Annotated in this window: 48 protein-coding genes, 1 pseudogene and 1 riboswitch (1 of these 50 only partly in view); of the genes and pseudogenes, 46 read left to right on the top strand and 3 right to left on the bottom strand. The window is 58.2% G+C overall.

Annotated elements, in window-relative coordinates:
- The 18 genes and pseudogenes from MOST_RS18080 to purD form a co-directional block, all read left to right on the top strand.
- A pseudogene (locus MOST_RS18080) lies at positions 1–140 on the top strand (IS110 family transposase); the annotation flags it as partial.
- A 459-nt stretch (positions 141–599) separates the two neighbouring features.
- The gene (locus tag MOST_RS16405) at positions 600–2,906 is read left to right on the top strand and encodes a DUF8725 domain-containing protein (protein ID WP_054936747.1); all 2,307 of its coding nucleotides are present in this window, start codon (positions 600–602) and stop codon (positions 2,904–2,906) included.
- Entirely contained in the window at positions 2,906–3,847 is a 942-nt protein-coding gene (locus MOST_RS16400) for an ABC transporter ATP-binding protein (RefSeq protein WP_054936746.1), read from the top strand. The genes MOST_RS16405 and MOST_RS16400 overlap by 1 nt, the downstream gene beginning before the upstream one ends.
- On the top strand, positions 3,834–4,700 hold the full coding sequence (locus MOST_RS16395) for an ABC transporter permease (RefSeq protein WP_054936745.1): 867 nt from the start codon (positions 3,834–3,836) through the stop codon (positions 4,698–4,700). The genes MOST_RS16400 and MOST_RS16395 overlap by 14 nt, the downstream gene beginning before the upstream one ends.
- 118 nt (positions 4,701–4,818) lie before the next feature.
- Positions 4,819–4,950, top strand: coding sequence for a hypothetical protein (locus MOST_RS18325; protein WP_277995704.1), 132 nt, complete (start codon positions 4,819–4,821; stop codon positions 4,948–4,950).
- Positions 4,920–5,228, top strand: coding sequence for a hypothetical protein (locus MOST_RS16390; RefSeq protein WP_129588710.1), 309 nt, complete (start codon positions 4,920–4,922; stop codon positions 5,226–5,228). Before MOST_RS18325 ends, MOST_RS16390 begins: the two co-directional genes overlap by 31 nt.
- 119 nt (positions 5,229–5,347) lie before the next feature.
- Positions 5,348–7,306, top strand: coding sequence for a stalk domain-containing protein (locus tag MOST_RS16385; RefSeq protein ID WP_054936743.1), 1,959 nt, complete (start codon positions 5,348–5,350; stop codon positions 7,304–7,306).
- A 95-nt stretch (positions 7,307–7,401) separates the two neighbouring features.
- Positions 7,402–7,504: riboswitch (purine riboswitch) on the top strand.
- A 325-nt stretch (positions 7,505–7,829) separates the two neighbouring features.
- Positions 7,830–8,354: a 5-(carboxyamino)imidazole ribonucleotide mutase gene (gene purE, locus MOST_RS16380; protein WP_054936742.1), complete on the top strand. Its 525-nt coding sequence runs from the start codon at positions 7,830–7,832 to the stop codon at positions 8,352–8,354.
- The gene (gene purB / locus MOST_RS16375; RefSeq protein WP_054936741.1) at positions 8,351–9,646 is read left to right on the top strand and encodes an adenylosuccinate lyase; all 1,296 of its coding nucleotides are present in this window, start codon (positions 8,351–8,353) and stop codon (positions 9,644–9,646) included. The genes purE and purB overlap by 4 nt, the downstream gene beginning before the upstream one ends.
- Before the next feature lie 165 nt (positions 9,647–9,811).
- Entirely contained in the window at positions 9,812–10,528 is a 717-nt protein-coding gene (gene purC, locus MOST_RS16370) for a phosphoribosylaminoimidazolesuccinocarboxamide synthase (RefSeq protein ID WP_054936740.1), read from the top strand.
- A gap of 19 nt (positions 10,529–10,547) precedes the next feature.
- Positions 10,548–10,817: a phosphoribosylformylglycinamidine synthase subunit PurS gene (gene purS / locus MOST_RS16365; protein WP_054936739.1), complete on the top strand. Its 270-nt coding sequence runs from the start codon at positions 10,548–10,550 to the stop codon at positions 10,815–10,817.
- 55 nt (positions 10,818–10,872) lie between these two features.
- On the top strand, positions 10,873–11,583 hold the full coding sequence (gene purQ, locus MOST_RS16360) for a phosphoribosylformylglycinamidine synthase subunit PurQ (protein ID WP_054936738.1): 711 nt from the start codon (positions 10,873–10,875) through the stop codon (positions 11,581–11,583).
- Entirely contained in the window at positions 11,573–13,774 is a 2,202-nt protein-coding gene (gene purL, locus MOST_RS16355) for a phosphoribosylformylglycinamidine synthase subunit PurL (RefSeq protein ID WP_054936737.1), read from the top strand. The genes purQ and purL overlap by 11 nt, the downstream gene beginning before the upstream one ends.
- Complete coding sequence (gene purF, locus MOST_RS16350) at positions 13,738–15,195, top strand: amidophosphoribosyltransferase (protein ID WP_083476620.1); 1,458 nt, start codon at positions 13,738–13,740, stop codon at positions 15,193–15,195. Before purL ends, purF begins: the two co-directional genes overlap by 37 nt.
- A gap of 392 nt (positions 15,196–15,587) precedes the next feature.
- The gene (gene purM / locus MOST_RS16345; RefSeq protein ID WP_054936736.1) at positions 15,588–16,640 is read left to right on the top strand and encodes a phosphoribosylformylglycinamidine cyclo-ligase; all 1,053 of its coding nucleotides are present in this window, start codon (positions 15,588–15,590) and stop codon (positions 16,638–16,640) included.
- Positions 16,641–16,723: 83 nt separating this feature from the next.
- Positions 16,724–17,344 carry a phosphoribosylglycinamide formyltransferase gene (gene purN, locus MOST_RS16340; protein ID WP_054936735.1) on the top strand — a complete coding sequence of 207 codons (621 nt, stop codon included), beginning with the start codon at positions 16,724–16,726 and terminating at the stop codon, positions 17,342–17,344.
- Between the two features lie 370 nt (positions 17,345–17,714).
- The gene (gene purH / locus MOST_RS16335) at positions 17,715–19,256 is read left to right on the top strand and encodes a bifunctional phosphoribosylaminoimidazolecarboxamide formyltransferase/IMP cyclohydrolase (protein ID WP_054936734.1); all 1,542 of its coding nucleotides are present in this window, start codon (positions 17,715–17,717) and stop codon (positions 19,254–19,256) included.
- A 15-nt stretch (positions 19,257–19,271) separates the two neighbouring features.
- Positions 19,272–20,543 (top strand): phosphoribosylamine--glycine ligase, encoded by a 1,272-nt coding sequence (gene purD / locus MOST_RS16330; RefSeq protein WP_054936733.1) that lies wholly within the window; start codon positions 19,272–19,274, stop codon positions 20,541–20,543.
- 72 nt (positions 20,544–20,615) lie between these two features.
- Here the strand turns inward: purD and wrbA are convergent, their stop codons facing one another.
- The gene (gene wrbA, locus MOST_RS16325) at positions 20,616–21,236 is read right to left on the bottom strand and encodes an NAD(P)H:quinone oxidoreductase (RefSeq protein WP_054936732.1); all 621 of its coding nucleotides are present in this window, start codon (positions 21,234–21,236) and stop codon (positions 20,616–20,618) included.
- Positions 21,237–21,432: 196 nt separating this feature from the next.
- Between wrbA and MOST_RS16320 the strand changes: the two genes are divergently transcribed.
- From MOST_RS16320 to MOST_RS16245, 16 genes are all read left to right on the top strand, one after another.
- The gene (locus MOST_RS16320) at positions 21,433–23,094 is read left to right on the top strand and encodes a spore germination protein (protein WP_083476618.1); all 1,662 of its coding nucleotides are present in this window, start codon (positions 21,433–21,435) and stop codon (positions 23,092–23,094) included.
- A gap of 2 nt (positions 23,095–23,096) precedes the next feature.
- On the top strand, positions 23,097–24,194 hold the full coding sequence (locus MOST_RS16315) for a GerAB/ArcD/ProY family transporter (RefSeq protein ID WP_054936731.1): 1,098 nt from the start codon (positions 23,097–23,099) through the stop codon (positions 24,192–24,194).
- The gene (locus MOST_RS16310; RefSeq protein ID WP_054936730.1) at positions 24,191–25,618 is read left to right on the top strand and encodes a Ger(x)C family spore germination protein; all 1,428 of its coding nucleotides are present in this window, start codon (positions 24,191–24,193) and stop codon (positions 25,616–25,618) included. Before MOST_RS16315 ends, MOST_RS16310 begins: the two co-directional genes overlap by 4 nt.
- A 10-nt stretch (positions 25,619–25,628) precedes the next feature.
- On the top strand, positions 25,629–25,856 hold the full coding sequence (locus tag MOST_RS16305) for a hypothetical protein (protein WP_054936729.1): 228 nt from the start codon (positions 25,629–25,631) through the stop codon (positions 25,854–25,856).
- An 89-nt stretch (positions 25,857–25,945) separates the two neighbouring features.
- Positions 25,946–26,242 (top strand): YerC/YecD family TrpR-related protein, encoded by a 297-nt coding sequence (locus MOST_RS16300; protein WP_054936728.1) that lies wholly within the window; start codon positions 25,946–25,948, stop codon positions 26,240–26,242.
- Positions 26,243–26,390: 148 nt separating this feature from the next.
- A complete protein-coding gene (hisZ, locus tag MOST_RS16295; RefSeq protein ID WP_054936727.1) occupies positions 26,391–27,560 on the top strand; it encodes an ATP phosphoribosyltransferase regulatory subunit in 1,170 nt (389 codons plus the stop codon).
- A 25-nt stretch (positions 27,561–27,585) separates the two neighbouring features.
- A complete protein-coding gene (gene hisG / locus MOST_RS16290; RefSeq protein WP_054936726.1) occupies positions 27,586–28,272 on the top strand; it encodes an ATP phosphoribosyltransferase in 687 nt (228 codons plus the stop codon).
- Complete coding sequence (gene hisD / locus MOST_RS16285) at positions 28,256–29,545, top strand: histidinol dehydrogenase (RefSeq protein ID WP_054936725.1); 1,290 nt, start codon at positions 28,256–28,258, stop codon at positions 29,543–29,545. The genes hisG and hisD overlap by 17 nt, the downstream gene beginning before the upstream one ends.
- Complete coding sequence (hisB, locus tag MOST_RS16280) at positions 29,542–30,132, top strand: imidazoleglycerol-phosphate dehydratase HisB (RefSeq protein ID WP_054936724.1); 591 nt, start codon at positions 29,542–29,544, stop codon at positions 30,130–30,132. Before hisD ends, hisB begins: the two co-directional genes overlap by 4 nt.
- 291 nt (positions 30,133–30,423) lie before the next feature.
- Positions 30,424–31,056: an imidazole glycerol phosphate synthase subunit HisH gene (gene hisH, locus MOST_RS16275; RefSeq protein ID WP_054936723.1), complete on the top strand. Its 633-nt coding sequence runs from the start codon at positions 30,424–30,426 to the stop codon at positions 31,054–31,056.
- The gene (hisA, locus tag MOST_RS16270) at positions 31,034–31,765 is read left to right on the top strand and encodes a 1-(5-phosphoribosyl)-5-[(5-phosphoribosylamino)methylideneamino]imidazole-4-carboxamide isomerase (RefSeq protein WP_054936722.1); all 732 of its coding nucleotides are present in this window, start codon (positions 31,034–31,036) and stop codon (positions 31,763–31,765) included. Before hisH ends, hisA begins: the two co-directional genes overlap by 23 nt.
- Before the next feature lie 6 nt (positions 31,766–31,771).
- Positions 31,772–32,530 carry an imidazole glycerol phosphate synthase subunit HisF gene (gene hisF, locus MOST_RS16265; RefSeq protein WP_054936721.1) on the top strand — a complete coding sequence of 253 codons (759 nt, stop codon included), beginning with the start codon at positions 31,772–31,774 and terminating at the stop codon, positions 32,528–32,530.
- 79 nt (positions 32,531–32,609) lie between these two features.
- The gene (hisI, locus tag MOST_RS16260) at positions 32,610–33,422 is read left to right on the top strand and encodes a phosphoribosyl-AMP cyclohydrolase (RefSeq protein WP_054936720.1); all 813 of its coding nucleotides are present in this window, start codon (positions 32,610–32,612) and stop codon (positions 33,420–33,422) included.
- Between the two features lie 211 nt (positions 33,423–33,633).
- Positions 33,634–35,292, top strand: a complete 1,659-nt coding sequence (locus MOST_RS16255; protein ID WP_054936719.1) for a methyl-accepting chemotaxis protein — start codon at positions 33,634–33,636, stop codon at positions 35,290–35,292.
- A gap of 72 nt (positions 35,293–35,364) precedes the next feature.
- Positions 35,365–35,694, top strand: a complete 330-nt coding sequence (locus MOST_RS16250; protein ID WP_054936718.1) for a hypothetical protein — start codon at positions 35,365–35,367, stop codon at positions 35,692–35,694.
- A gap of 565 nt (positions 35,695–36,259) precedes the next feature.
- A complete protein-coding gene (locus MOST_RS16245) occupies positions 36,260–37,483 on the top strand; it encodes a S8 family peptidase (protein WP_054936717.1) in 1,224 nt (407 codons plus the stop codon).
- A gap of 115 nt (positions 37,484–37,598) precedes the next feature.
- Here MOST_RS16245 and queF read toward each other — a convergent pair whose 3' ends face one another.
- Positions 37,599–37,979, bottom strand: a complete 381-nt coding sequence (gene queF, locus MOST_RS16240; protein WP_106007229.1) for a preQ(1) synthase — start codon at positions 37,977–37,979, stop codon at positions 37,599–37,601.
- The gene (locus MOST_RS16235) at positions 37,976–38,656 is read right to left on the bottom strand and encodes a queuosine precursor transporter (RefSeq protein ID WP_208974841.1); all 681 of its coding nucleotides are present in this window, start codon (positions 38,654–38,656) and stop codon (positions 37,976–37,978) included. The genes queF and MOST_RS16235 overlap by 4 nt, the downstream gene beginning before the upstream one ends.
- 288 nt (positions 38,657–38,944) lie before the next feature.
- Between MOST_RS16235 and MOST_RS16230 the strand changes: the two genes are divergently transcribed.
- The 12 genes from MOST_RS16230 to MOST_RS16175 all read left to right on the top strand — a co-directional run.
- A complete protein-coding gene (locus tag MOST_RS16230; RefSeq protein WP_054936716.1) occupies positions 38,945–40,777 on the top strand; it encodes a sigma 54-interacting transcriptional regulator in 1,833 nt (610 codons plus the stop codon).
- A gap of 271 nt (positions 40,778–41,048) precedes the next feature.
- On the top strand, positions 41,049–41,864 hold the full coding sequence (locus MOST_RS16225; protein ID WP_083476615.1) for an ATP-binding protein: 816 nt from the start codon (positions 41,049–41,051) through the stop codon (positions 41,862–41,864).
- A gap of 236 nt (positions 41,865–42,100) precedes the next feature.
- The gene (gene cooS / locus MOST_RS16220; protein WP_054936715.1) at positions 42,101–44,035 is read left to right on the top strand and encodes an anaerobic carbon-monoxide dehydrogenase catalytic subunit; all 1,935 of its coding nucleotides are present in this window, start codon (positions 42,101–42,103) and stop codon (positions 44,033–44,035) included.
- Positions 44,032–44,517, top strand: coding sequence for a 4Fe-4S dicluster domain-containing protein (locus tag MOST_RS16215; protein WP_054936714.1), 486 nt, complete (start codon positions 44,032–44,034; stop codon positions 44,515–44,517). The genes cooS and MOST_RS16215 overlap by 4 nt, the downstream gene beginning before the upstream one ends.
- Before the next feature lie 127 nt (positions 44,518–44,644).
- Complete coding sequence (hyfB, locus tag MOST_RS16210; protein WP_054936713.1) at positions 44,645–46,666, top strand: hydrogenase 4 subunit B; 2,022 nt, start codon at positions 44,645–44,647, stop codon at positions 46,664–46,666.
- A 12-nt stretch (positions 46,667–46,678) separates the two neighbouring features.
- A complete protein-coding gene (locus tag MOST_RS16205; protein ID WP_054936712.1) occupies positions 46,679–47,620 on the top strand; it encodes a respiratory chain complex I subunit 1 family protein in 942 nt (313 codons plus the stop codon).
- 23 nt (positions 47,621–47,643) lie between these two features.
- The gene (gene hyfE, locus MOST_RS16200; RefSeq protein ID WP_054936711.1) at positions 47,644–48,294 is read left to right on the top strand and encodes a hydrogenase 4 membrane subunit; all 651 of its coding nucleotides are present in this window, start codon (positions 47,644–47,646) and stop codon (positions 48,292–48,294) included.
- Between the two features lie 9 nt (positions 48,295–48,303).
- Complete coding sequence (locus MOST_RS16195) at positions 48,304–49,782, top strand: hydrogenase 4 subunit F (RefSeq protein WP_181950125.1); 1,479 nt, start codon at positions 48,304–48,306, stop codon at positions 49,780–49,782.
- A 55-nt stretch (positions 49,783–49,837) separates the two neighbouring features.
- On the top strand, positions 49,838–51,277 hold the full coding sequence (locus tag MOST_RS16190; RefSeq protein ID WP_054936709.1) for a hydrogenase 4 subunit D: 1,440 nt from the start codon (positions 49,838–49,840) through the stop codon (positions 51,275–51,277).
- Positions 51,278–51,300: 23 nt separating this feature from the next.
- Complete coding sequence (locus MOST_RS16185; RefSeq protein WP_054936708.1) at positions 51,301–53,034, top strand: hydrogenase large subunit; 1,734 nt, start codon at positions 51,301–51,303, stop codon at positions 53,032–53,034.
- Between the two features lie 39 nt (positions 53,035–53,073).
- On the top strand, positions 53,074–53,625 hold the full coding sequence (locus tag MOST_RS16180) for a formate hydrogenlyase complex iron-sulfur subunit (RefSeq protein WP_054936707.1): 552 nt from the start codon (positions 53,074–53,076) through the stop codon (positions 53,623–53,625).
- Between the two features lies 1 nt (position 53,626).
- A protein-coding gene (locus tag MOST_RS16175; protein WP_054936706.1) for an NADH-quinone oxidoreductase subunit B family protein crosses the window boundary here: on the top strand, positions 53,627–53,951 show its 5' end (the start). It continues 428 nt past the right edge of the window; 325 of the gene's 753 nt are visible here — the first part of the coding sequence; its start codon is at positions 53,627–53,629; its stop codon lies off the right edge, out of view.

The following is a 53,951-nucleotide window of genomic DNA, read 5'->3' as shown; positions in this document are numbered from 1 at the left end:
TAAAAAAGAAGCAGGCCTTAATAGCCATAGCCGTAAAATTACTGCGGGTAATGTACGGCCTGGCCAGGAAGAAAGAAAACTACGACCCTGACAAAGTATTAGGTGACTATCGCCGCGCCCAATTACAGCAAGCAGCTTAAAAATAAAAACCCAAACACGAGGTAAAAAGTCTTGGGTGGGGGAAGCCTTAATCACCTCCATAAGGGCATAGACCCTGCATGAGAGTACTAGGCATATCCCACCGCCCTCAAAAGGCCGAACGAAGGAATGAAACAGGGCATAGACCCCGGGAGACATGATAGGGTAGCCGAGGGCAAGAAGTGGTGAGGTTACTACTCAAGACTTAAGATTTAAAGCCGGAGACCTGTTGTTGTGGATAATGCCGCTCGTGTGGATTTGTGGATAACCCCTTCGGGGTTACCCACAACTCCACACTCGCTTGGACAACGCTTCGCGTTGCCCACATTATCCACAACAACTACGTCTACTGATGATGAAGATGAAGGCTTAGTCTGCCTTCTTGGACTTCATCATAAAAATGAAAATCTAAGAGAGCAAGAGATTTAACGAGCTAGAAGCAAATTATTGAGATAGGGAAAATGCGGTTTTTCAGCAACGTCTTTATTCTGGCCGTCCTGGCCACGGCCCTGCTGGCGGGGACGCTGCCTTCCCTTGCCGCGGCCCCGGTGAAAATGAAGGTGCGCCCCGGCCTGGGCGGCCTGTATAAGGTAAACCAGCACCTGGAACTGGTAATAACCGTGGACAACCCCGGGCCAGGGTTTGCGGGAACCATTACGGTGGAGCAGGACGAGGAACGGCCGGAAAGGCGCCGTCCCGATCTGGCCCGGGTGGCCACAGATGTGGACGTGCCGGCTGGTGCCAGCGGGCAGTATCGCCTGGTGATCCCGGGGGAACTGGCCTCCGTGAAGCCGGTGGTGCGGCTGGTTTCCGGCGGGCAGGTACTGGCCGAATCCTGGGTGGAAGGGGTGGCGGTGGACGACGGCCGTATGGTGATCCTGGCCCTGGGTGAAGATGTGACCGGGGGCGGCCTGCAGGACTGGCTTTCCCAGGGAGTCGGCTCCCTGGCCACATTGAAATACCTCTCCCCCGGCGAACTGCCCGGGGACAGCCTGCTCCTGAGCGCGGCGGACATTATCATGATCGGACCTGCCGGCGTTTCCCGTTTAAGCCAGGAACAGGTCAAAGCCCTGAAGGAATGGGTGTATCTGGGCGGCTCGCTGGTACTGCTGGGCGGCGCGGGAGCCGGTGAAGGGGGTAGTTTTACCGATGTCAGCCCGGTGCAGGTCAGCAGCAGGCAGGTGGTGGCCGGCAAGCTGGAGGGCCTGCGCTCTGGCGGGCCCCTGCTGGTGGCTGCCGGCCGGCTGGTAGCCGGCAAGGCCCTGGCCGTGGAAAACGGTGTTCCGGTGCTGGCCCGGCGGCCCCTGGGCCGGGGGGAAGTGCTTTACTGCGGCGCTGCTCCGGGGGACCTGGGCGGCGAAGCCCGGGATGTGTGGTCCGCCCTGCTGAACAGCACCATCCCGGGACCGGGTATAAAGGTCCTCCTCCCGCAGGGCCCTTACCCGACCGGGAACCCGGCGGTGGCCTCCCTGGTGGCTGCCAGTGCCTATATACCCCGGCTGGCAGGGCCGCCGGTGCCGGTGCTGGCCCTGTTGTGGCTGGTATACGCAACCGCCGTGGGGCCGCTGCTTTACTTCCTGCTGCGCCGGGCCGACCGCCGTGATTGGGCCTGGGCGCTGGTGCCGGCGGGGGCGCTGGTGGCCGCCGGCTGTTTTTACCTGCTGGCCCCCGCCGGCCGCATCCAGGGTTACCTGACCCAGACCCTGGCCGCGGTGGAAATTCTTTCACCGGAAATGGCCGAGGTGCGGGCGGGGGCTTCCGTGGTAACCACCCGGGGCGGGGATCTCACCGTCCAGGCCGCCCCAGGCATGCTGGCCGGTCCTAGCTCGGGCAGCACCAATCGGACAGCGGTCCTGGTACAACAGAATAAAGATACCACCACGGTTAACTTCGGTAACGTTCAGTACAATTCCCTGCGGCAGGTTTACGCCCTGAGGCTGCGGCGGGACCTGGGAAGCATCGCAGGACGGCTCTACCTGGAGGGGAACAGCATCAAAGGGGATCTGGTGAACAAGACCGGCCTGGACCTGCGGGACTGCAAGCTGATCCTGGGCAGCCGGGTGATCCCGGCCGGCAACCTGCCCGCGGGAGGTACGGTACACATCGAGGAAAAACTGGAAGGGGTAAATCCGCCCGCCGACCCGGAAATGCTTCTGGCCGCGCTGGGCGTGGGCAAGCCGGGCCGGCCGGGGGATCCTTATTTCCGGGAACGGATGATGTTGAATGAAATCATTTACGGTGATTATGGGCGTCCGGCTGGCATACAGTTTATCGGCTGGTACGACGGGTCGCCGGGTATTTTTGCGGTGGCGGGAAAAAGTGGCCGGAGTGCGGACTACGGCCTGGTGCTGGTGAAACAGACCATCCCGCTGGATGCGGCCGGCCGGTTTTATCTTCCGGCAGGGTTGATCAAACCGCGCATCGGTGAATTCCTTATGCCTGGCCGGAGCCCTTCACCCGAAAACATTGCAATTGACGATCAAAAGGTCCACCTGGTTTATGATCTAGACGACGCGGGGATCAGCAGGAATTTTCAGATCGCAGCCCTGGATATTCAATATGCTAAAGGGCAGTTCAACCTGTCGGTGGAAATATACAACCACCAGGAGGGGCGGTGGGAACAACTGCCCGACGGCGGCAAAAGGATCGGATCGGCGGATTTGTCCCGGTATCTATCCCATAACCAGGTCTGGCTCAAAGTGACGGGAGAATCCCGGGGGCCTTACCCGGCATGGCCCGGCCTGGCGGTGGAAGGGGAGGTTTCCTGATGATCCGGTTTAACGGGATATATAAAAATTTCGGGGCCACCAGGGCGCTGGACAATTTCAGCCTGGAAATCGGCCGGGGGCTGGTTTACGGGCTCATCGGTCCCAACGGCGCCGGCAAGACCACGGCCATGAGCATCCTGGCCACCCTGCTGCTCCCCGAGGCGGGCACGGCCACGGTGGACGGCCTGGATGTGGTGGAGGAAGCGGAAAAGGTGCGGGGCATAATCGGCTATATGCCCGATTTCTTCGGTGTTTACGACGGCTTGCGGGCGACGGAATATCTGGAATTTTTTGCTGCCGCCCATCACATCCCCGCCCACCGGCGGCCCGGCTTGGCCAGGACCCTCCTGGAACTGGTCAACCTGCCGGACAAGGCCGACGTATACGTGGACTCCCTTTCTCGGGGGATGAAGCAGCGGCTGGCCCTGGCCCGCTGCCTGGTGCACGACCCCAAGGTGTTGATCCTGGACGAACCGGCCTCGGGCCTGGACCCCCGGGCCCGGGCGGAGATGAAGGAAATTATCCGGCACTTGAAACACCTGGGTAAAACGGTATTGATCAGCTCCCACATCCTGCCGGAGCTGGCGGAGATCTGCGATGCCGTGGCCATTATGGAGGCAGGCCGGCTGGTGGTCGCGGGCACGGTGGCGGAAATCACCGCCGTTTCCCGGGGTGCCAGGCAAATGCGGGTGGCAGTGCTGGACCGGGCGGGGGAACTGGCGGGCTTTCTGGCCACCCGGCCCGGGGTAAGTGAAACCCTGGCGGATGAACAGGAGGTCCGGTTCCTTTTCGACGGGAACCAGGCGGAACAGGCCGCCCTCTTACAGGCTATGGTCAGCGGTGGCTGGCCTGTGGTGGAATTCACCGAAGTCCGGCGCAATCTGGAGGAAGCCTTTATGGCCGTCACCGCTGAGGGGGTTGAAGATAATGGCGGAAATTAACCCGGTTTTGCTCAAAGAGCTGCGCCAGCGGTTTCGCACCGGGAAAACGGCGTGGCTGCTGGCGCTTTACCTGCTAGTCATCGGCGCCTTCGTCCTGGGGTTCATGTACCTGAGCTGGCGGGGCTCCCCGGGCATTTTCCAACCCGACCGCAGCCGCAGCCTCTTCATCATGCTCAGCGTCACCCAGCTGGTCCTGCTGGGCTTCGTGGTGCCGGGCCTCACCGCCGGCGTCATCAGCGGGGAACGGGAGCGGCAGACCTTGAATGTACTGCTGACCACCCGGCTCACCCCCCGGCAGATCATCTGGAGCAAGCTGGTTTCTGCCTGCGCCTTTGTGGTGCTGCTGGTGGTGGCCACCCTGCCCCTGTACAGCATCGTTTTTATGTACGGCGGCATCGCCCCGGCACAGGTGCTGGGGGTTTTCGGCTTCTACCTCGTGACCATCTTTCTCTTTGGCTGCATAGGTGTGGCCTGCTCTTCTTTCTTTAAAAGAACGGGCGTAAGTACCGTCACGACCTACGGCCTGGCCTTCGCCCTGGCGGCGGGCACCGGTTTTCTGGCGGTGTTTCTGCATGAAATGAACCGGCTGCAGGCCCGGGGAGGCATAAGCCCGGAAACCTGGCACCCGGCCTTTCTGGCCTGGGTTGTGGAATTTTTACAGGACATTAACCCCGTTTTTGTTTTAATGCAGATCCTGGGAGAAAATGGGATTCCCACGGGGGTAAATTTCGGCCTGCCCGGCTGGGCCGTTTACACCCTGGTCTCCCTGGCCGCCGGCGTCCTGCTGTTGCACTGGAGCGCCCGCCTGCTTTTGCCCGGGGGGAAAAGGAGGCGAATCACCATGGATGTTTAAGCATCAGCGGCCAAAGAAAAATCTGGCCGGATCAATGTAATTTACGCGTTACATTCCCTGTTCCAAACAGTCCATAAAACTGAACCCAAAATTTTATCCTTTAAAGGAGGAGATGCAGGTGAAAAAAGTGCAGGGTATAGCCGCCTCTGTGCTGGCCGTCGGCATGCTGCTGGCTTCCCCGGTTTGGGCGGCGGAAAACCGGCGTCCGTTGTTCAAGCAATGGGCGTCGGTGGCGGAGTACGGACGGTAGCGCCACAGGGGATAACGGAAGCACAAAAACCGGTGCTCACCGCAGCCCAGAAACAGGCTCTGGAAAAGGTTTACTATGCTGTACCGGAACTGAAAGAACTGTCCGTGCAGGATGTAGCGGACGAAGGTGGCAAAGCCTGGTTCGTAATGCTGGGTAAACGTACCCCGGGCACAGAGGGGGGTATCCAGGGCGCCTACGCATTGAGACTCCCGGCTATATCCATTGACTCTACTGGCAAACCAGGGAACAAGCGAAGGCGAAGACTGGAAGACAGGTGAAGTGGCAAACCTTTACAGAGAATTAACTTTCTCTTCCATTAGTTACCTTTCCTGCTCCCTCCTCCTGTGTTAAAATTAGGAACGGATTACCACAAAAAAGGAGCAGGTGATGGTCAGGCATGAAGGTATCGCGTATTATCGCCATCCTTTTATTCTTGTTGCTGATCCCGCCCGCAGCCGCCTGGGCCGACCCCTGGCAGGACTACCGGCGCGCCGGGGAACTGGAGGCCGGTGACCCGACCACGGCCGAGAGGCTCTACCGTAACGCCGCCGCTGCTTTTGAGGCCAGCGGTGACCTGATCAACGCCGGCCTGGCCTGGCAGAAGATCTTCCGCCTCTGCGACCGCCAGGGGAAACTGGCCGAGGCCGGGGCCGCCTACGTGAAGGAGGTCGCCCTCTTCCAGCAGGCGGGGAAACCTGACTGGGCCTGGGAGGATACGGCCCGGGGTGAGAGCCTGAAATCCATGCTGCGCCTCTTTATCCCGGTGCCGGACCCTGGGCGGATAACCCTGGCTAAATTTGAGCCGGCTGCCGGTGTCTACCTGGGCCTTTACGAAGAGCGGGGGCCTGCCGGGAACGACTACAACCGGGTCAAAGACCTTTACGGTCGCCAGCACGCCCTCTATTTAGGCTACGGCCACATCTACGGGCCGGGTAACTTTGTTTTACCCTGGGATACGATGGAGAAAGCCCGGCAGGTGCCCGGCGCGGGCCTGGTCCTGGCCCTGGAGCCCAACGGCGGCCTGGGGGGCCTGCAGGAGGAGGATCTGGTGGCCATCGCCCGGGAGCTTGCCGCCTATAAAATCCCGGTTTTTCTCCGATTCGCCTCGGAAATGAACATGGAGGGCACCAACGCCTGGCATGGCGACCCCGGTACTTATGTCGACTGGTTTCGCCGGGCGGCTACCATAATGCGCCGGGAAGCCCCCAACGTGGCCATGGTCTGGAACCCCTTTGATATCGTCCAGCCGGAGGGGGTCAAAGCCGCGGCCCTGGAGTACTACCCAGGCGATGACTATGTCGACTGGGTGGGCGTCAACTTCTACAGCGACTACTACCTGAGCGGCCGCCCCGACCAGCCGGGAGCGGGCCTGGATCCCCTGCAACGCCTGGACTACTGGTACCGCATTTTCGCCGGTAGCAAGCCCCTGATGGTGGGCGAGTTCGGCATTGCCCACACGGTGTTGAGCCCCGGCCGGGCCGATGTCAGCCGCTGGGCCGCCTTCAACATTCGTAAATTCTACCGCACCCTGCCCCTCCTCTACCCGCGGGTCAAGGCTGTGGTCTACTTTGATCTCAACGAAAGCGACCCCCTCTACACCCAGGCGAAGGTGAGCGATTATCGCCTGGATGACAACCAGGAGGTTTTGACCGCCTACCAGGAGGCCATCGCCGGCCCTCACTACCTGGAACAGGTCGGCCAGGAGGCACCCGGAACCTACCGGGAACTCGAGGATCGCATGGCCATCCAGGGGGAAGTTACCCTGGGGGCCGCCGTCAAGCTTTACGACCCCTTCATCAGCAGGGTGGAATATTACTTAAATGGCGAGCTTCTGGGTAGCCCTACCAGCCCGCCCTACCAGTTGACCATTGACTTCAATCGCCTGCCCGGTGAAGGGAGCCTCGTAGTTAAGGCCTATGACAGCCAGGGCCGGGAAGCAGTGAGCCGCGCCTTTACCATTTATGGGAGCGCCGTGCCGGTGGCCATCTTTACCCTGGGGCAAAAAAGTTACAGCAGCAACGGCCAGGTGCAAGAGATGGATGTCGCCCCTCTGCTGGAAAACGGCCGCACCTACGTCCCCCTGCGCTACCTGGCCCTGGCCCTGGGTGTTCCCGAGGAGGGGATTGGCTGGGATCCCGCCAGCCAAACGGTGACTTTGAGCAGCGCCGGCCATATCCTGAAGTTTTATCCCGGCCGCGCGGAAATGGAACGCGACGGCCGCCGGGAAACCCTGGATGTAGCCCCCCTGAACCGTTACGATCGGGTTTTCCTCCCGGCCCGCTATGTCGCCGAGGCCCTGGGGTACAAGGTCCACTGGTCAGAGACCAGGCAGCAGGTGCTGGTCACCAGGGAATAGCGGGATTGCCTTCGTGCGACTCCCTTCTAAAGAACAATTAGGATAGCATGAAAGCTTATTGACAGTTGTTATCCCTTTTGCTATTATGGGGGCGAAAAGTAAATATGGTAGTGGCCTGTATAATTGGGGGAATAGGGCTCCCAAGTTTCTACCGGGCAACCGTAAATTGCCCTGGCTACAGCCTGAAAGTGTACCTCAGGGTTCCGCGCGAAGGTTATTTCGCGGCCAGGTCCGAGTGGTACAGGCACTTTCGTGCTACACCGGAGGGATAAAAACCCAGGCGGGTAGGTTTCAGTGTTGCGTGACCTACCCCGGCCTGGGTTCTTTAGTTTGCCGGCCGGCAAGAGGGAATTTAAATTGTACTTTATGATCCTTATGTTCAGAAATCGGAGTGGAAGCGGAGAGAAAGCGGAGAGGAGCCGGCAAGGAGAGTTAAATTATATTTAAATACAGGCCGGTAGCAAAAAGGATAAAGGGGGCTGATAAAATAAATGCTAAAATATAAGGAAGGAGAAGAAATTTGATGAACCTGGCACATGTTGGTATCGTTATGGGTAGCGACTCCGATTTGCCGGTTATGGCCCAGGCCGCAAGCTTCTTGGAGCGCTTCCAGATTCCTTATGAAGTAAGGATTCTGTCCGCCCACCGTTCACCCGATGCAGCCCTGGAATACGCCCGCAGTGCAGCCGGCCGGGGGCTCAAAGTCCTCATCGCCGGCGCCGGCGGGGCGGCCCACCTGGCCGGTGTCCTGGCAGCCGTGACCACCCTGCCGGTCATTGGCGTTCCAATCAAGACGGCGGCCCTGGGCGGGGTGGACTCCCTCTACGCCATGGTACAGATGCCTAAAGGCATCCCGGTGGCCACTGTAGCCATTGACGGGGCGGCCAATGCCGCAATACTTGCGGCCCAGATCCTCGCCGTCCACGACCAGCAGCTAAAGGCGCGCCTGGCGGCCTATAAAGAAGAGCTGGCCCGGGAAGTGGCGGCCCGGGATGCTAAACTGGCGCAACTGGGTATTGAAGGTTATCTACGGGAGGGGAAAAAATGATTGAACGCTATACCCTGCCTGAAATGGGCAAGATCTGGGAACCGGAGCACAAATTCCGCACCTGGTTAGCTATAGAGATCTACGCCTGCGAAGCCTGGGCCGAGCTGGGCCAGATCCCGCCGGCCGCCCTGGAAGAGATCAAGGCCAAGGCCGATTTTGACATTGACCGGATCAATGAAATTGAAGCCACCACCCGCCATGACGTCCTGGCTTTTCTCACGGCAGTGGCGGAAAAGGTGGGTGATGCCTCCAAGTATATTCACCTTGGCATGACCTCCTCCGACGTCCTGGATACGGCCCTGGCGGTGCAGATGCGGGACGCCGCCGACCTGCTCCTCAGACGCCTGCGGGAACTGCGGGCCGAACTAGTCAAAAAGGCCCGCGAACATAAATACACCCTGATGATCGGCCGCACCCACGGTGTCCATGCCGAGCCCACTACCTTTGGCCTGAAAATGGCCCTCTGGGTCATGGAAGTAGACCGGCATATAACCAGGCTGGAACAGGCCAGGGAAATGATCAGCGTTGGCAAGATATCCGGCGCCGTCGGCACCTTTGCCAATATCAATCCCCGGGTGGAAGAACACGTCTGCCGGTGCCTGGGCCTCCAGCCGGCCAGCGTTTCCACCCAGATCATCCAGCGCGACCGTCACGCCCAGTTCCTGGCCACCCTGGCCGTCATCGGCAGTTCCCTGGAGAAAATGGCTACGGAAATCCGCAACCTCCAGAGGACTGATATTTTAGAAGTTGAAGAGCCCTTTGCCAGGGGTCAGAAGGGTTCCTCGGCCATGCCCCACAAACGCAACCCCATCATGTCCGAGCGGGTGGCGGGCCTGGCCAGGGTGTTGCGGGGCAATGCCCTGGCGGCTATGGAAAATGTCGCCCTCTGGCACGAGCGGGATCTTACCCATTCCTCCGTCGAGCGGGTGATTATTCCCGACAGCACCATCCTGCTGGACTACATGCTGGTTAAATTTACTGAAATTATAGCCGGCCTCAATGTCTACCCGGAGAATATGCGCCGGAATCTTGAAGCCACCCACGGCCTGGTCTTTTCCCAGCGGCTCCTCCTGGCCCTGGTGAACAAAGGCGTCCTGCGGGAGACGGCCTACGCCTGGGTGCAGCGCAATGCCATGCAGGCCTGGCAGAACCGCCAGCCCTTTAAAGAGCTGGTCTTAAAGGACCAGGATATTACGAGCCGCCTGGACCCGAAGGAAATCGAGGCTTTATTTGATTACGACTACCACCTGCGCCACGTGGACTACATCTTCCGCCGCGCCGGATTGGAGTAATTCCAGGCCGGGGCCGACGGGCGAGAAGCGGAGCCCCTCATGGCAGCGAGACGCAACCATCGAAAGCATGAAAATTCCGGGTGGGTTTTATCTGAAGCGAAGGACTTGGTCCGAGCAAAGACAAAGTTAGCGCGGTAAAATTATTTTTGCAAGGAAGGGATTAGTATGCCGGTTAAGAGTGAACTATTATATGAAGGTAAAGCCAAACGGGTCTACCGCACGGGTGACCCCGACCGGTACCTGGTAGAATTCAAGGACGACGCCACGGCCTTTGACGGCCTGAAAAAAGGTACCATTGCCCGTAAAGGCGAGATCAATGCCCGGCTATCGGCCCTGTTTTTCCAGGTGCTTTCCAGCCGGGGCATCCCCACCCATTTTATTGAACAAACAGGCCCCCGGGAACTCCTGGTGCGGGCGGTAGAAATCATTCCGGTGGAAGTGGTGGCCCGGAACATTGCCGCCGGGAGCCTGGCCAAACGCCTGGGCCTGGAGGAAGGGACATCCCTCAAGCGCCCGGTGCTGGAGTTTTATTATAAATCCGATGCCCTCCATGACCCCATGATTAACAACTACCACATTGCCGCCCTGGAGCTGGCCACCGACACCCAGATTAAAGAAATGGAAAGCTACGCCTGGAAGGTTAATGAACTGCTGACGGAATTTTTGCAGCCGGCCGACCTGATCCTGGTGGACTTCAAGCTGGAGTTTGGCCTGCACCACGGCCAGGTCCTCCTGGCCGATGAAATTTCCCCCGACACCTGCCGCTTCTGGGACAGCACCAGCGGGGAAAAACTGGACAAGGACCGCTTCCGCCGCGACCTGGGCGGCGTCGAAGACGCCTATGAAGAAGTGTTAAGCCGGGTGGAAAGGTTGTTGCAATAAATTTGGAGGGACGATAATTATGCTCCTGGCTAAAATTTACGTTACCTTAAAGCCCGGCGTCCTCGACCCCCAGGGTGAGGCTGTCATGGGCGGCCTCAAAGCCATGGGGTATGAGGGGGTAACTGCGGTGCGCGTCGGTAAATACCTGGAAGTGCAGCTGGACCTGGATGACCGGCAGGAAGCCGGGCGGCAGGTGGAGGAGATGTGCCGGCGGCTCCTGGCCAACCCGGTGATCGAACAGTATCGCTATACCCTGGAAGAACCTGCCGGCACCGGCGGCAAGGCTTGAGCGCGGCGCGGCGACTGGTGGCGTATAGTCCGGTAGATAAAATGGAGGAACAACCATGAAGTTCGGCGTTATCGTCTTTCCCGGCTCCAACTGCGACCAGGATGTTTACTACGTCCTGGGGGCGGTCCTGGGCCAGCCGGTGGACTACCTCTGGCACGGCGATACCGATGTTGCGGGTTACGACTGCCTGGTGCTGCCCGGCGGCTTTTCCTACGGCGATTACCTCCGGGCCGGGGCCATTGCCCGCTTTGCCCCCATTATGCCGGCAGTCATTGACTTTGCCCGGTCCGGCGGCCTGGTGCTGGGCATCTGCAACGGCTTCCAGATCCTCCTGGAGGCCGGCCTCCTGCCGGGGGCTATGCGGCGCAATGACTGTCTTCAGTTTCGCTGCCAGTGGACCTATTTAAGGGTGGAAAATAACGCCACCCCCTTTACCAACCGCTTCCGGGAGGGCCAGGTCATCCGCATTCCCATTGCCCACGGTGAAGGCAACTATTATGCCGACGCCGCCACCCTGGCCGAATTGGAGGCTAACCGGCAGATTATCTTTCGCTACTGCACTCCGGACGGAGAAGTGACGCCGGCCGCCAATCCCAACGGTTCGGTGGGCAATATCGCCGGCATTATTAACCGGGAGGGCAATATCCTGGGCATGATGCCCCACCCGGAACGCTGTGCCGAAAGCCTCCTGGGCGGTACCGACGGACGGGAGCTTTTTGCTTCCATAGTTGACTGGTGGCAGAGGGGGGAGCGCCTTGGAGCCTGAAGTTTACCAGCAGATGGGCCTCACGGACGAGGAATTTGAACGCATTAAAGAAATCCTGGGCCGGGAGCCCAATTATGTGGAAGTGGGCATGTTTGCCGTCATGTGGTCGGAGCACTGCGGCTACAAACACTCCCGGCCGGTGTTAAAGCTATTTCCTACGAAAGCCCTCTGGGTCCTCCAGGGGCCGGGGGAAAACGCCGGCATCATCGACATCGGCGACGGCCAGGCGGTAGTCTTTAAAATCGAAAGCCACAACCACCCTTCGGCCATTGAACCCTTCCAGGGAGCGGCTACCGGGGTCGGTGGCATTGTCCGTGACATATTTGCCATGGGAGCCCGGCCGGTTGCCGTCCTGGACTCTTTACGATTCGGCCCTCTGGATGACCCGCGTACCCGTTACCTCATGGGCGGCGTGGTGGCCGGTATTGCCTTTTACGGCAACTGCCTGGGCCTGCCCACGGTGGCCGGGGAAGTCTACTTCGATCCTTCTTATACCGGCAACCCCCTGGTCAACGTCATGGCCGTGGGCCTTATTGAGCAAAAAGATATCCGCCGCGGCCGGGCCGCCGGGGTGGGCAATGCCGTCATGCTGGTGGGCGCCCGCACCGGCCGCGACGGCATCCACGGTGCCACCTTTGCCTCTGAGGAATTGAGCGAGGCTTCCGAGGAACGCCGGCCCTCAGTCCAGGTGGGGGACCCCTTCCGGGAGAAACTCCTCATCGAAGCCTGCCTGGATATTATTAAAGAAGATTTAATCATTGGCATGCAGGATATGGGCGCGGCGGGGATCACCAGCTCTTCCTGTGAAATGGCGGCCCGGGCCGGGACGGGTATGGAAATCGACGTCGCCCTGGTGCCGCGGCGGGAAGAGGGCATGACCCCCTATGAGGTCATGCTTTCGGAGTCCCAGGAACGCATGCTCCTGGTACCCAAAAAAGGTGCCGAAGAAAGGATCCAGGCCATCTGCCGGCGCTGGGGGCTGGAGGCGGTGGTTATCGGCCGGGTGACGGATGACGGCATCATGCGCATTAAAGAGGGCGACCGGGTGGTGGCCGAGGTACCCGCCCGGGCCTTAACGGACCAGTGCCCAGTCTACCAGGTGGAACGGCGCCGGCCAGCCTACCTGGATAAATTACAGGAGCAGGACCTGAGCCACCTGCCGGAGCCGGGGGATTACGGGGAAGTGCTCTTAAAACTCCTGGCGGCACCAAATATAGCCAGCAAGGAATGGGTTTACCGCCAGTACGATTACATGGTGCGTACGGACACGGTGGCCGGCCCCGGCGGCGATGCCGCTGTCTTAAGGATTAAGGGAACCGGCAAAGCCCTGGCCCTGACGGTGGACGGCAACGGCCGCTACTGCTACCTGGACCCGGAAACGGGCGGGGCCATTGCCGTGGCTGAAGCAGCCCGGAATCTCTCCTGCGTGGGCGCCCGTCCCCTGGGCCTTACCGATTGCCTGAACTTTGGTAATCCCGAAAAGCCGGAGGTCGCCTGGCAGTTCTACCAGGCCGTAGTGGGCATGAGCCGGGCCTGCGAGGTTTTGCAGACGCCGGTAACGGGAGGCAACGTCAGTTTCTACAACGAAACAGAGGGCGAGGCTATCTATCCCACGCCGGTGGTGGGTATGGTGGGTCTCATCGCTGATATTGAAAAACGCTGCGCTTTTGCCTGGCGCCGGGAGGATGATGTCCTGATTCTCCTGGGTGAAACCTACCCGGAGATAGGCGGCAGCGAATACCTGGCCGTTATCCACGGCCTGGTGGCCGGGCGGCCGCCGCGTCTCAACCTGGAACGGGAAGCAGCCGTCCAGGAAGTGGTGCGGCAGGCCATTGCCGCCGGGCTGGTGACGGCGGCCCACGATTGCGCCGAAGGGGGCCTGGCCGTGGCCCTGGCTGAAAGTGCCCTGGCCGGCGGAGTGGGAGCCATGGTGGAACTGGCCAGCATTCTCCGGCCGGACTACCTCCTCTTCAGCGAAAGCCAGTCGCGGGTGCTCCTGGCGGTCCCGCCGGCAGCCCGGGACAGGGTGCTGGCCATGGCCCGGGAGAAGGGCGTGCCAGCAACGGTCATTGGCCGCATCGTTGGCCAGACCCTGTTAGTAAGGGTAAACGGCAGGACGCTGTTTAATCTCAGCCTGGGGGAGATGGAGAAGCAATGGCGGGAGAGCATACCGGCTTTGATGGCCCGGTGAGGGAAAGGGATCTATCCCGGGACCGGTCGCCCTGGCATGAAGAGTGCGGCATCTTTGGCATCTATGCCCCGGGCAAGGATGTGGCCCGCCTGACCTATTACGGCCTCTTTGCCCTGCAGCACCGGGGCCAGGAGAGTGCCGGGATTGCCGTGGCCGACGGTCACCATATTGCCGTCCACAAGGGCATGGGGCTGGTGGCGGAGGTTTTTAACCAGGACAACCTCCAGGCTTTAAAGGGCAACCTGGCCATTGGCCATGTGCGCTATTCTACTACCGGGGCGAGTTCCCTGGTCAATGCCCAGCCCCTGGTTTTCCGCTACCTCAGGGGTATGGTGGCCATTGCCCATAACGGGAACCTGACCAATGCCGGCAGGCTGAGGCAGCAGCTGGGGGCCACGGGCTCTATTTTCCAGTCTTCTACCGATAGCGAAGTTATTGTCAATCTTATCGCCCGCTACAGCCAGGAGCCCATTGAGGCGGCCCTGCGCCGCTGCCAGGACGAACTGGAGGGCGCCTATTCCCTGGTGGTGATGACCGAGGAAAAGCTCATTGGTGTCCGCGATCCCTTTGGCGTCCGGCCCCTGTGCCTGGGGAAAATGGGGGAGGCCTGGGTGCTGGCCTCCGAGTCCTGCGCCCTGGATACCGTGGGCGCCGATTTTTGCCGTGACATTGAGCCTGGGGAAATTGTCGTCATCGACAGCCAGGGGGTGCGCTCCATCCAGGGACGGCGGTCGCCCCACAGCGCCCACTGCATTTTTGAATACGTCTACTTTGCCCGGCCCGACAGCATCCTGGACGGCGAGACCGTCAACCTGGTGCGGCGGGAGCTGGGCCGGAATCTGGCCCGGGAATACCAGGTGGCGGCCGATGTGGTGATCCCGGTGCCGGATTCCGGCATCGCCGCCGCTGCCGGTTACGCCGAGGCGGCGGGTTTACCTTTTATCGAAGGGTTGATGAAAAACCGCTATGTGGGCCGGACCTTCATCCAGCCCACCCAGGAGATGCGGGACCTTGGCGTGCGCTTGAAACTTAATCCCATCAAGTCAATTCTGAAGGATAAGCGGGTTATTATCATCGATGATTCCATCGTCCGGGGAACTACCAGCCGGCGGATTGTGGAGATGCTGCGCCAGGCCGGGGTACGGGAGGTCCACCTGCTGGTGGCCTCGCCGCCGGTTTTTCACCCTTGCTACTATGGTATTGATACCAGCGCCCGGGGCGAGCTCATTGCCGCCCAGTATTCCCTGGAGGATATCCGGCGCCATGTCGGGGCCGACAGCCTCTATTACTTGAGCCTGGAGGGGCTGTTCAGTTCCGTAAGCCGGGGGGCCGAAAATTTCTGCGCCGCCTGCTTTTCCGGCCGCTATCCCATCCCCATCCCCTCCGCGGAGGAGGCGTCCAAGTACAGCCTGGAGGGGTAGGGGTGAAGGTTTAACAGGCTGGTTTTGTTTTACAGGACTAACTTTACTGAGGAGCCGCTCATGGCAGCACGCCGCCGTATGAAAATGCCTGGTTGGCATTTGTCGGAAGCGAGCGAGCTTCTACCGAGTGGTGAAGCGGCCCAGGCGAAGCTGAGGGATGATAAGCGGGGCCGAGGACAGAGGGACTAAAGGCCGGATTCTAAAGGCAAGGACGCCGAATAGGCCGCCCAGCACTCACAGTAACCAAGTTACAGTAACCAGTTCTTCGGTTTATGCAGTCGCACTACCTTTGGAGGTACCTGAGTTTAGTGAGTGCTGGGCGCCCCACAAGGGCCAGGGAGCGAGCGAGACAATACCAACCTGCGATAGAGTTATTTTCGGAGGGGGACATTATGGTAGCTGGCGAAGGCCTGACCTATGCTGACGCCGGGGTGGATATTGCCGCCGGCAACCGTGCCGTGGAATTGATGCAGGAGCATGTCCGCCGGACCTTCCGGCCGGGAGTCCTGGGGGACCTGGGCGGTTTCGGGGGCCTTTTTGCCCTGGAACCGGGGCGTTACCGGCAGCCGGTGCTGGTGGCGGGTACCGACGGGGTAGGGACGAAGCTAAAGATAGCCTTCTTGATGGACCGCCACGATACCATCGGCATTGACGCCGTGGCCATGTGCGTCAACGATATCCTGGTCCATGGGGCCGAGCCCCTCTTCTTCCTGGACTACCTGGCGGTAGGGAAAATGGTGCCGGAAAAAGTGGCTCAAATCGTCGCCGGGGTGGCCGAAGGCTGCCGCCGGGCCGGCTGCGCCCTGATCGGGGGCGAGACGGCCGAGATGCCCGGCTTTTACCCGGAGGATGAATACGACCTGGCCGGTTTTGCCGTCGGCGTCGTGGAGCGGGAGGAGCTCCTGGACGGTAGCCGCATCCGGCCCGGCCAGGTGGTCCTGGGCCTGGCCTCCAGCGGCCTGCACTCCAACGGCTTTTCCCTGGCCCGCCGGGTTTTGCTGGCGGAAGCCGGTTACACCCTGGACCGGCAGCTGCCGGAACTGGGCCGGGCCTTGGGGGAAGAATTGCTGGAGCCGACCCGTATATATGCAGCCTCTTTGTTACCATTACTAAAAGAAAGATTAATCAAGGGCCTGGCCCACATCACCGGCGGGGGGCTAGTAGAAAACCCGCCGCGCATCCTGCCGCAAGGTTTAAGCATGCGCCTGGACCGGCGCAGCTGGCCGGTACCGCCCGTTTTCCGCCTCATCCAGAAGAACGGCAAGGTGCCGGAACCGGAGATGTACCGCACCTTCAATATGGGCCTGGGTATGCTGGCGGTGGTCGTGGCCGGTGACGTTGACAGGGTAAAGGCGCGATTAGAGGCCGCCGGGGAAGAGGTTTTTGTGGCCGGCGAGATAATACCCGGCCGGGGAGAAGTGGAATTTGTGCCGGATCTTATATAATTAGTCTATTGAGAGCCCGGGTATATCCCGGAAGCCGCGATTAGGGGAGGCCCGGTGACAAAGTTATTTCCGGAGGAGAGAGTATGGCTGCTGCATTACCTTTACCCATCGGCATCCTGGTTTCCGGCCGGGGCAGTAACATGGAGGCCATTGCCGAAGCCATAGCTGTCGGCCGCGTTCCCGCCCGTATCCAGGTGGTCATCAGCGACCGGCCGGAGGCCCGCGCTCTGGAACTGGCCCGGCAGCGGGGTCTTAAGGCCTATTGCCTCGCGCCCCGGGAATACCCTTCCCGCCAGGCCTATGACCGGGCCCTGGCGGCTGCCTTGAAAAAAGAAGGTGTAGAGCTGGTAGTCCTGGCCGGCTTTATGCGGCTCCTCAGCCAGGATTTTCTGGACCAGTTTCCGGGGGCGATAATCAACATCCACCCGGCCCTACTGCCGGCCTTTCCCGGCCTCAACGCCCAGCGTCAGGCCTGGGAATACGGTGTCAAATTTTCCGGCTGTACCGTCCACTTCGTTGACGCCGGCACAGATACGGGACCTATTATAGCCCAGGCAGTGGTACCGGTCCGGGACGACGACACCCCGGAAACCCTGGCGGCCCGCATCCTGGTCGAAGAGCACCGCCTTTACCCCGAGGTCATTAAATGGCTGGCCGAAGGCCGGGTTACCCTCCACGGCCGGCGGGTCTCAGTAAAAATTTGAAGGAAGCCCCATGGGGGCTGGTGCTCCCGCCGGCGATCGAAGAAAATTTGCCGGGACGTTAGGGCGAAGATATGTCCCGGAGCCGCGAATAGTGGAGCATAGGTCAAAAGGACAGGCGAGGTGAGGCAACCGCTGCCGGAGCCGAGGACGCCTGAGCGTATCCTGGCTAGGAATACAGTGTTATCTTATAGGAGGATCTAAGCCGGCGGAGCAGGAAGCCTGTTCATTGGCAATCCGCAGGCGACGAGCAGCAGTCCGAACCGAGCCGTCGTCCTGTTGGCACGTAGTGCCTTTCGCGGCGGAGGGATATATCCCCGCCAGAAGGCACCATTAGCAGAACCCTATTTTCATTAGGAGGCGAGCTATACATATGCCTAAAAAGGCGCTTCTTAGTGTTTCCGACAAAACCGGCCTGGTGGATCTGGCCCGGGGCCTGGTCGAGCTGGGCTGGGAACTCATTTCCACCGGCGGTACCGCCCGCACCTTAACCGGGGCTGGTTTGCCCGTTACCGAAGTGGCGGCTGTTACCGGCTTTCCCGAGATCCTTGACGGCCGCGTTAAAACCCTCCACCCTAAAATCCATGGCGGGATTCTGGCCCGGCCGACGCCGGAACACCTGGCGCAACTCCAGGAACAGGGCATCCAGACCATTGACCTGGTGGTGGTCAACCTCTACCCCTTCCGGGAAACCATTACCCGGCCCGGGGTAACGCCGGAAGAGGCCATTGAAAACATCGACATCGGCGGCCCAACCATGGTCCGGGCAGCAGCCAAGAATCACGAGCGGGTGGCGGTGGTCGTTGATCCGGCAAGCTACAGTGAGGTACTGGCCGAACTGCGGGAGAAGGGAGACTTAAGCCTGGCCACCCGGCGGCGCCTGGCGGCAGCGGCCTTCGCCCATACGGCTGCCTACGACGCGGCCATCGCGGCCTATTTCCAGCGCCTTATCCGCAATGAAGAGCCTTTTCCTGTTCACTTTATCCTCAGCGGCGAGAAGGTCCAGGACCTCCGTTATGGAGAAAACCCCCACCAGCAGGCGGCTTTCTACCGGCTGGCCTCCGTACCCCCCGGTAGCCTGGCCGGGGCGCGGCAACTCCAGGGCAAGGAGCTCTCCTACAACAACCTCATGGACCTGGACGCCGCCTGGAACCTGGCCTGCGACTTTAAGGAGCCGGTGGCGGCCATCATCAAGCACACCAATCCCTGCGGCGTGGCCCGGGCTACAACTTTATCCCAGGCCTACCGCCTGGCCTACGCGGCCGATCCTGTTTCCGCCTTTGGCGGCATTGTCGCCCTGAACCGGACGGTGGATGCCGCTACAGCCAGGGAAATGACGGAGATATTCCTGGAAGCTGTCATCGCCCCGGACTTTACCCCGGAAGCCCTGGAGATTCTTAAAAGCAAACCCAACCTGCGCCTCTTGGCTGCAGGCGAGAGGGCTGCCTACCGCGTCCAGGAATACCAGGTAAGGCCCGTCAGCGGCGGCTTCCTGGTCCAGGAGCCGGATTACCATGTCCTCGACCCCGCACACCTCAAGGTGGTAACTGCCCGTAAACCTGAAGAGAGGGAAAGGGAGGATTTACTCTTTGCCTGGCAGGTGGTGAAGCACGTCAAGTCCAACGCCATTGTGGTGGCTAAGGACGGCGTTACTTTAGGCATTGGTGCCGGCCAGATGAACCGGGTCGGCGCGGCGCGCATCGCCCTGGAGCAGGCCGGGGCCCGGGCTAAAGGGGCCGTTCTCGCTTCTGATGCCTTCTTCCCCTTTAGCGATACCGTTGCCCTGGCAGCAGAGGCCGGCATTACAGCCATCATCCAGCCCGGCGGCTCCGTCCGCGACGAGGAGTCCATCAAAGCTGCCGATGCCGGCGGCATAGCCATGGTCTTTACCGGCATCCGCCATTTCCGCCATTAAAGGAGGGCATCGCAAATGCGCATCCTGGTAGTCGGCGGCGGCGGGCGGGAACACGCCCTGGTGTGGAAGATTGCCCGGAGTCCCCGGGTTACGGAAATCTACTGCGCGCCGGGCAATGCCGGCATTGCCGGCCTGGCCACCTGCGTGCCCGTTGACGCCGGCGATATTGAAGGTCTCCTGGCCTTTGCCCGCCGGTCCGGCATCGATCTTACTGTGGTGGGTCCCGAAGCACCCCTGGTGGCCGGCATTGTCGACGCCTTCCAGGCCGCCGGGTTAACTGTCTTTGGCCCTACGCAGGCGGCCGCCCGGCTGGAAGGGAGCAAGATTTTCGCCAAGGAGTTGATGCAGGAAGCAGGCATCCCCACGGCTCGCCATGCCGCCTTTGCGGAGGCCGGGGCGGCCCTGGCCTACCTGGAGGAACATCCCGGCCCGGTGGTCGTCAAGGCCGACGGCCTGGCCGCCGGCAAGGGGGTAGTGGTGGCCCCGGACACGGCCACGGCCCGGGAAGCAGTAACGGCCATGTTCGCTGGCCGGTTTGGCCCTGCCGGGCAGCGGGTGATTATTGAAGAGCGCCTGGAAGGCGAAGAGGTCAGCATCCTGGCCCTCTGCGACGGGGAAACGGTGATCCCCCTCTTGCCTTCCCAGGACCACAAGCGGGTGGGGGAAGGAGATACCGGCCCCAATACCGGCGGTATGGGCGCCTACGCCCCTGTCCCCTTTTACACTCCGGAAATAGCCGGGGAGGTAGAAGAAAAGATTCTCCGGCCTACAGTCCGGGCTATGGCCGCGGCCGGCTGCCCCTACCGCGGCGTCCTCTACGCCGGGCTGATGCTCACCCGCGAGGGGCCTAAAGTCCTGGAATTTAACTGTCGCTTTGGAGACCCGGAAACCCAGCCGTTGATGTTGCTTTTACAAAGCGACCTGGTGGAACTGATGCTGGCTACCATAAACGGTGCGCTGGCTAGTACAAAGATTGACTGGTACCCGGGGGCGGCAGCCGGGGTGGTCCTGGCGGCAGGAGGTTATCCAGGCCCGTACGCTAAAGGTACACCCATTGCGGGACTGGAGGCAGTGCCGCCTGGAGTGGAGGTTTTCCACGCCGGTACGGCTCTGGTGGACGGGCAGGTAGTAACGGCCGGGGGCCGGGTATTATGTGTCACCGCCAGGGGTGAAGATTTACGGGCCGCCCTGGAGCGCGTTTATGCCGGTATAAAGGCAATTAATTTTGTGGGCATGCACTACCGCCGCGATATCGGCTACCGGGCCCTGCAAATAGCTAAAAAATAAGCACCCGGCAAATTTATTTGCCGGGCTTATTGCATTTTATCCGGATATTTGCCTGCATGGTGCGAAGAACGATTAACCCTTTAGCTTTTTAGCCACCGTGGCAATGCGTTTACCCAGGGAACGGGCAATGGCCAGGTCTTGGTCCGTGGGCCGCTGGTCATGGTTAGGACCGGAGGTGGATGAAGCCCCATAGGGAGTTCCGGCGTTGGCCAGGCTATAGTCTTCATAGGTCCGGCCGACGATAATCATACCGTGGTGGAGCAGGGGCAGGAGCAAAGTAATAAGGGTTCCCTCGTTCCCCCCGTGAAGGCTACCTGAGGTACAAAAGACACCTCCTACTTTGCCGACCAGTTGACCTTTGACCCATAAGGGAACAGTGGCATCGATAAATTGTTTTAACTGGGCAGCGGCGTTGCCGAAGTGGCTGGGACTGCCGAAAATTATCCCATCCACATCCTGGAGGTCTTCCAGGGTGGCTATGGGAATATCCTTCATCTCTTCCTGGGCTTTTTGATAAGCCGCCGACTGCTCAAGCTGCATTAGAGTTTCCTGCGGCATAGTCTCCGGGACCCGCCTTAAGATAGCAGTGCAGCCGGGTACCTCTGTAACCCCAGTCCCTATTGACTGGGCAAGTTTGGCCGTATTACCATAGAGGCTGTAGAAAACTACCAAAATCTTCGTCTCGCCGGCCAAAGAAATCAACTCCCTTAGAAACATTGTCCTTGTGATTAGGGTGAGCCAAAACTCGCCCTTTTACTCATTTTAAACCCAGTCTATATTTTTAGCCGCCCAAACGAGTTGTGGGGACTTACGTATAATGTTTCCTCCCCCGGTAAAAGCTAACCAGTAATGGTATTGAACGGCTTTCCAAATAAAGGAGGGAGGAACTTTGCCCGGTCTTTACCGTAAACCCCTGCGGGCGGCCCTCTTCCGCCGCCGGAAGCCTCAGGTACAGCAGGATAAGCAGGGCCAGTCCCGGGGCAGTAATGATCAAAAGGCACCTTACCCGCCCCTGGAGGCATACCAGCTCACGGCCGAACTGAAGCTCAACCTGGAACAGCTGCAGAGAATCTTTGCCAAATGCAGCGATGTCGTCCACCGCGATTTTTACCTCGGCCAGGCTATTAAAGCAGCCCTTTTTTATATCGACGGCCTGGCCGACAAAAAGCTCATTGAAGATACCCTGATGCGCACCCTGCAGCAGGCACCCCCGCAGCTGGCCCGAGACCTGGCAAACAAAACCCGGGACCTGGCCGCGGTTATGGAAACCGTCATGCCCATGACGGATGTGGCTGTGGTTGATAACATGGGGGCCGTGGTTAAACACGTCCTGGACGGGGATACGGTCCTGCTCCTGGATGGGTATAATAAAGGCCTGGCCTTAAGCACCCGTTCCTGGGAACACCGTACTATTGATGAGCCTATTACCGAGAGTGTGGTCCGGGGCCCACGGGAAAGCTTCATTGAGAGCTTACGCACTAATACCGCCCTCCTCCGGCGCAGGTTGAAAACTCCGTCCCTCAAAATGGAACTTGTTTGCCTGGGCCGCTATACCATGACTAATGTTGTCATCACCTATATTGAAGACCTGGCCGACCCGGCGGTAGTCCGGGAAGTGCGCCAGCGGCTGGAGCGGATTCAAATTGATGGTATCCTGGAAAGCGCCTACATTGAGGAACTTATCGAAGATAACCCCACCTCCCCCTTTCCCCAGATCGACCATACGGAACGACCGGACAAGGTGGTGGCCGCCCTGCTGGAAGGCCGGGTGGGCATCCTGGTGGATAATACTCCCTTTGCCCTCATTGTACCGACTCTTTTTGTCCAGTTCATCCAGTCCAGTGAAGACTACTATGAGCGCTATTACCTTTCCAGTTTCTTAAGGCTGGCCCGGTTTGTCGCCCTGAATATTGCCCTGCTCTTGCCGGCGGCCTATGTTGCTGTCAGCACCTTTCACCAGGAAATGCTGCCCACCAACCTCCTGGTCAAGCTGGCTTCCCAGCGGGAAGGGATTCCCTTTCCGGCCGTGGTGGAAGCCATCATGCTGGAATTAACCTTTGAACTCCTGCGGGAAGCCGGGGTGCGCCTGCCCCGGCCGGTAGGCCAGGCATTGAGCATCGTCGGCGCCCTGGTGATTGGAGAAGCGGCCGTCAGCGCCGGGCTGGTTTCGCCTTCCATGGTCATCGTCGTGGCCCTGACGGGCATCAGCTCCTTTGCCATCCCTTCCTTCGCTATGGCCATAACCTTGCGCCTGCTGCGCTTTGTCATGCTCATCCTGGCCGGCACCCTGGGTTTCTACGGCATCATGCTGGGCCTGCTGGCCATCCTGGTGCACCTGAACACCCTGCGCTCCTTCGGGGTGCCCTACCTGGCTCCTGTCACTCCTTGGAATTTCAGCGATTTTAAAGACGTCCTGGTCCGGGTACCCCGCTGGGCCATGAACTCCCGGCCCAGCCAGATCGGCTATCGCGACCCGGTCCGCCAGGGAGCCGGGCTAAAGCCAACCCCGCCAGCCAGCTCCAATCCCCCGCCGGAGGAGGGCCGGTCCTGAAGATGCGGGAAGAAGGCTATATCAGTCCCCGCCAGGCGGCGGTCATGCTGTGGTTTGCCGTCCTGCCTACAGCCATCCTCTTTTTGCCGGCTTTGCTGGCTTTGCGGGCGCACCAGGACGCCTGGCTGTCGGTCATAGTGGCCACCCTGGCTGCCGGCGCGGTGGCGCTGGTTGTCTACCTGCTGGCCCAGCGTTTCCCCCACCACACCCTTTTCCAGTACTGCGAGTTGATTTTAGGCCCTGTCACGGGTAAAATAGTGGCCCTGATCTTTGTCCTGGCCTTTTTCCTGCTGGATGCGGTAGTCATCCGGGAGTTCAGCGAGTTCCTGGTCACGGCGATTATGCCGGAAACGCCGGCTTTATTCTTCAGCCTCAGTATCGTTGCCGTGGCCGTCTATGCCGCCCGCAACGGGCTGGAAGTAATTGCCCGGTGCACAGATTTTATCCTGCCCTTGATGGTGACCTTTATTGCCATCGTCCTCCTTTTTGCCACGCCGGAAATGGCGCCCCGCAATCTCTTGCCAATCCTGGAAAACGGTTTCCGGCCGGTCCTGGGGGGTGCCCTGGTGACCTGGAGCTTTCTGGGCCAGATATTCATCCTGGCCGCCTACGGTGCCTTCGTTAACCCACCCCGGGCCCTGAGAGCCAGCCTGATCAGCGGGCTACTGGGGATAGCCTTTTTCCTCAGCCTGGTGACTATGGGCACAATTCTTGTATTCGGCAGCTGCGAAGCTGCCCGCCTGACCTTTGCCGCTTATGCCCTGGCGCGGGTGGTCTCCCTGGGGCAGTTTTTTGAGCGCATTGAAGCCCTGTTCCTGGCCATCTGGGTAGGGGGAGTATTTATCAAAATAACTATTAACCTTTATGTAGTGGCCCTGGGCCTGGCCACCGTAACCGGGCTTAAGGAGTACCGCCCCCTGGTAGCCCCCCTGGGGGCGTTAAATGTTGCCGTGGCTACCCTCCTTTACCGGAACATTAGCGAGATTCGCCACGATCTGCTCCTGGTAGAACCGGGGTGGACCCTAACCTGGCAGCTTATTTTACCCTTATTTTTGCTGGTTATGGCCTGGCTGCGAGGTAAAAGGAGGACGGGGATATGAAGGCCCGGCTACGTTTAGCCCTGGCCCTTCTTTTACTGGCTCTTATGTTACCAGTGCTTGCGGGCTGCTGGAGCCGCCATGAGATTGAAGAACTGGCCATTGTCATGGCTGTAGCCCTGGATGCCGTCCCCGGGGATCAGGTACGCCTGAGTGTTTATGTCGCTATTCCCCGGACCATAGCCGGGGGCCCGTCCATGGGTGGGGGAGGTGGCGGGGAACCACCCAAAGCAGGGGAAGTTATCAGCGCCACCGGCAGCGACTTTGCCCAGGCGGCCCGCCGGCTGGAAAGTCTGGTGCCGCGGCGTCTTTTATGGGCCCAGAACCGGGTGTTGATTCTTGGTGAGGAGCTGGCCCGGCAGGGGCTTCATTACCTGGACCTCTTTACCCGCGAGCGCCAGATGCGCCTGACGACACCGGTATTGATTACCATGGGTGAAGCGCGCAAGGTGCTGGAACTGCCACCGGGCATTGAATTAATGCCCGGGACGATTTTAACCGGCATCTTGCGCAACCGGACCACCTTTAAGGTAGAATTAAAAGACCTGCTGGCCATGTGGGAGGCGCCGGGAGATAACCCCGCCCTGCCCCTGGTGGTAATGACGCCGACGCCGGAGCAGGAAAGCCGCGAGGCAAGAGGCGGTGGTGATGATAAGGGCCAGAAGGGCGGTAACAAGGAGGAGGGGAAAAAGAACCAACCCGAGGCCGTAGCCATTAAAGGTGCCGGGGCTTTCCGCGATGACCGTTTGATCGGCTGGCTGGATGAAAGGGAGACCAACGGCCTCATGTGGCTGCGGGGGGAAGTAAGGGAGGGGGTTATTACCGTAACTTTGTCAATACAGACCGGGGGTAATTACCCGGGGCAGGAGCAGGGGCAGAAAAGGGGTCAAACTATTACACCGGACCAGGGGCAGGGACAGCCTGCCGGGCCGGTAGAGGGGCAGGGGCAAAACCCTTCCCAGAATCAAGCCCGGGCCAGAACCCAGGGCCAGGCCTCGGTGATTTTTCACCGCGCCTCTACGGAGGTTAAACCCCGGGTTGAAGGCAGCCAGGTAACTTTTAACGTAGAAATCCGGGGCAACTGTGACTTAACAGAAGCTACAGTTAGCCTGAACCCCGACCGGCCGGAACATTTGCTAGCCATTCAGGAGGCTGTGAACAGGGCCGTGGAAGAGCGGGTCCGGGCTGCCGTGCACAAGGCCCAGCAGGAAATCCGGGCGGACATCTTTGGTCTTGGCGAAACCCTGCACCGCAGCAACGTTCGCTACTGGCGCCAGGTTCAGGACCGCTGGAACGAAGAGTTTACCCGTGCTAAAATCCAGGTTAAGGTGGATTTGTATCTGAACCGGCTGGGAATGACCAACAGGACACCAGGTAAAACCCTGGATATTGGCGGCAAGGGCGCCACTCAGGGCAGTACCAGGTAGGAGTGATGGAATGCTCATTTTAATTATCCTGGCTTTCCTGGTCATCGCTTACCTGGATGCTCCGGAGCTCTGGCAGAAAAAGTACTGGCGGGAACTGGCCGTCATGGGCATTGTCTGGTCCCTAGGCCTGGCCTTAAGCCTGGCCCTGGCTTTAAATTTACCCGTCCCCAGCCCGGCAAAACTTTTAGCCCGGGTTTTTGGCCCGGTGACAGAGTGGCTGACCAGGCTGATTGGTTGAAAAGGAAAGCTTTGTGGGGAGGAAAAAACCGGCTGTATGGCGAAAAGTAAGCAGGGCGAGGCTTACTTCCAGTTACGGGAGGGTATGCTATGGGCCGGGATAAGTTGCAGGACCCCCAGGTTGATGAACTCTTTCGCGCTATTTTAGCCCTGGAGAACCTCGATGAATGTTACCGCTTCTTTGAAGACCTGTGTACTACCGCGGAAATCAAGGCCATGGCCCAGCGCCTGGCCGTAGCCCGCTACTTACGCCAGGGGGTTACCTATTCGGCCATTGCGACCGCTACAGGGGCCAGTACAGCTACCATCAGCCGGGTCAAGCGTTTTTTAAACTATGGCGCCGACGGCTACAAGCTCATCCTGGATCGCCTGGATAAAAGGGAGTAATTTGACGCCAGGGATAACCGGCTGAAGATAAAGAGGTTTAATCAGACTTGCCGGCCCCTGGACGTGGCTGGCGGCCTTTGTCAAGGGGCCATTCCCGTGCTATTATTACGTTAATACGTTAACATGATAAAGCAGTGGAGTGAAGGTAGTGACCGGCAACTGGAATAATCTCCAGGTACCGGCGGGGGTGCGGGACCTGCTGCCGGCAGAGGCAGCTGCCCTCAGGAAACTGGAGCAGGAACTGGTGGCTTTCTTTCAAAGTTGGGGTTACCAGGAAGTTCTGACCCCGACTTTTGAATTTGTGGAAACCTTCCAGGCCGGGTCTCCGGCCGGAGATGAAGGTAGCCTGTACAAATTTATCGACCGCCAGGGCCGGGTCCTCACTTTACGGCCGGAGATGACGGCGCCCATTGCCCGCCTGGTGGCTACATCGTTACGGCGAGAGGCCTTACCCTTACGCCTGTGTTACAGCGCCAGGGTCTTTCGTTATGAAGAACCCCAGGCCGGGCGCCTGCGGGAATTTCACCAGGCCGGGGTGGAGCTCATTGGCGCCGGGGGCGAAGCGGCCGACGGTGAGATTATTGCCCTGGCGGTAGAAACCTTGCTGCAGGCCGGCTTGCAAGACTTCCGTTTGGGCATCGGCCAGGTGGCCGTCACCAAAGGGGTACTCCAGGACCTGGGCCTGCCCCAGGAGGCGGTGGCGAGGATTAAAGTAGCCCTGGCTGGCAAGGACCTGGTGGGGCTGGAGCGGCTTGTCAACGAGTATAACCTGGCGGGGTCAAAAAGGCGGCAGCTGGAACTCCTCGCCACTTTACATGGCGGTAGAGAGGCCCTGGAGGAAGCTCGGGCCAATTTTATCCAGACCGGAGCAGCCGCTGCCCTGGCCGGCCTGGAACGGGTATGGCAGGCGCTGACAGCTTACGGCCTGGAAAAGTGGCTCTTCATTGACCTGGGTATTTTACGGGATTTTGATTATTACACCGGCATCGTTTTTGAAGGTTATGTACCGGGCCTGGGAGTACCCGTCTGCGGCGGCGGACGTTACGATGGCCTGCTGGGCCAGTTTGGTTACCCCTGCCCGGCCACCGGCTTTGCCCTGGGACTGGAGCGGGTGCTCATGGCCCGTGGCGAGGGGCAGGGAGCCGGACAGGGCGAGGGTTACCTGGTGGCGGGCCAGGACCTGGCGGCAGTTTTGCGCCGGGCGCGGGAATTGCGCCGGCCGGGGGTAATGGTAATTATAGATGGGCAAAGTCAAAACCGCCAGGAAGCAGCAGCCCGGGCCGCCGCCCGGGGGTTGGCCCTGGTTTGGGTGGATTAGATCGGATTTTCGGAGGAACATTTAAATGGTCACCGACTTGCTGACCCTGGCCTTGCCCAAGGGCAAGCTGGGCGAAGATGCCTTACAGTTATTGCAACAGGCCGGGCTCCCGGTAGATGGCGTGGCCACTGAAGCACGGCAGCTGGTCTTTGCTTTCCCTGCAGACCGGGTGCGTTACCTGATCTGCCGTCCCACGGACGTGCCGACTTATGTAGAACACGGTGCCGCCGACCTGGGTATTGTCGGCAAGGATACCCTGGCGGAGGCCGGGGCCGATGTCTTTGAGCTGGTGGACCTGGGTTTTGGTTATTGCCGTTTTGTCGTAGCCGCGCCCCGGCAGCGCTGGGAAGAAGCAGGCCAGTCCCTGGAAACCCTGCTGGCCAGCAGCCGCCGGGTGGCCACCAAGTTTCCCAGGGTAGCAGCAGCCTTTTTCCAGGAGCGAGGCTTGCCGGTAGAAATAATCAAGCTCCATGGCAATATCGAGCTGGCCCCCCTGGTGGGACTGGCCGACCTGATTGTGGATATTGTTTCTACCGGGCGGACCTTAAAGGAAAATGACCTGGTGGAAGTGGTCCCCATTTTTCCCTCCACCGCTCGTTTGATTGCCAACCGGGTTAGTTACCGGATCAATTACCAGCGCCTGCGGCCTGTAATAGAAGCCTTAAAGCGGGCGGCTGCTCAAGGGGGTGCCGGGATTGCTACCTGTTCTTGAGGGTGAAGAAGTGCGGCGCCGCTGGGCCGGCCGGCTGCTGGCCCAGATCGATGTAGCCGCGAGGGTACGGGATATTATTACCGCTGTCAGGGCGGAAGGCCAGGCAGCCGTAGAACGTTACACCCGCGAGCTGGATGGAGTTGATCTAAAAAAGGCCGGATTCCGCGTGACGGCCGGGGAGATTGAGGCTGCTTATGAAGCCGTTACCCCTGAACTGCGGGAGGCCATTCAAAAGGCCCGGGATAATATTGCCGCCTACCACCGCCGTGAGCTGCGGGGTTCCTGGATGGAGGCGGATGCCGGCGGCACCATCCTGGGCCAGATCTGCCGTCCTTTAAAGCGGGTGGGCCTTTACGTACCTGGCGGTACGGCTGCTTATCCTTCGTCGGTATTAATGACCGCCGTACCGGCCCGGGTGGCCGGGGTTGAGGAAATAGCCCTGGCGACGCCGCCGCGGCGGGACGGTACCCTGCCGCCCCTGCTCCTGGTGGCGGCCGCCGAGGCCGGGGTGAAGGAGATCTATAAAATGGGCGGGGCCCAGGCCGTGGCCGCCCTGGCCTACGGGACGGAAGCAGTGGCCCCGGTGGATAAGATTGCCGGGCCGGGGAATATTTATGTTACCCTGGCCAAGAAGGAGGTCTATGGGGCAGTTGATATTGACATGCTGGCGGGGCCCAGTGAAATCGTGGTCATTGCCGATGCATACGCCCGGCCGGACTGGGTGGCGGCCGACCTCCTCTCCCAGGCTGAGCACGACGCCCTGGCCGGGGCGGTCCTGATCACGCCGGAACCCGGCCTGGCCCGGGCGGTGGTAGAGGAAGTCGCCCGCCAGCTGGAGACCCTGCCCCGGCGGGAGATAGCCGCCCGCTCCCTGGCAAAATATGGTGCGTGCGTAGTAGTGCCCCATCTGGAGGCCGCCTTGGACCTGGCCAATGCTCTGGCTCCGGAGCACCTGGAACTGTACGTGTCCGATCCCTGGTCCTGGCTGGGCCGGGTGGAAAATGCCGGGGCGATTTTCCTGGGGCCTTACAGTTCCGAGCCCCTGGGGGACTACTGGGCCGGGCCCAGCCATGTTTTACCTACCGGCGGCACGGCCAGGTTTTATTCACCTTTAAGTGTCGCTACTTTCATGAAGAAAAGCAGCCTCATTGCCGCTGGTCCCGCCTACCTGAAGGCGGCCGGGAGCTTAATCCAGGCTCTGGCTCGGGCCGAAGGCCTGGAGGGTCATGCCCGGGCTATTGAGCTGCGGCTGGAGGAAGGGGATAGTAGATGAGTCGTGAGGCCTTGATTGAGCGCCAGACCACAGAAACCAGCATTCGCGTTAAGCTCGACCTGGATGGCAGCGGGAAATGGCAGGGGAGCAGCGGTATCCCCTTTTTTGATCACCTGCTGGCCCAGCTGGCCCGCCATGGCCTCCTGGACCTGAAAATCTGGGCCGAGGGCGACGTGGAAGTTGACAATCACCATACCGTGGAAGATATCGGTATCTGCCTGGGAGAGGCCATCAAAAAGGCCCTGGGCGATAAAGCCGGGATTAACCGCTACGGCAGCGCCCTGGTACCCATGGATGAGGCCCTGGTCCAGGTGGCCCTGGATTTCAGCGGCCGGCCCTACCTTGCTTGCAACCTGGACCTGCCTCCGGGCCGGATCGGCAGCCTGGAGACAGAACTGCTGGAGGAATTCCTGCGGGCTTTTGTTAACCACAGCGGCCTGACCCTCCACGTGCAAAAGCTCGCCGGGCGTAACGGCCATCATGTCGCAGAGGCCCTCTTTAAAGCCCTGGGCCGGGCCATCAGGGAGGCCGCCAGCCTCGATCCCCGCGTAGAGGGGATTCCATCTACCAAGGGAAACCTGGCTTGAAAGAGCTACTTAGAAGAATTAGTGCCTCCAGTAATGCACCATGAAAATGCCGGGCTGGCATTTGTCTGAAGCGAGCGACTTGGTCTGAGCGGCGAAGCGGCCTTGACGAAGTCGAGGAGCGAGGGCGGGGCCGAGGACAGGATGTCCGAGGCCGGATTCTAAAGGCAAGGACGCCGAATAGGCCGGGAACCCCGCCCGAGCCCGAGGTTGAGCCGTAGGCCGCTCCGCGAGGACCATAGAGCGAGCCAGACAATGCCAGCCTGTGACAAAGTTATTTTCGGAGGAACCAAAATGCGGCCGCTAGCTATTATCGATTACGGTATGGGCAACCTGTTAAGCGTTCAGAAGGCCCTGGCCAAACTGGGTTACCCGGCGGAGATAACCTCAGACTCCAAGGTGGTGGCTGCGGCTCCCGGCGTTATCCTGCCCGGAGTGGGAGCCTTTGCCGGCGCCATGGCCAATTTGCAGCAGAGGGGCCTGGTGGCAGCCATCCGGGAAGTTGTGCGGCGGGGTGTACCCTTCCTGGGTATCTGCCTGGGGTTGCAGCTCCTTTTCAGCACCAGCGAAGAAGGAGGCCCGGTGGAAGGTCTCAACCTCCTGCCGGGCGAGGTCAAGCGTTTGCCGCCCGGGCTTAAGGTTCCCCACATGGGATGGAACCAGGTGCAATTGCTTAAGGCCGGGGAGCTTTTCCAGGGGGTACCCACGGGCACGAACTTTTACTTTGTCCATTCGTATTATATTGACCCCGCTGATAAAACCATAGTTACCGGCACTACGGAATACGGTTTAACCTTTGCCGTTAGCATCCAGCGGGGCAACCTCTTCGGGGTCCAGTTCCACCCGGAAAAAAGCAGCCGCTGGGGCCTGGAGGTTTTAAAAAACTTTGGGGAGCTGGTAAACCGTGCTGATTCTGCCTGCCATTGACCTGCGGGAAGGGCGCTGCGTGCGCCTTTACCAGGGGCGGCCGGAGGCCGAGACTATCTACTCCACCGACCCGGTGGCCGTGGCCCGGGGTTGGGTGGCCAGGGGTGCCCGCTGGCTCCATGTGGTGGACCTGGACGGGGCCTTTGCCGGCCGGCCGCGGAATATGGACGTTATTGCGGCCATAATCAAAGAGGTCAATATCCCGGTCCAGGTGGGAGGTGGTATCCGCAACCTGGAAAGCCTCAAGGACCTGCTCGCAGCCGGGGCGGCCCGGGCCGTCCTGGGGACGGTAGCTATCACGAACCCGGAGATAGTTGCTGAGGCTGTCGAGCGCTTTGGCGAACAGGTAGCCGTGGGTATTGACAGCCGGGAAGGGATGGTAGCCGTGGAAGGCTGGGCAGCAACAGTGGAGGAAAGGGCCCTTGACTTTGCCGGCCGCATGGCCGCCCTGGGGGTAAAGCGGGCTATCTTTACTGATATCAGCCGTGACGGTACCCTCCAGGGACCCAATATTGCCGCCACCAGGGAGGTTGCCAGGAGGAGCGGCCTGAAAGTCATAGCCTCCGGTGGTATTGCCAGCCTGGACGACGTCCGTGCCCTGCGGGGCCTGAAAAGGGAAGGCGTGGAAGGTGCCATCCTGGGACGGGCCCTTTATAACGGCAACTTTACCCTGGAGGAAGCCATGGCTGTAGCCGGGGAGGAGGATTGATTTAAGGTGCTTACCCGGCGGATTATTCCCTGCCTGGATGTAGATCACGGGCGGGTAGTTAAGGGAACCAATTTTTTAAATTTAAGGGATGCCGGGGACCCGGTAGAGCTGGCAGCTGCCTATGACCGCGCCGGCGCCGATGAACTGGTCTTCCTGGATATCTCGGCCTCGGCCGAAGGCCGCGAGATTATGGTCGACGTGGCCCGGCGTGTGGCAGAGGAGGTCTTTATCCCCTTTACCGTAGGGGGTGGCCTGCGCACGCTGGAGGATATTCGCCGCATGCTGGCCGCCGGGGCCGACAAGGTTTCCCTGAATACGGCCGCCGTGCTGGACCCTAATCTCGTGGCCATGGCCGCCCGGCGTTTCGGCAGCCAGTGCGTGGTGGTGGCCATTGATGCCCGCCGTACCGGCCCCGGTTCCTGGGAGGTTTATACCCACGGCGGCCGCCGGCCGGCGGGAAAAGACGCCCTGGAGTGGGCCCGGCAGGTGGAGGAGCTGGGGGCCGGGGAGATCCTGCTCACCAGTATGGACTGCGACGGTACTTTAGAAGGCTACGACCTGGAACTGACGGCAGCCATAAGCACATCTGTCAGCATCCCGGTAATCGCCTCCGGCGGCGTGGGGAAGCTAGAGCACCTGTATGAAGGCCTGACGGTAGGCCGGGCCGACGCCGTCCTGGCGGCCTCGATCTTTCACTTCGGCACTTACACTATAGAGGAAGCCAAACATTACCTGGCCGGGCGCGGCGTGCCCATACGTTTATAAGAGCGGGAAGACGCATGGCCCTTGAGCTGCAGGCACATGCCCCTTTACGAAGCATGCTATATTCGGAGGATATTTGCTTATGGGTGTTATCATACCTGAGGAAATTCGCTTTAATGCCGACGGCTTAATCCCGGCCATTATCCAGGATGTAGAAAGCGGCCGGGTGTTGATGCTGGCCTATATGAACCGGGAAGCCCTGGCCCGCACCCTGGCTACCGGCGAGACGTGGTTTTACAGCCGCAGCCGCCGGGAACTCTGGCATAAAGGGGCCACCTCGGGCCACCGCCAGTATATTGTCAATGCCAGCTACGATTGTGACGCCGATGCCCTGCTCTTCCAGGTCCGCCAGGTAGGGGTGGCCTGCCATGAAGGGGAGTTTTCCTGTTTCCATAACCCCCTACCCCTGCAGGTTAGCAGCCCCGGCAGCAACAGGCAGGGCAAAAAGGGGCGGGCAGAGGGGAAGCAAGCTGATAGCGGGCCGGATGAACAGGGCTGGGCAGACCTGCACGGCGCCCGGCAGGTTGTCCTGTACCCGGCGACCCCGGGCAGCCAGGTAGAAGCCCTCCCGGCCACTGCCGGCCTGGGAACTATCCTGGCAGAGGTCTTCCGGGTGATTAAAGAACGCCAGGCAACCCGGCCGGAAGGGTCCTACACGTCCTATCTCTTTGATAACGGCCAGGATAAAATCCTGAAAAAGATCGGCGAAGAGGCCGGTGAAACCATCATTGCCTCTAAAAACGACAGCCGGCGGGAAATTTTATACGAGCTGGCTGACCTCTATTACCATACCCTGGTCCTGCTGGCCTACCATGACCTTACCCCGGAACAATTGGCCGCCGAACTGGCCGCTCGCCTGCCGGCAGTAGATCCTTTGTCCAAAAAACACCAATAACTTCCATTACCTTTCTCTACGGGTTTCGTCCATAGTTCGGGGGGTTTCAGTAACGGGATATCCTGGCAATCAGGGCATGGATCTACCTGGATCTACCTGAAGGAGTACTTGCCTGTCTGACAGCCTGACCAACATATACCTCACCTGCTTTTATCTAGTCAAGGGCAGAAAAATGTGGTAATATAAAGAATAATGCCGGGAGGTGGAGGAGTTGGTAATTAATTTCCGCACCAAACTTTTTTATTTCATCCTTTTACTATTTCTGGCTCTAGGCCCGGGGACGGTTGGTACCGCTTTAGTTGCTGTTCAGGGTGTTAAGTGGCAAATGCTCCTTTTACCCGCCATTGTCGCCGGGGCTCTGGGTCTAATTTTAAGCCTGGTTATCCTCCTTAACCTTTACATAAAATGGATGCGCCCCCTGCAACGGGTGATGCAGTTCCTTAATTTGCTTGGCGAGGGCGACCCGGTACGAGCAGAACAATCTTTGACCGGGGCGCAGTTAGGAGAGAGCTTCCAGGGACCGGTAACTGCCGTCCTGGACAGTTTTTACCGGCTGGTAGGTCGCATGCAGCGTACCGCCGATGAGCTATCTTATTTTTCCCATAATCTCCAGGAAAGTGCCGGTACCAGCTATCGCAACCTGGAAGAGGTAACGGCAGCCATCCAGGAAATTGCCGGCGGTGCTGACGAGCAGGCAGGAGCAGCCCAGCGGGTGGCGGAAAATATCAAAACTTTACATAATCTAGCAGAAGATATCAGCGACCGGGCCGGGCTTGGGACGGAGTTAGGGATGGAAGTGCGGAGCAAGGAAGAGGAAGGTCGCCGGCTGTTGGAGCAATTACTCCAGGAAATCGAGGCCGGCGCCACTTCCATCCAGGAGGCATCCGGCCGCATGCGGCAGCTGGAAACGAAAATGGAACAGATCAATACCCTGGTCCAGGCTGTCACAGCCATTGCCGACCAGACCAACCTGCTCGCTTTGAATGCCGCCATTGAAGCCGCCCGGGCCGGCGAGCAGGGCCGTGGTTTTGCCGTGGTGGCGGAAGAAGTGCGGAAGCTGGCCGAACAGTCGGCGGCAGCCGCCCAGAATATAACCTCCCTGGCAGCAGCCATCAGCGAAGAAGCGCGCCAGACGGCGGCCCAGGTGGATAAAAATGTCGAGCTGGTACAGAGCAACCTCCAGCGTGGAACTCAGGTGAAAGAGAATTTTATGGCCGTAAGCCAGGCGATCAATAAGGCCGCCGAAGTCATGACCAACATCAGCCACCAGGCCCAGAACCAGCTGGCCAGGGTACGGGAGGTAAGCGAGGCTGCCGGCCGGATGGCAGCCGTGGCCCAGGAAACGGCGGCCAGCATTGAAGAGGTATCGGCAGCAACGGAGGAACAAAAGGCTACTATGGCGGTGGTGGAAGAGAATACGCGCCAGTTTACGGCCATGGCGCAGAATTTCTTTACCATGGCAGCCGGTTTTACCCGGGACGGGTGGGATCAAGACCTGCGCCGGGAACTTGTTAACCAGGGTTATGCCGTACTGGAAAAGTTAGCCGCCGATCCTACTGTTAAGAAAATGGAAGCCGCAACACTGGCGCCTTTTCTTGACGCCGCCTTCAGGGAGACAGCTATTATCCAGACCTTAATTGCCACCCTACCGGACGGGACAACTATTTATAACCGGCCGGATGCAGGAGTAACCAACTGGTCCTTCCGGCCATGGTTCCAGGCGGCCATAAGGGGTGAACGTTATGCCAGCGAGCCCTATGTGACCCAGAGTTCCAACCGGGTGGCCATCACCGTCGCGGTTCCTGTCCGCGCTGATGATGGCCGCATCATTGGCGTCCTGGCAGCCAATATAGCCCCGGCGGAAAAATAACAGCTGGCGAGCACTAAAGGAGACCGCAGGGCATATAATGATCAAGGGTAAATTTTATGCGAGGTGAGGCCCATGAGTGCTGATCTAGATGCCCTGCGCCAGCGCGTCGTTGAAGCAGTTACAAGCGGGAAATCCCTGGGACAGGTTTTTAAAGAAATGGGCATAACGCCCGATAACCCTGCTGTCGTGCAAGAAATAATGGCTCAAGCGGGTATAGACCCTGCTGCCATGTTCCCTGATGGCCAGGTAGATATGCCCAGTTTTGTTAACAACATGACCAAAGATCTGAGCCCGGAGATGAAGAAGCAGCTTGCCCAGCTAATTGAAGGGATGGCGTGGGAGATTAATAACGGCCAACCCTTGCCGCCGGATATTCAGGAGTTTCTCAAAAGCTGGCAATAACTAACTGAGTGGTGGTTGTCCATGACAACCAAATCTCCCGTTGTAGCTGGTCAACAAACGGTGTACTCCTTCAACCGCTACAAAATTATAGCGGCCCCGGGTTTAGAAACCCGGGGCCTTTATATTAAAACCCCGGCGGGGCCGGGGTTTTTCCCGCTCATGCATTGGCTGCACTGAGAGGGATGAAGAAGATAAAGAAAATGGGGATGATGATAATCACGATAATAGGAATAAACAACCACCAGAAGTTAAAACCATGACCGCCCATTAAGAATTCCTCCTATTTGGCATTTAACGGGAACAAGAAAAACAGGAAGATGATGGGGATGATGATGATAACTGGGATGATAATAATAAACCACCACAATAACTCTTGTGTCATTTAGGATACCCTCCTTTTCCCTTTGCCGGGACCTTTTCTAGACTTAGCATATGCAGCTGCAGGGCTGTAGGTTAAAAGGAAAAGAGAAAAAAATTTCCTCCAGGCCTAGTGGCATTTTTGAACCTCTTCCGGCAGCAATGCATAAAATGCAGCAAATCACTTCCATTTACGGAGGGGTTAACCATGTGGCCTGTTTTGCTGGCTTATTACGCCGGCGTAGTAGCGATGGCCGGCGTTTCCCTGTCCCGGGTGGGTAGCGATAATTACGGCAGCCGGAAAATTATCATGTTCCGCAAGCACCGGCCCTTGAGCAGTTGTCATGAAACAGTCCTGAAAAAGGGCGGGCGGGTAGTACGCGAATTACCCCTGGTGCATGCCCTGGCAGTAAGGATACCGGAACGGGGCCAGTCCCTTGAAGAGCTGGGCTTACACCCGGATGTCCTTTTAATTGAAGACGATTTCCAGGTCCAGACAGTAGCCTTGCCGGCAGTCAGATTGCGGCAAAGGGAGCAGACCATCCCCTGGGGAGTGGAATGTATTGGCGCACCAAAGGCCTGGCAGGAGGCGGCCGGGGAGAAGGTGAAGGTGGCAGTCCTGGATACGGGGATTGATGCCAGCCACCCCGACCTTAAAGTTAACATCCGTGGTACCAAGAATATTAAATTCCCCGGCTGGGAGGCCGGGGATGGCAATGGCCACGGTACCCATGTGGCCGGGATCATTGCAGCTTTAAATAATAATTTTGGCGTAGTTGGGGTAGCCCCCCGGGCGGAGATTTATGCCGTCAAGATTTTTAACCGCCGGGGTAATGGTTATATTTCCGAGATCATTGCCGGCCTGGACTGGGCGTTGCAAAATAAAATGCAGGTCGTCAATATGAGTTTCGGTACCACCCGGCCGAGTCAAGCCCTGGAAGAGGCCATCCGCCGGTGCGTCCAGGCCGGCATGGTCCTGGTGGCGGCCGCCGGCAATGAGGGGAAAGAAAATAGCGTCATGTACCCGGCCCGTTACCCCGGTGTCATCGCCGTTTCGGCTATTGACAGGAAGAATAACCTGGCCAGCTTCAGCAGCCGGGGTCCGGAAGTAACGGTAGCTGCTCCGGGCGTTGATATCCTTTCCACCTACCCGGGAGGTAAATACCGGGCCATGAGTGGTACCTCCATGGCCTGTCCCCATGTTGCCGGGGTTGCAGCCCTGGTGCTGTCCCGGGATGGGCACATATCCGGCAGGCAGGTAGTGAAGACCATCACCAGCACAGCCACCAGGCTGCCGGGTTTAACCCCGGAAGAACAGGGATCCGGGCTGGTGAATGCCTCCTTCCTGGCAGCCGGGACCCGCTTTGAAGGCGAGGCCAGGGAAGGCCCGGCAGATCTTCCTTTAAGTGTAATACCTTCCACGACAAATTAAATACAAAGCGACCTGGTTTAACTCCAGGTCGCTATTACATTTATGGCTGCGCCTCTGATGAAGGGCCTGAAGAATAGAACCTCCTGCTCGAATCAGAGGGTTTTCCAAGGGGGATTTAATTGCCCTCGCCATAAAAGGCAGAAGCAGTTATTTTTATCCCTCCACGCGGTTTCTGGATTACAGTTACTTTGCACCAGTGGGGCGAGCAGGCCTGGTAAATATCCCTGGCAATGGTATCCGCCAGGGCTTCACAAAAGACGCCTTCCTCCCGGAAGCTCCACAGGTAAAGCTTGAAACTTTTAGATTCAATACAGTATTTGGCGGGGGCGTATTCCACGACTACCGTTTCCCAGTCCGGCTGCCCTGTTACCGGGCAAAGACTAGTTACTTCGTCGGATTCGAGGATGACAGTTTTTACATTGGCCGGCTTGGGAAATACCTCCAACTTTTTGCGCGGCTCGCGGACGACCTTACCCAATGCTTCAAACTCCATCATCTTAAATCCTCCATTGTCACCCTAAAGGGATTATAATTGGTCTGGAAATCGTAGTAATCCTCGTTTTCCACCCTTTTAAGCCAGCCGGTTACGGCGTAGGTCAGGGGTGTTGCCAGGACCTCGTAGGTGGTCTTAAAGAGATAATTGGTCATTATCATGCGTAGCAGCACGGTTCCCGGCATAATACCGGCAAAAGCGATGGTGATAAACAGGGCAGTGTCCACCAGCTGGCCGGCTATGGTAGAGCCGATGGTCCTGGTCCACAGCCACCGGCCGCGGGTGAAGATTTTTAGTTTGGCTAGGATATAGGAGTTGGTAAATTCACCGCAAAAAAAAGCCACCAGGCTGGCCAGAACTATCCTGGGTGTCTGCCCAAGTATTCGCTGGTAGGCTTCCTGGCCTCCCCAGGGAGGGGCGGCAGGAAGTATCCCTACCAGCCAGTAGACAAAGGACATAAACAGGCAGGCTATGAAACCCGTCCATACTACTACCCGGCTGCGCTTGTAGCCGTAAACCTCTGTTAAAATATCACCGAAGATATAAGAGATGGGGAATAAAATTACGGCGCCGTCGAAAAAGAAGGGCCCAAATTTTGCTACCTTGACGGCTACCGTGTTAGAGAGGAGCAAGACCACCACGAAGGCAACCATCACGAAGGGAAAAAGTTTGTAACGCAAGAGAATCACTCCTTGTTTTGTTCAGGCGGGTGACTGCGACCGCCAGCCCCAGGGCTATTCTTACATTAACAGAACAGGGATGTTAAGTCAATATCCGAACGTGGGCAGCCATAGGGATAATTGTCACGACAACACCTTTTCTCCCTGCAAGGGTCGGTTGCCCTTCCAGCTTCAAGTGTAAAGGACAGTACCTTGGCACATATCTCACCTTCTTCTTTACTTTTCATATCTTACAGGATAGAATGGAATTGAGCGGAAGCAAAAATGGACGCTGGGGGGAGAAAAGGTATGCTAGCCAGTACCCCGGAGAATACAGTTTATTACCGGGCGGGCTATTCTATTGGCAGGCAGCTTCCTGTAAACGACCTGGAAGAAATACCGGATAAAATAAGCGCCCTGGGAGTAGGAAACCTTAAGTTGAAAAGTGTAAAAGGCGGTAAAATAACCGTTAAATGGAATGAATGTTTCACTTGTTCTCATTTTCCGCCTGTAGGCCAGCAATTATGCTATTTGGAAGGGGGCCTGCTCGCCGGGGCTCTCAACAAACTCTTTAAAAAAAGAATAGAGGTCGAAGAAACCAAATGCTGGGGGACAGGGGAACATTATTGCCAGATGGAAGCAACCATATCCCCTGTTTCTGGTCTTGATGAGCCTTATTCCTTCTTTCCCCTCGAAAAAAACAATAGATTGCTTAAAGATCTTACCTTCCAGGCTTTGCTGGCAACTAGAAGCTACCGCCAGGCTACCCTCGGGTCCGAAAAAGAGGTAAAAGGGTTCCCTTTAAGCATCGGGGAAGCCATCTTCCATATAATACCCCTGGGACTGGTGATTACCGATAACCAGGGGAGAGTGGTAGGGATAAATAAGGCCGGCCTCCAAATACTGGGTATTACAGGTCAAAGGGTGCAAGGCCGCATGTTGGAAGAAGTAATCCCTTTAGCCCAATACTCCGAAATAATCCAATCCGGCAGACCACGGGTATGGGAATTCCAGAAAACAAAGGGGAATACTATCATCGTCATAGGAACGCCTCTTTGGATCCAATCAGAAATAGAGGGTGTGCTGTACCAGTTTTTTTCCGATGAAAACGAGCCTGTACGTCTTCTCCTGGAACAGCTTAAAAAAGTAGAAGCCAGAGTCGGCCATAACCCTGAAAACTTCAAGCCCGCTGGGTGCCTCTTCAATTTCCGCCACATCCGGACTTTAAATCACTATTTTAGGGACGTTTTAAGCCTGGCCCAGAAAGCAGCCGGGAGCAATGCTACTGTACTCATCCTGGGAGAAAGCGGTACCGGAAAAGGGGTCCTGGCCCAGGCTATCCATGAGGAAAGTCCCCGCCGTAACGCGCCTTTAATAAAAGTAGACTGCGCAGCCATCCCACCGGAACTTCTAGAATCCGAACTCTTCGGTTATGAGGAAGGCGCTTTTACTGGAGCTAAAAAGGGCGGCAAACCCGGAAAGTTTGAACTGGCTCACGGCGGGACCATCTTTTTGGATGAAATCGGAGATATGCCCCTTAATATGCAAGCCAAGCTTTTGAGGGTTTTGCAAGATAAAGAGATTGAGCGGTTGGGGAGCACCCGGACCAGAAAAATAGACGTGCGGGTGATAGCAGCTACCAACAAGGATTTGGAAAAAATGGTACATGAAGGCCGTTTTCGGGAAGATCTCTTTTACCGCTTAAATGTGGTCACGCTAGTGCTCCCACCCCTTAAAGAGCGGCCGGAAGACATACCTCTCCTGGCAGAGGACATTTTACAAAGGCTAAACAAAGAATATGGGAAAAAATTACGGCTTACTCCCGCCGCAATGGAGTGCCTTCTAAGCTATTCTTGGCCGGGTAACGTCCGGGAATTGGAAAATGTCCTGGAGAGGGCTGCCATCCTGGCTGAAACCCAGGAAATCCATCCCCATCACCTCACGATAGGCTATCATGGTAAAAAGAAAAGGGTGAGGGAGATCTCCCCCCTTTATAAAGTCCGGATAGAAGCGGAAAAGGAGGCCATCATTCAGGCCCTGGAAGCTTTTGGCGGAGAAAAAACAAGGGCCGCCAAGGCATTAGGCCTTTCCCGCCAGGCACTCTATACTAAAATGGCCAGCTATGGCTTGCTTAAAAATTAATGTCAACTCTTTTTAACGTGTAAAACTAAATTGACAGCGAGGTTCTTAGGCCGTCAAGCTATGGCGGCCTTTTTCTTTTGGCACGCTTTTTGCTATAGAACACAAAGGTAGCTTTTGCGTTATTTCATCTTGGTTAAACACTTGATTTTATAACTCCGATTTTACTTAAGGCCATTGCCAGAGTGAAGTAAAGGCCTTTGGTATGGATAATGTCTGCGTTAGCCTTGCATAGCAAGGGACAGAAGAGAAGCTGAACAGAGGAGGTATTTAAGTGAAGCTGGCCATTTCCGGGAAAGGTGGCGTCGGCAAGACCACCATCGCTGCCGGCTTAATTAAATATTTTGCCCGGCAGGGTTACCAGGTATACGCCGTCGATGCCGATCCCGATACCAGCCTGGGTATGGTTCTGGGGCTCCCCGAGGAAAGGCTCGGTACCATTAAACCTATCGTGGAGATGCGAGAATTGATTGCCGAACGCACCGGCGGCAGCGGCGCCTTCTTTTCTCTAAACCCGGAAGTAGATAGCCTGCTCCAGGATTATACCATAAGGAACGGAAATATCCTTTTTCTGAAAATGGGGGCCATCAAGCCCGGGGGATCGACCTGCTATTGCCGGGAAAATGCCGTCTTAAATGCCATGGTTAATGCCCTAATCCTAAAACACCGGGAAATGGTGGTCCTGGATATGGGGGCTGGCATCGAGCACCTGACCCGGGGTACGGCCCGGGGGATAGATCTGATGCTGATTGTTACCGAGCCCACCCTGGTCAGCGTCCAGACCGCCCGGGTCGTCCAAAAACTGGCCGCTGAACTTGGTATTAAGCAAATAAAGTTTGTAGGCAACAAATTGCGTCAACCCCGGGATGAGGAATTTATCCTCAGCCACCTGCCGCCAGGCGATGTCATCGGCCTGATTCCTTTCCAAACAGAAATTTTAGACCAGGCTGCCGGCTTTGCCGGTGAGCAGTCTTTTACCGCCGCAGGTATAGCTGAGCTGGCTGCCAGGGTGCTAAACCGACGGGCTATTGCCCCGGACATAGGGGGACGAGGTTCTCCTTGTAAAAATAAACAAATAAAACAAATATAACCATAAAAATAAAGGGTGGAGGTTAGATGTGACATGTGATAATGGGCACGAGTGCAGCAGGAATAGTTGCTGCAGAAACCCTCCGTTCCCTGGCCTTTACTCCCCGCGTTTCCAGGGCTGCAGTAGCTGCAGAAAGTTGACCGGACGGAAGGCCGCTGACGCTTTGATATGAAAGCAGGTAATAAAGTTTACAAAACTGCGGCGTTGCCGCATATTCCTCAAGGAGGTCGATGCTGATGGCCAAGTCGTGTAAAGTTTCTCTGGACCCGGCGGTTTGCGAGATGGTGGAAAAGGCCGGGCGCCTGGAGGTGGAGACGGTCTGGGATCGCTACCAGGCGATGCTTCCCCAGTGCGGCTTTGGGGAAACCGGGCTGTGTTGCCGGCACTGCCTGCAGGGCCCCTGCCGTATAGATCCTTTTGGTGGCGAGCCCAAGGCGGGGATTTGCGGGGCTACGGCGGACGTCATCGTCGCGCGAGGCCTGGATCGCGCCATCGCGGCCGGCGGGGCGTCCCACTCGGGCCATGCGAAGCACATTGCCCACACCTTGAAAAAGGCGGTTCGGGGTAAGGCACCGGACTACGCCATTAAAGACAAAGCCAAGCTCCGCAAAGTGGCTGAACGTCTCGGCATTCCCACGGAAGGCAGGAGCGAGGCCGAGATTGGCCTGGCCGTTGCCGAGGCGGCTCTGGCGGACTTTAACGAGAAAGCAACGGAAGCGCCGGTCACGTGGGTGGCCACCACGGTGACCGAGAAGCGGAGCAAGCTCCTTATGGAACGAGGCTTGATGCCTAAGGGGATAGACTACGAGATCGCCGATATTATGCACCGGACGCATTACGGCTGTGACGCAGACCCGATTAACCTCCTCCAGGCGGGGATACGTTGCTCCCTTACGGACTTTGCGGGTTGCCACATGGGTACCGACTTGTCCGACATCCTCTTCGGCACGCCCCAGCCCGTGGTCAGTGAGGCCAATTTAGGGGTCCTCAAGGCGGACATGGTTAACGTGGCGGTCCACGGCCACAACCCGGTTTTATCCGAAATCATCGTCCAAGTAGCCGAAGAGATGAAGCCGGAAGCCAAGGCAGCCGGCGCCGGGGGTGTGAATGTGGTGGGCATCTGCTGCACCGGCAACGAGGTGCTGATGCGCCACGGCATCCCGTCCTGCACCCATTCCCTCAGCCAGGAGATGGCCCTGATCACCGGCGCCCTCGATGCCGTCGTGATGGATTACCAGTGCATCATGCCCTCTCTTGCTACGGTGGCAGAGTGCATGGGGACCAGACTGATCACCACCATGGAAACCATGAAGATCCCCGGTGCGATCCACATCCCCTTCGCTGAAGAAAGGGCTAAAGAGATCGCCCGGGAGATCATTCGCCACGCCATCGAGGCCTTCACCCGGCGCCGGGGTAAGCCGGTGGACATACCGCAGAACAGGTCCAAAGTGGTGGCGGGCTTCTCCGCGGAAGCCATCATAAACGCCCTCTCTAAGTTGAATGCCGACGATCCCCTTAAGCCTTTGCTTGACAACATCGTCGCCGGCAACATTCGCGGGGTGTGCCTCTTCTGCGGATGCAACAACGTCAAGGTTCCGCAAGATAGGAACTTCGTCACCATGGCCCGCCGCCTCCTGAAGGAGAACGTGTTGGTTCTAGCCTCCGGCTGCGGCGCGGGGGCGCTCATGCGCCACGGGTTTATGGACCCGGCCAGTGTGGATGAGGTGTGCGGGGAAGGCTTGAAGGCGGTCCTGACGGCCATCGGCGAGGCCAACGGCCTGGGCGGGCCCCTGCCGCCGGTGCTGCATGTAGGCTCCTGCGTGGACACCTCGCGGGCGGTGGCCCTGGCGGTGCCCCTGGCCAATCGGCTGGGTGTGGACACGGATCAACTTCCCGTGGTCGCTTCGGCCCCTGAGGCGACGGCTGAAAAAGCGGTCGCCATCGGCACCTGGGCGGTGACCCTCGGTATCCCCACCCACGTGGGGGTCATGTTGCCGGTGGTGGGTAGCCGCTACGTCACCCAGGTGCTGACGGATAAAGTCCGGGACTTGACCGGCGGTTACTTCATCGTGGAACCCGATCCCGAGTCTGCGGGCCAGAAGCTCCTGGCGGCCATCGACGAGCGCCGGGCCGGTCTGGGGCTCAACGTCCCGGGAGGTGCCCGGCGATGAAACGGAAGGAGATCTTTGTTCGTTATGAACGGTGTACGGGCTGCCGTTCCTGTGAGCTGGCTTGCGCCGTGAGCCACACCGCGGCCCGGAATCTGTTTGGGGCCCTACTGGGGGGCGAAAGGCCGCAGAAGCGCCTCTATGTGGACCAGGTAGGCAGGGTGAAAGCCCCGGCCGTCTGCCGGCAATGCGAGGAGCCGCCTTGCGTGGCCGTCTGCATCACCGGCGCGATGCACAGGCGGGAAGACGGCGTCAACGTGGTCGCCTTGCGCCGGTGCATCGGTTGCTGGATGTGTGCCATGGCCTGCCCCTTCGGTGCAGTGGGCCGGGGCGAAGGTAAGGCCGTAAAGTGCGACCGGGAGTGCCTGGATGAGGAGGGCGTACCGGCCTGCGTGCGAGCCTGCCCCACCGGGGCCCTGGTCTTCCAGACCGTGGAGGAGTTTGAAGCCGAACGGCGCCTGGCGGCCGCTGTTTCATTTAGATAGCGGTTCAGGGCAGGGGCGGGGTGGGGAAGCCCCCTTCCCCGCCTCGTGGCTTGAAACTGAGCAAGCTCGGAAGAAGTGCTGTTGTTGCTGATGTAGTGTCATTTAGAGGGGCGGGAGGTAAGGCTAAATGATCGTTCAGCAGTTATTTCTGCTGTCCATTCTCCTGTATGTCGCCGGAGCAGTTGCCTCCCTGGCGCTGAACAGAGCCGGTAAAATTGCCAACTATGCTTCTGGAATAAGCGCCTTTGTGGCAGCGAGTGCCGGGATGGCTGCGGCCATCCCGGTCTTCGCTCGTGGTACGGGCTTTACAATGGCAGCGGTGGGGTTTATTCCCTTTGCGCCCTTTGTTATCCGGGTCGATCTCCTTTCTGCCTTTATGGTGCTGGTCATTTCGCTGCTGGCCGCCGCTACAGCTATTTACTCCCTTGCTTATCAGGAGGAGTATGCCGGGAGGGGCGCCGGGGTACTGGGCTTTTTGAATAACATTTTCCTTGCGTCCATGGTCCTGGTGGTTGCTAGCGGCGACGCCTTCTATTTTCTCGTTTTTTGGGAGCTGATGACCCTGGTTTCCTATTTCCTGGTTAGTTTCGACCAGGAAAACCCGGAGAGTGTCAATGCCGGATTTATCTATTTCCTGGTGGCCCACGCCGGAGCAGTAATGATTATGCTGTCATTCATTATATTTTTTATCCATACGGGCACTTTTGATTTTGCTTCCTTCCGCAGTGCAAACCTTCCGCCGGCTACCAAACACCTGGCCTTCTTGCTGGCTTTCTTCGGGTTCGGGGCCAAAGCCGGTATTATGCCACTCCACTTCTGGCTGCCGCGGGCTCACCCTGCGGCTCCTTCCAACGTTTCCGCCCTCATGTCGGGTGTAATGATTAAAACCGCTATCTACGGCATACTCAGGGTCAGTGTCGATTTCCTCGGCGCTTCCGTTTGGTGGTGGGGCCTTACGGTCCTGGCCTTCGGAGCAATCTCGGCGGTTCTGGGTGTGCTTTACGCAATAAATGAAAACGATCTCAAGCGGCTGTTGGCCTATTCCAGTATCGAAAACGTGGGGATCATCCTGATGGGCATCGGTGCTGGCATGATTGGCATAGCCAGGGGAGAACCCGTTCTGGGAGTGCTCGGCATCTTGGCGGGGCTCTATCACCTGGTAAACCATGCTGCCTTTAAAGGCCTCCTTTTTCTCGGGGCAGGCTCGGTAATCTATCGCCTCCACACCAAAAACATGGAGGAGATGGGCGGGCTGGCCAGGCGAATGCCGTGGACCGGGTTGGCTTTTTTGACCGGTGCTCTGGCCATCGCGGCTATTCCCCCTCTCAACGGATTTGTCAGTGAATGGTTTACCTACCAGTCCCTGTTCATGGCGAGCACCAGCAGCCTCCTGGCGGTCAAAGTGCTGTCACCCCTTTTGGCAATCATGCTCGCTCTAACGGGCGCCCTGGCGGCGATGTGTTTTGTAAAAGCCTATGGGGTTACTTTTACCGGTCCTTGGCGCAGTAATCGCGCCCGGGAGGCAAGGGAAGTGCCGGTGCCGATGCTTGCCGGGACGGCGATTCTGGCGGCTGGCTGCATTGCCCTCGGGCTGGGCGCACCGGTTGTTGCTCCTTATATTGGCAATGTGGCCTCGGCGTTGCTGGGCACCTCTCCGGTCCGGGTAAGTGACGGGTTGCTGGTATTTCCGGCAAGCAGCGCCCGGGCCATGCTCTCCCCGCCCCTCATTGCCCTTCTCCTGGTGGGGTTTGTCACGTTACCCCTGTTAATTGCCGGGATGCAAGGTGGGATGCAGGCCGGGCGGCGGATCGATGCCGAGCCGTGGGCATGCGGATATAAGTACTCACCGCGGATGGTGTACGCGGCTACCGCCTTTGCCCAGCCATTGCGGGTGCTTTTCCGCCCGGCCTATTTGCTAAGGACCACCCTCGCGAGGCCGGGCTATACCATTGCGGCGTATGGCAAGGAAGCAGTGGTCTACGTCGCCCGTGTGGAGTCGCTGTGGAAAAATTACCTCTACGGTCCCCTGTTACGGGGTACGGTACGTCTGGGTAAACGGGTGCAAGCCCTCCAGATAGGGAATGTCCGGCTGTATTGCCTGTATATAATCGTAACGCTCGTAGTCCTGCTGGTAGCAACGGTCAGATAGGAGGAGAGAAAGATGCCCGGTAACGAGTTGCTCCCCATCGGCCTGGCGCAGGCCTTGCTCGTCCTGCTGGTAGCACCTCTTTTTACTGGCTTTTCCCGCACTTTAAGGGCAAAGCTGCACTCCAGGAAAGGTCCTGGCATTTTGCAGAACTACCGGGATATCTTTAAACTCATCAAAAGGCAAGAGGTGGTGCCTGCCCAGGCCAGCTGGGTCTTCCGGTTTACTCCCTATGTGGTTATGGCAACCACCCTGCTCATTGCCATGGTGATTCCGATTTTAACCCTGCAGTCGCCCCTGGGGATGGCCGGTGATCTCATCGCTGTCGTTTACCTGTTCACCGTGGTCCGCTTCTTCTTTGCCCTTGCAGGTCTGGATTCCGGCAGCGGGTTCGCCGGAATAGGGGCCAGCCGGGAGATGGCCCTGGCCGTCCTCGTAGAGCCAACTATTATCCTGGTGCTGTTCGTGGTCGCCCTTCTCGCCGGGACGACCGATCTGGGAACAATCAGCCAGAAGGTGGCGGCCGGTGAGATATCATATTTTAGCCCGGCAGTCTGGCTGGCCATGGCTTCCTTTGCTGTCGCCACCTTCATCGAAACCGGCAAGCTGCCCTTTGACCTGGCGGAAGCAGAACAGGAGATCCAGGAGGGACCCCTTACGGAATATTCCGGTCGCTCCCTGGCCCTCCTGAAATGGGGTTTGTATATGAAGCAGGTTGTGGTGATCGCCCTGTTTCTGGCCGTTTTCTTCCCCTTTGGGAGCGCGGCGGTGGTCAGTACTTCCTCCCTCCTGGTATCCACGGCTGTCTTCTTATTGAAGGTTGCCGGTTTTTACGCGATCGCTGCCCTGCTGGAAAACAGCATGGCCAGATTCCTCCTTTTTAAGGCCCCCGCAGTAACCTGGGTGGCTTTCGGCATAGCCTTGCTGTCCTTCGTTTTCTACCTGGCCAATGTTTAATAGAAGCGGGAGGGGATCTGATAGTGTCCGGTACTAGCGTAGTCAACGCCCTGGCTGTGCTGCTCATCCTGACCTCGATGCTGGTGGTGGAAACCAGAAAGCTCCGGAGGGCGGCGTACATGTACAGTATCCAGTCCCTGGTCCTGGTGGCGATTTTTCTGTCTCTGGCCGTATTTATGCAGGCGGAACCGCTGTACATCTGGTCCATTACTGCCCTCATTACCAAGACTTTCCTGGTGCCCTGCCTCATCATCAGGACCCTCAAAACGGTAGGGAACCAGGAAGAGGAGGGGCCGGCACTGGAGACAAGCTCGTCTATTTTTCTTGCGGTGGGCCTGGTGGCTTTATCGTTCGTGATAGTCGAGCCTTTTCATATGCATGCGGTACTAAAGTTGAAGGTTGCGCTGGCGGTTTCTATAGCCCATTTTCTCCTCGGGTTGCTCTGCATACTTGCTAGAAGAAATGCCCTCAAGCAGATATTGGGCTATTGCCTGATGGAAAACGGCTCGCATTTGACCCTGGCCATCATGGCTTACAACGCCCCCGAGACGGTAGAAATCGGCATCCTGACCGATGCGGTTTTTGCAGTCCTGATCATGACTATCATAGCCAGGCGCCTCTTCAAGGTCTTCGGCACCCTGGATACGGATAAGTTCACACTACTAAAGGGTTAGGTGATAGAAGTGGGGGAGAATATTTTATTCTACTTGCCCGCGGTGCCCCTGGGAACGGCCCTGCTGGCTTTTGGGATAAGGTCCCGGCGCATGGTGGAGGTTGTGCACCTGGCCGGGATTAGTAGCGTGGCTCTTCTCTCCTTGCTGCTGGTGCAGTATGTCCTTAGGGGACAAACGCTGCTGGCCATGGACGGGATGCTTTACGCCGACGGCCTCACGGCGCTCCTGGTTCTTATCATCGGGGTGGTAGGGTTTCTGGACGGCTTTTACTCTATAGGATATTTGCGACATGACCTGGCGCAGGGCCAGGTTGATGCGAAGGGCGCCTGCTTTTATTACGGTTTTTACCATCTACTTTTGTTGACGATGGTTCTTGCTGCTATATCTAACAATATTGCTATTATGTGGGTTGCGATAGAAGCAACCACCCTGGGCTCGGCCTTCCTGGTCGGGTTCTATAAACATAAGACTGCGGCGGAAGCTGTCTGGAAGTACGTCCTGATCTGTAGCGTCGGCCTGGCCTTTGCCCTGTACGGGACCATCCTGACCTACTCCAGTGCCTTTGCTGTGGTGCAGGACGCCCACAAGGCGATGCTATGGACTGAGTTAGCAGGGATGGCCCGGGGACTCGACCCGCAGGTGATGAAACTGGCCTTTGTCTTCATCTTGATCGGTTACGGCGCCAAGGTCGGCCTGGTTCCTATGCACACCTGGTTGCCCGACACCTACAGCGAGGCCCCGAGCCCGGTTAGCGCCCTGCTGTCGGGTGTACTGATGAAGTGCGTGTTATTTGGTATATTAAGATATTATCCCATTACCTTGCAGGCCGTCGGCAAGGAATTCCCCCAGACCCTGCTCCTCATCTTCGGCCTTCTCTCGGTGGGTGTCGCGGCTTTCTTCATCCTGGTGCAGAACGACATCAAAAGGAAGCTGGCTTACAGTAGTGTTGAGCATGTAGGCATCATCGCCACCGGCCTGGGCGCAGGAGGGTCGCTGGGAATACTTGCCGCGCTCTTTCACGTCATCAACCATAGCCTCACTAAATCCCTTTTGTTCTGCACGGTGGGCAATGTGGCTCGCAAGTATGGTACCAGGGACGCCCAGAAGATCCGGGGAATGCTAAAGGTGGCCCCCTTTACTGGTTTTATGTTCATGGCCGGCCTTCTTGCTGTGGTCGGTGCACCGCCTTTCAGCATCTTCGTAAGCGAGCTTATGACCCTGGCGGCCGGACTGCAAGGTGGGTATTTCTGGCCGATGATACTCTTTCTTGTCCTTCTGGTGATCGTTTTTGTCGCATTTATTATCCTTATAAGCGACACGGTTCTCGGTTTTCCTCCGGAGGACCTACCCCGGGGTGACGCCGGGTGGCTGTGCTTGTTGCCCCTCGGGATCCTGTTCGTGCTCATGGCCGGGCTGGGGATACATGTACCGGCCCCGCTAAATCAATTACTGCAGGGCGCAGTCAGCGTTGTCCTGGGAGGTAAATAAAATTGTCAGCAAAAGGTCGATCCCATCAATGAGGGATACTGGAGGTGCCATTTAGATGATTTGGTATGCGCTGGGAAGCATTTTGCTGCCGGTATTAGGAAGCCCCCTGGTCCTATTTTTACCGGAGCGACACGTGAAAAAGGCAAGCCAGATTTTCTCCCTCCTGGCTTTTACCAGCGGTTTGCTTTTACTGATCGCTTTTGCGTTCAACCGCGCGAGCTTCACCCGGGAACTGGTTACTTTAAACGGTATTAACTACTACGGTGTCACTATAGATACCCTCAGCGTCCTGGTCAACTTCATGGTAGTTTTTCTCGGCTGGCTGATCTGCACCTACTCGGCCGGGTACATGAGCCCTGACAACAAAGAGCATCCTATTAAAGAAGGGGTTCCCCGGTTTTACGCCCTCATGCTGCTTTTTATCGGCTCTATGGCGGGCGTAGTCTTCTCTTCCACGCTCCTCGGGCTCCTGTTCTTCTTTGAAATGACCGGTCTCTGCTCGTGGGGGTTGATCGGATTTTACGGGGATCAAAAATCCCGGAATTCCGCCCTCTGGGCGATTATACTCACTCACACCGCCGCGCTGGGACTCTATGTGGCTACTGCCTATCTCTATGTAAACACCGGCAGCTTCGCGGTGACCGCCCTTAATAAATTAACGGACGCCGGGAAAACCATTGCCTTTACCGGAATCCTGATCGCCTGCTGGGGTAAGTCCGCCCAGCTTCCTTTTCATCCCTGGCTCCCCCGGGCGATGGTGGCGCCGACCCCGGTGAGCGCCTATTTGCATGCCGCTTCGATGGTTAAGGTCGGCGTCTACATCTTTGCCCGGACCGTCCTGGCAACGGGGTCGGTTCCCCAGGTGATCGGCCAGGCCGGGGCCATCATGGCTGTGGTCACCATGATCTACGGTTTTATCATGTATTTCCCGCAGGATGATATGAAGCGACTCCTGGCCTACTCGACCATCACCCAGCTCTCTTATATTTTCCTGGCGATCTCCATTTCCATCTACGGCTCCAGGATGGCCTTTAACGGAGCAGTGGCCCACATCTTCAACCACGCTTTTGCTAAGGGGCTCTTCTTCCTGGTTGCCGGTACGCTGTCCTATACAACCGGTACCCGCCTGCTCTCGAGGCTCAAGGGAATTCTAAATAAAATCCCGGTGGTGGGTTTGGGTTATATTGCGGCTGCTATGGCCATTGCCGGCGTTCCCCCTTTTAATGGTTTTTTTAGTAAATTTATGATCATAATTAGCGGTTTTGAGATTGGCAGGCACTACCCCCTGATCCTTGCCCTGATTATCGTTACGGTTATTGAATCCGTTGGCAGTTTCATCTGGTTCCTGAAGTGGATGGGAGCGAACGTCCTGGGGGCACCCTCGGAGGTAGTTGCCGGTGCGGCTGAACCGCCTCTGGCGATCAAATTTGTTCTCGCCCTGCTCATGATCATGACCGTGATTTCCCAGTACATTGTTTTTATCCTGTTAGGCTAGGGGTAAAGGAGGCTGCCAGTAGCATGCAAAATGAAATGAAACCCGGACAGGACGGGAAAAAATCCGTGGAGGCCTTGCGGTCTAAGTTCGGGGCGGCAATTCTTGCCGAGGCCTGGCAAACACCGGACCAGGTAACCCTGACGGTCGAACTTAGCTCCCTCCCGGAAATTGTGGAAGAGGCATATTACCGGCAGGGAGGGTGGCTCTCCAGTGTTGTCGGCAATGATGAGCGCGGCTTGAACGGCCACTTTGCGGTGTACTACGTTTTATCCATCGAAAAAGAGAGGGATTCCGATAAAAACTTCTGGTTGACGGTGAAGGCCCTGGTTCCTTCCCATAAACCGGAGTTTCCTTCGGTGACCCCGCGGGTGCCGGCCGCCGTATGGTACGAGCGGGAGGTGCGGGATATGTTCGGCCTGGAGCCGGTGGGCCTCCCGGATGCGCGGAGGCTGGTATTGCCCGATGACTGGCCGGACAACCTGTATCCACTGCGGAAGGACGCCATGGATTACCGCTTCCGCCCCGACCCGGTGGCAGAGGAAGAAAACTACAAGTTTATCGAAGTAGAAGGGGAGGGTATTGTCGAGGTACCCCTGGGGCCGCTGCACATTACTTCCGACGAGCCAGGGCACTTCCGGCTCTATGTCGACGGCGAGTATATAGTGGACGCCGACTACCGCCTTTTCTACGTGCACCGGGGGATCGAGAAACTGGCCGAGAACCGCATGGACTACGACCAGGTTACTTTCCTGGCCGAGCGGATCTGCGGCATCTGCGGTTACACCCATAGCGTGGCGTACGCGTCGGCGGTGGAAACTGCCAATGGGATTGAGGTACCGCCGCGGGCCCAGTATATCCGCACCATCCTGCTGGAGGTGGAGAGGATGCACAGCCACCTCCTGAATCTGGGGCTGGCGGCCCACCTGGTGGGTTTCGATGCGGGTTTTATGCATTTCTTCCGGCTAAGGGAGAAGGCCATGCAGATGGCCGAAATTCTTACCGGTGGCCGTAAAACCTACGGCATGAACCTTATTGGCGGCGTGCGCCGGGATATTTTAAAAGAAGAAAGGAACCAGGTTTTGCGACTAATCGCAGAGATCCGGGTCGAACTGGATGAACTCCTTGACTTGCTGCTGAATACCACCAACTTTATCTCACGAACCCGGGGGGTAGGACGCCTGGACCCTGGGGTTGCCCGGGACTTCAGCCCGGTGGGGCCTAATATGCGGGGTTCCGGGTATGCCCGGGATACGCGGGCTGACCATCCCTACGGTGCCTACGATCGGGTTCCCTGGGATGTTATTTCCAGGGATGGATGCGACGTTCTTTCCAGGGAACTGGTGCGGGCGGCAGAGCTTTATGAGTCCTTAAAAATCATTGAGAGGTGCCTGGCCGAAATGCCTCCCGGGCCGGTCCTCGTGGAAGGGTTTGCTTATAAACCGTACACCTTCGCGCTCGGATATACTGAAGCCCCCAGGGGAGAAAATGTCCACTGGGTAATGACAGGAAACAATCAGCAGGTGTACCGGTGGAGGGCGCGAGCTTCTACCTATAATAACTGGCCGTCCCTCAGGTATATGTTTCGGGGTAATACGGTGTCCGATGCCCCTCTCATCGTGGCCAGCATCGACCCCTGCTATTCCTGCGCTGAAAGGGTTACAGTGGTCGATGTGCGTAAAAAGAAGGCGAGGACGATTGAATATAAGGAGCTGGAACGGTACTGCCGGGAAAGGAAATACTCGCCGCTAAAACCTTAGTGCGGCTATAAGCGAGCAAAAGGAAGGGGGATTCCCAGGATGCTAAAATTGCTAAGAAAAGCGCTACAGGTCGGGGAGGCTACTGTTGAGTATCCCTTTAAACCGGTAGAGGTGGCACCTGGTTTTCGTGGCAAACCGGTTTACGACTTTAGCCGGTGTATAGCGTGCGGCGCCTGTGCTACTGCTTGCCCGTCCAATGCCATTACCATGGACTGCGATTTAGAGCGGGGGGTTAAGTCCTGGAATATAAACTACGGCCGCTGCATTTTCTGCGGCCGCTGCGATGAAGTATGCCCTACAGGAGCCATCGCTCTCTCAGCAGAGTTTGAATTGGCCGCCGCCAGAAAGGAGGACCTGTACTGCCGGGCTGAGCTCCAGCTTTGTAAGTGCATCTCCTGTGGCGAATATTTTGCACCCTGTCGCGAACTGGAATACGTGCTGGTTAGCCTCAAGCAGGTAGGATTGCTGGAGAGCGGCCATGAAGGCTGGAAACAGCTCCTGAAGGTATGCCCGGAGTGCCGGCGCCGGCAGGCGGCGAGCGCAACCGGAGCCCTCGGGCGCCCGGGCAGGATGCCGGGAGGGAGGCAGTAAGATGGACCAGGAAGTAAAACTGGCAGAGCTGAAGGCAAGGCTTAAGAAAGTCATCAAACGATCTGTCTATATCTACCGGGTGGACTGCGGGGGGTGTAATGGATGTGAGATTGAAATTTTTGCTGCCATCTCTCCCGTTTACGACCCGGAGAGGCTGGGGATGAAGGTTGTGGCCTCTCCCCGGCATGCCGATGTTCTTCTCTACACCGGACCCATGACCAGGGCCATGCGGCTGCCGGCCATACGGGCGTATCAAGCGGCCCCCGAGCCCAAAATCGTGGTAGCCTACGGCGCGTGTGGCTGTAGCGGCGGTATCTTTCACGACT

This window comes from Neomoorella stamsii (assembly GCF_002995805.1).
Taxonomy (GTDB): domain Bacteria; phylum Bacillota; class DSM-521; order Neomoorellales; family Neomoorellaceae; genus Neomoorella; species Neomoorella stamsii.
The sequence above is the reverse complement of the archived record's forward strand: the minus strand, read 5'-3'. Positions and strand labels throughout refer to the sequence as shown.

Excerpts from the sequence above, each read along its gene's own strand:
- MOST_RS16405 (WP_054936747.1), top strand. The coding sequence starts at position 600 with ATGCGGTTTTTCAGCAACGTCTTTATTCTGGCCGTCCTGGCCACGGCC.
- MOST_RS16400 (WP_054936746.1), top strand. The coding sequence starts at position 2,906 with ATGATCCGGTTTAACGGGATATATAAAAATTTCGGGGCCACCAGGGCG.
- MOST_RS16395 (WP_054936745.1), top strand. The coding sequence starts at position 3,834 with ATGGCGGAAATTAACCCGGTTTTGCTCAAAGAGCTGCGCCAGCGGTTT.
- MOST_RS16390 (WP_129588710.1), top strand. The coding sequence starts at position 4,920 with ATGGGCGTCGGTGGCGGAGTACGGACGGTAGCGCCACAGGGGATAACG.
- MOST_RS16385 (WP_054936743.1), top strand. The coding sequence starts at position 5,348 with ATGAAGGTATCGCGTATTATCGCCATCCTTTTATTCTTGTTGCTGATC.
- purE (WP_054936742.1), top strand. The coding sequence starts at position 7,830 with ATGAACCTGGCACATGTTGGTATCGTTATGGGTAGCGACTCCGATTTG.
- purB (WP_054936741.1), top strand. The coding sequence starts at position 8,351 with ATGATTGAACGCTATACCCTGCCTGAAATGGGCAAGATCTGGGAACCG.
- purC (WP_054936740.1), top strand. The coding sequence starts at position 9,812 with ATGCCGGTTAAGAGTGAACTATTATATGAAGGTAAAGCCAAACGGGTC.
- purS (WP_054936739.1), top strand. The coding sequence starts at position 10,548 with ATGCTCCTGGCTAAAATTTACGTTACCTTAAAGCCCGGCGTCCTCGAC.
- purQ (WP_054936738.1), top strand. The coding sequence starts at position 10,873 with ATGAAGTTCGGCGTTATCGTCTTTCCCGGCTCCAACTGCGACCAGGAT.
- purF (WP_083476620.1), top strand. The coding sequence starts at position 13,738 with ATGGCGGGAGAGCATACCGGCTTTGATGGCCCGGTGAGGGAAAGGGAT.
- purM (WP_054936736.1), top strand. The coding sequence starts at position 15,588 with ATGGTAGCTGGCGAAGGCCTGACCTATGCTGACGCCGGGGTGGATATT.
- purN (WP_054936735.1), top strand. The coding sequence starts at position 16,724 with ATGGCTGCTGCATTACCTTTACCCATCGGCATCCTGGTTTCCGGCCGG.
- purH (WP_054936734.1), top strand. The coding sequence starts at position 17,715 with ATGCCTAAAAAGGCGCTTCTTAGTGTTTCCGACAAAACCGGCCTGGTG.
- purD (WP_054936733.1), top strand. The coding sequence starts at position 19,272 with ATGCGCATCCTGGTAGTCGGCGGCGGCGGGCGGGAACACGCCCTGGTG.
- MOST_RS16315 (WP_054936731.1), top strand. The coding sequence starts at position 23,097 with ATGCGGGAAGAAGGCTATATCAGTCCCCGCCAGGCGGCGGTCATGCTG.
- MOST_RS16310 (WP_054936730.1), top strand. The coding sequence starts at position 24,191 with ATGAAGGCCCGGCTACGTTTAGCCCTGGCCCTTCTTTTACTGGCTCTT.
- MOST_RS16305 (WP_054936729.1), top strand. The coding sequence starts at position 25,629 with ATGCTCATTTTAATTATCCTGGCTTTCCTGGTCATCGCTTACCTGGAT.
- MOST_RS16300 (WP_054936728.1), top strand. The coding sequence starts at position 25,946 with ATGGGCCGGGATAAGTTGCAGGACCCCCAGGTTGATGAACTCTTTCGC.
- hisG (WP_054936726.1), top strand. The coding sequence starts at position 27,586 with ATGGTCACCGACTTGCTGACCCTGGCCTTGCCCAAGGGCAAGCTGGGC.
- hisB (WP_054936724.1), top strand. The coding sequence starts at position 29,542 with ATGAGTCGTGAGGCCTTGATTGAGCGCCAGACCACAGAAACCAGCATT.
- hisH (WP_054936723.1), top strand. The coding sequence starts at position 30,424 with ATGCGGCCGCTAGCTATTATCGATTACGGTATGGGCAACCTGTTAAGC.
- hisI (WP_054936720.1), top strand. The coding sequence starts at position 32,610 with ATGGGTGTTATCATACCTGAGGAAATTCGCTTTAATGCCGACGGCTTA.
- MOST_RS16250 (WP_054936718.1), top strand. The coding sequence starts at position 35,365 with ATGAGTGCTGATCTAGATGCCCTGCGCCAGCGCGTCGTTGAAGCAGTT.
- MOST_RS16245 (WP_054936717.1), top strand. The coding sequence starts at position 36,260 with ATGTGGCCTGTTTTGCTGGCTTATTACGCCGGCGTAGTAGCGATGGCC.
- queF (WP_106007229.1), bottom strand. The coding sequence starts at position 37,979 with ATGATGGAGTTTGAAGCATTGGGTAAGGTCGTCCGCGAGCCGCGCAAA.
- MOST_RS16230 (WP_054936716.1), top strand. The coding sequence starts at position 38,945 with ATGCTAGCCAGTACCCCGGAGAATACAGTTTATTACCGGGCGGGCTAT.
- cooS (WP_054936715.1), top strand. The coding sequence starts at position 42,101 with ATGGCCAAGTCGTGTAAAGTTTCTCTGGACCCGGCGGTTTGCGAGATG.
- MOST_RS16215 (WP_054936714.1), top strand. The coding sequence starts at position 44,032 with ATGAAACGGAAGGAGATCTTTGTTCGTTATGAACGGTGTACGGGCTGC.
- hyfB (WP_054936713.1), top strand. The coding sequence starts at position 44,645 with ATGATCGTTCAGCAGTTATTTCTGCTGTCCATTCTCCTGTATGTCGCC.
- MOST_RS16205 (WP_054936712.1), top strand. The coding sequence starts at position 46,679 with ATGCCCGGTAACGAGTTGCTCCCCATCGGCCTGGCGCAGGCCTTGCTC.
- MOST_RS16190 (WP_054936709.1), top strand. The coding sequence starts at position 49,838 with ATGATTTGGTATGCGCTGGGAAGCATTTTGCTGCCGGTATTAGGAAGC.
- MOST_RS16185 (WP_054936708.1), top strand. The coding sequence starts at position 51,301 with ATGCAAAATGAAATGAAACCCGGACAGGACGGGAAAAAATCCGTGGAG.
- MOST_RS16180 (WP_054936707.1), top strand. The coding sequence starts at position 53,074 with ATGCTAAAATTGCTAAGAAAAGCGCTACAGGTCGGGGAGGCTACTGTT.